At 36.5% G+C, this 57,671-nt stretch carries 45 protein-coding genes, 1 tRNA gene and 1 pseudogene (2 of these 47 running past the window's edge); 27 read left to right on the top strand and 20 right to left on the bottom strand.

The features are described from left to right. From sucC to J0L69_09685, 6 genes are all read left to right on the top strand, one after another. Positions 1–385, top strand: the 3' portion of a protein-coding gene (gene sucC, locus J0L69_09710) for an ADP-forming succinate--CoA ligase subunit beta (GenBank protein MBN8693462.1). The gene continues 812 nt to the left of window position 1, outside the view; only the last 385 of its 1,197 coding nucleotides appear in the window; its start codon lies off the left edge, out of view; it ends in the stop codon at positions 383–385. Between the two features lie 20 nt (positions 386–405). Continuing rightward, a complete protein-coding gene (locus J0L69_09705; protein ID MBN8693461.1) occupies positions 406–1,305 on the top strand; it encodes a hypothetical protein in 900 nt (299 codons plus the stop codon). A 12-nt stretch (positions 1,306–1,317) separates the two neighbouring features. Beyond that, positions 1,318–1,803 (top strand): hypothetical protein, encoded by a 486-nt coding sequence (locus J0L69_09700; GenBank protein ID MBN8693460.1) that lies wholly within the window; start codon positions 1,318–1,320, stop codon positions 1,801–1,803. Between the two features lie 104 nt (positions 1,804–1,907). Beyond that, complete coding sequence (panB, locus tag J0L69_09695) at positions 1,908–2,723, top strand: 3-methyl-2-oxobutanoate hydroxymethyltransferase (GenBank protein ID MBN8693459.1); 816 nt, start codon at positions 1,908–1,910, stop codon at positions 2,721–2,723. Between the two features lie 88 nt (positions 2,724–2,811). Continuing rightward, entirely contained in the window at positions 2,812–6,180 is a 3,369-nt protein-coding gene (locus tag J0L69_09690; GenBank protein ID MBN8693458.1) for a T9SS type A sorting domain-containing protein, read from the top strand. A 106-nt stretch (positions 6,181–6,286) separates the two neighbouring features. Beyond that, on the top strand, positions 6,287–7,396 hold the full coding sequence (locus J0L69_09685) for a T9SS type A sorting domain-containing protein (GenBank protein ID MBN8693457.1): 1,110 nt from the start codon (positions 6,287–6,289) through the stop codon (positions 7,394–7,396). A gap of 72 nt (positions 7,397–7,468) precedes the next feature. Here J0L69_09685 and J0L69_09680 read toward each other — a convergent pair whose 3' ends face one another. Further along, positions 7,469–11,086: a S8 family serine peptidase gene (locus tag J0L69_09680; GenBank protein MBN8693456.1), complete on the bottom strand. Its 3,618-nt coding sequence runs from the start codon at positions 11,084–11,086 to the stop codon at positions 7,469–7,471. A gap of 717 nt (positions 11,087–11,803) precedes the next feature. Between J0L69_09680 and J0L69_09675 the strand changes: the two genes are divergently transcribed. Then, positions 11,804–11,877, top strand: a tRNA-Asp gene (locus J0L69_09675). A gap of 142 nt (positions 11,878–12,019) precedes the next feature. On the opposite strand, the gene J0L69_09670 is transcribed toward J0L69_09675, so the two are convergent. Continuing rightward, entirely contained in the window at positions 12,020–13,273 is a 1,254-nt protein-coding gene (locus J0L69_09670) for a T9SS type A sorting domain-containing protein (protein ID MBN8693455.1), read from the bottom strand. Between the two features lie 115 nt (positions 13,274–13,388). Here J0L69_09670 and J0L69_09665 point away from each other — a divergent pair, with 115 nt between their 5' ends. Further along, positions 13,389–15,335, top strand: coding sequence for a tetratricopeptide repeat protein (locus J0L69_09665; GenBank protein ID MBN8693454.1), 1,947 nt, complete (start codon positions 13,389–13,391; stop codon positions 15,333–15,335). 20 nt (positions 15,336–15,355) lie between these two features. Next, complete coding sequence (locus J0L69_09660) at positions 15,356–16,030, top strand: response regulator transcription factor (GenBank protein MBN8693453.1); 675 nt, start codon at positions 15,356–15,358, stop codon at positions 16,028–16,030. Positions 16,031–16,115: 85 nt separating this feature from the next. On the opposite strand, the gene bcp is transcribed toward J0L69_09660, so the two are convergent. Both bcp and nth read right to left on the bottom strand, forming a co-directional pair. After that, complete coding sequence (bcp, locus tag J0L69_09655) at positions 16,116–16,553, bottom strand: thioredoxin-dependent thiol peroxidase (protein ID MBN8693452.1); 438 nt, start codon at positions 16,551–16,553, stop codon at positions 16,116–16,118. 394 nt (positions 16,554–16,947) lie between these two features. Then, positions 16,948–17,628: an endonuclease III gene (nth, locus tag J0L69_09650; GenBank protein MBN8693451.1), complete on the bottom strand. Its 681-nt coding sequence runs from the start codon at positions 17,626–17,628 to the stop codon at positions 16,948–16,950. Positions 17,629–17,690: 62 nt separating this feature from the next. On the opposite strand from nth, the gene J0L69_09645 reads away from it, so the two are divergent. The 7 genes from J0L69_09645 to J0L69_09615 all read left to right on the top strand — a co-directional run bounded on the left by J0L69_09645 (position 17,691) and on the right by J0L69_09615 (position 23,002). Then, positions 17,691–18,227 carry an FKBP-type peptidyl-prolyl cis-trans isomerase gene (locus tag J0L69_09645; protein ID MBN8693450.1) on the top strand — a complete coding sequence of 179 codons (537 nt, stop codon included), beginning with the start codon at positions 17,691–17,693 and terminating at the stop codon, positions 18,225–18,227. Between the two features lie 3 nt (positions 18,228–18,230). Then, positions 18,231–19,076, top strand: a complete 846-nt coding sequence (locus J0L69_09640) for an FKBP-type peptidyl-prolyl cis-trans isomerase (protein MBN8693449.1) — start codon at positions 18,231–18,233, stop codon at positions 19,074–19,076. Between the two features lie 312 nt (positions 19,077–19,388). Then, positions 19,389–20,033 (top strand): FKBP-type peptidyl-prolyl cis-trans isomerase, encoded by a 645-nt coding sequence (locus J0L69_09635; GenBank protein ID MBN8693448.1) that lies wholly within the window; start codon positions 19,389–19,391, stop codon positions 20,031–20,033. 126 nt (positions 20,034–20,159) lie between these two features. Continuing rightward, entirely contained in the window at positions 20,160–21,131 is a 972-nt protein-coding gene (locus J0L69_09630; GenBank protein MBN8693447.1) for a peptidylprolyl isomerase, read from the top strand. Between the two features lie 6 nt (positions 21,132–21,137). Continuing rightward, positions 21,138–21,620 (top strand): transcriptional repressor, encoded by a 483-nt coding sequence (locus J0L69_09625; GenBank protein ID MBN8693446.1) that lies wholly within the window; start codon positions 21,138–21,140, stop codon positions 21,618–21,620. Positions 21,621–21,710: 90 nt separating this feature from the next. Beyond that, complete coding sequence (locus J0L69_09620; GenBank protein MBN8693445.1) at positions 21,711–22,058, top strand: STAS domain-containing protein; 348 nt, start codon at positions 21,711–21,713, stop codon at positions 22,056–22,058. A gap of 134 nt (positions 22,059–22,192) precedes the next feature. Next, a complete protein-coding gene (locus J0L69_09615; GenBank protein ID MBN8693444.1) occupies positions 22,193–23,002 on the top strand; it encodes an EI24 domain-containing protein in 810 nt (269 codons plus the stop codon). A 35-nt stretch (positions 23,003–23,037) separates the two neighbouring features. On the opposite strand, the gene J0L69_09610 is transcribed toward J0L69_09615, so the two are convergent. The 6 genes and pseudogenes from J0L69_09610 to tsaD form a co-directional block, all read right to left on the bottom strand. Continuing rightward, positions 23,038–25,278 carry a tetratricopeptide repeat protein gene (locus J0L69_09610; GenBank protein MBN8693443.1) on the bottom strand — a complete coding sequence of 747 codons (2,241 nt, stop codon included), beginning with the start codon at positions 25,276–25,278 and terminating at the stop codon, positions 23,038–23,040. Positions 25,279–25,375: 97 nt separating this feature from the next. Continuing rightward, a pseudogene (locus J0L69_09605) lies at positions 25,376–25,603 on the bottom strand (dihydrolipoyl dehydrogenase). 58 nt (positions 25,604–25,661) lie between these two features. After that, on the bottom strand, positions 25,662–29,819 hold the full coding sequence (locus J0L69_09600) for an SBBP repeat-containing protein (GenBank protein ID MBN8693442.1): 4,158 nt from the start codon (positions 29,817–29,819) through the stop codon (positions 25,662–25,664). Between the two features lie 98 nt (positions 29,820–29,917). Next, complete coding sequence (locus J0L69_09595) at positions 29,918–31,489, bottom strand: hypothetical protein (protein ID MBN8693441.1); 1,572 nt, start codon at positions 31,487–31,489, stop codon at positions 29,918–29,920. Positions 31,490–31,622: 133 nt separating this feature from the next. Next, complete coding sequence (gene lpdA, locus J0L69_09590) at positions 31,623–33,011, bottom strand: dihydrolipoyl dehydrogenase (GenBank protein MBN8693440.1); 1,389 nt, start codon at positions 33,009–33,011, stop codon at positions 31,623–31,625. A 984-nt stretch (positions 33,012–33,995) separates the two neighbouring features. Then, positions 33,996–35,072, bottom strand: a complete 1,077-nt coding sequence (tsaD, locus tag J0L69_09585; protein MBN8693439.1) for a tRNA (adenosine(37)-N6)-threonylcarbamoyltransferase complex transferase subunit TsaD — start codon at positions 35,070–35,072, stop codon at positions 33,996–33,998. Between the two features lie 29 nt (positions 35,073–35,101). Between tsaD and J0L69_09580 the strand changes: the two genes are divergently transcribed. Continuing rightward, positions 35,102–39,616: a translocation/assembly module TamB gene (locus tag J0L69_09580; protein MBN8693438.1), complete on the top strand. Its 4,515-nt coding sequence runs from the start codon at positions 35,102–35,104 to the stop codon at positions 39,614–39,616. Here J0L69_09580 and J0L69_09575 read toward each other — a convergent pair whose 3' ends face one another. Next, positions 39,617–40,867, bottom strand: a complete 1,251-nt coding sequence (locus J0L69_09575; GenBank protein ID MBN8693437.1) for an imidazolonepropionase — start codon at positions 40,865–40,867, stop codon at positions 39,617–39,619. A 63-nt stretch (positions 40,868–40,930) separates the two neighbouring features. On the opposite strand from J0L69_09575, the gene J0L69_09570 reads away from it, so the two are divergent. The 8 genes from J0L69_09570 (at position 40,931) to J0L69_09535 (ending at position 48,329) form a co-directional block, all read left to right on the top strand. Beyond that, positions 40,931–41,689, top strand: coding sequence for a hypothetical protein (locus tag J0L69_09570; GenBank protein MBN8693436.1), 759 nt, complete (start codon positions 40,931–40,933; stop codon positions 41,687–41,689). A gap of 24 nt (positions 41,690–41,713) precedes the next feature. After that, positions 41,714–42,793, top strand: a complete 1,080-nt coding sequence (aroC, locus tag J0L69_09565) for a chorismate synthase (GenBank protein ID MBN8693435.1) — start codon at positions 41,714–41,716, stop codon at positions 42,791–42,793. Position 42,794: 1 nt separating this feature from the next. Beyond that, positions 42,795–43,781: a hypothetical protein gene (locus J0L69_09560; GenBank protein MBN8693434.1), complete on the top strand. Its 987-nt coding sequence runs from the start codon at positions 42,795–42,797 to the stop codon at positions 43,779–43,781. A 3-nt stretch (positions 43,782–43,784) separates the two neighbouring features. Continuing rightward, positions 43,785–45,230, top strand: coding sequence for a fused MFS/spermidine synthase (locus J0L69_09555; GenBank protein MBN8693433.1), 1,446 nt, complete (start codon positions 43,785–43,787; stop codon positions 45,228–45,230). A 63-nt stretch (positions 45,231–45,293) separates the two neighbouring features. Next, positions 45,294–45,899 (top strand): 2,3-diphosphoglycerate-dependent phosphoglycerate mutase, encoded by a 606-nt coding sequence (locus tag J0L69_09550; protein ID MBN8693432.1) that lies wholly within the window; start codon positions 45,294–45,296, stop codon positions 45,897–45,899. 1 nt (position 45,900) lies between these two features. Beyond that, positions 45,901–46,365 carry a hydrolase gene (locus J0L69_09545; protein ID MBN8693431.1) on the top strand — a complete coding sequence of 155 codons (465 nt, stop codon included), beginning with the start codon at positions 45,901–45,903 and terminating at the stop codon, positions 46,363–46,365. After that, positions 46,362–47,147: a type I methionyl aminopeptidase gene (gene map, locus J0L69_09540; protein MBN8693430.1), complete on the top strand. Its 786-nt coding sequence runs from the start codon at positions 46,362–46,364 to the stop codon at positions 47,145–47,147. The genes J0L69_09545 and map overlap by 4 nt, the downstream gene beginning before the upstream one ends. Positions 47,148–47,408: 261 nt before the next feature. Continuing rightward, a complete protein-coding gene (locus tag J0L69_09535) occupies positions 47,409–48,329 on the top strand; it encodes an endonuclease/exonuclease/phosphatase family protein (protein MBN8693429.1) in 921 nt (306 codons plus the stop codon). On the opposite strand, the gene J0L69_09530 is transcribed toward J0L69_09535, so the two are convergent. The 9 genes from J0L69_09530 to J0L69_09490 all read right to left on the bottom strand — a co-directional run bounded on the left by J0L69_09530 (position 48,326) and on the right by J0L69_09490 (position 56,635). Further along, complete coding sequence (locus tag J0L69_09530; protein MBN8693428.1) at positions 48,326–49,090, bottom strand: patatin-like phospholipase family protein; 765 nt, start codon at positions 49,088–49,090, stop codon at positions 48,326–48,328. The two genes, J0L69_09535 and J0L69_09530, sit on opposite strands and share 4 nt — an antisense overlap. Next, positions 49,087–49,587 carry a GNAT family N-acetyltransferase gene (locus tag J0L69_09525; GenBank protein ID MBN8693427.1) on the bottom strand — a complete coding sequence of 167 codons (501 nt, stop codon included), beginning with the start codon at positions 49,585–49,587 and terminating at the stop codon, positions 49,087–49,089. The genes J0L69_09530 and J0L69_09525 overlap by 4 nt, the downstream gene beginning before the upstream one ends. 42 nt (positions 49,588–49,629) lie before the next feature. Further along, positions 49,630–50,052 carry a hypothetical protein gene (locus J0L69_09520; GenBank protein ID MBN8693426.1) on the bottom strand — a complete coding sequence of 141 codons (423 nt, stop codon included), beginning with the start codon at positions 50,050–50,052 and terminating at the stop codon, positions 49,630–49,632. Positions 50,053–50,066: 14 nt separating this feature from the next. Beyond that, positions 50,067–50,828 carry a hypothetical protein gene (locus J0L69_09515; GenBank protein ID MBN8693425.1) on the bottom strand — a complete coding sequence of 254 codons (762 nt, stop codon included), beginning with the start codon at positions 50,826–50,828 and terminating at the stop codon, positions 50,067–50,069. Positions 50,829–50,935: 107 nt separating this feature from the next. Continuing rightward, positions 50,936–51,571, bottom strand: coding sequence for a response regulator transcription factor (locus tag J0L69_09510; GenBank protein ID MBN8693424.1), 636 nt, complete (start codon positions 51,569–51,571; stop codon positions 50,936–50,938). Then, the gene (locus J0L69_09505) at positions 51,572–53,617 is read right to left on the bottom strand and encodes a tetratricopeptide repeat protein (GenBank protein ID MBN8693423.1); all 2,046 of its coding nucleotides are present in this window, start codon (positions 53,615–53,617) and stop codon (positions 51,572–51,574) included. Positions 53,618–53,721: 104 nt separating this feature from the next. Continuing rightward, a complete protein-coding gene (locus tag J0L69_09500; GenBank protein ID MBN8693422.1) occupies positions 53,722–55,140 on the bottom strand; it encodes a glycosyltransferase in 1,419 nt (472 codons plus the stop codon). Between the two features lie 3 nt (positions 55,141–55,143). After that, entirely contained in the window at positions 55,144–55,896 is a 753-nt protein-coding gene (locus J0L69_09495; protein MBN8693421.1) for a class I SAM-dependent methyltransferase, read from the bottom strand. Continuing rightward, positions 55,889–56,635, bottom strand: coding sequence for an FkbM family methyltransferase (locus J0L69_09490; GenBank protein MBN8693420.1), 747 nt, complete (start codon positions 56,633–56,635; stop codon positions 55,889–55,891). Before J0L69_09490 ends, J0L69_09495 begins: the two co-directional genes overlap by 8 nt. Positions 56,636–56,743: 108 nt before the next feature. Between J0L69_09490 and J0L69_09485 the strand changes: the two genes are divergently transcribed. Together J0L69_09485 and J0L69_09480 are read left to right on the top strand one after the other, a co-directional pair. After that, entirely contained in the window at positions 56,744–57,175 is a 432-nt protein-coding gene (locus J0L69_09485; protein MBN8693419.1) for a thioredoxin family protein, read from the top strand. Positions 57,176–57,212: 37 nt separating this feature from the next. Continuing rightward, positions 57,213–57,671 carry the 5' portion of a thioredoxin family protein gene (locus J0L69_09480; GenBank protein ID MBN8693418.1) on the top strand. 159 nt of this gene lie beyond the right edge of the window, so the window shows 459 of its 618 coding nt (coding positions 1–459); its start codon is at positions 57,213–57,215; its stop codon lies off the right edge, out of view.

The following is a 57,671-nucleotide window of genomic DNA, read 5'->3' as shown; positions in this document are numbered from 1 at the left end:
GGTAAATGGCGCAGGTTTGGCAATGGCTACCATGGATATCATTAAATTATCAGGCGGTGAGCCAGCTAACTTCCTTGATGTAGGTGGAACAGCAAATGCTGAGCGCGTGGAGAAAGCCTTCCGTATCATTTTACGTGACCCGAATGTAAAAGCCATTTTAGTGAACATTTTTGGTGGAATTGTGCGTTGTGACCGTGTTGCACAAGGTATTGTTGATGCTTATAAGAACATGGGAAGCATTAATGTGCCAATTATTGTTCGTTTACAAGGTACTAATGCCGAAGAAGCTAAAAAAATCATTGATCAATCAGGCTTAAAAGTATACTCTGCAATTCAATTGTATGAGGCAGCTGATTTAGTGAATAAATTATTAAAAGGTAATTAATTTTTAGTAAATTTGAAATGATGAAAAAATTCAGATATTACGTTTTACCGCTTGTAACAGGCGTAGTTTTATCATCTTGCGGAGGCAGTGATAATAACGATGAAAATGTTGAACACGGAGTTGATTCAACTAAAACCGAGAATGTAGAAGCCAATACTCCGGTTTCAGAAACGTTCTTCCAGGTGCCTTCACCGGGTGAAATGCTAACCTTCATTAAAATGGTTGGCGGGAAAAACAATAAAAACACTTCTTTCCTTAATTCAGTTGATAATACAAAGAACTACACTGATAATAAGTTGAAAGCTTTAAACTTCGGTATCTATAGTTGCGATTTAAGCTATTGCAGTATTTTTGAAATTGGTGCTGATGCATTGAAGTATTTCAAAACTGTAAAGCAAATGGGCGACCAAATTGGAGTTTCTTCAGCAATTAAACCTGAAATTATGAAGCGTTTGGAATCAAACGTGGGTAATTCAGATTCATTGGCGGTAATTACGGATGATGTTTATTTTTCGTCGTTTGAAACTTTAGATAACAGTGGACAAGGAACTACTTTGGCAATGGTTGTTGCAGGTGGTTGGATTGAAAGTTTATTTATCTGTACAAACTTAGCGAAATATGAAGCTAACAGTCCGGTTATTGAGCGTTTAGCAGATCAAAAATACACTTTAGAGAACTTAGTTGAGTTCTTAAAGAAACACGAAGCAGATCCTAACGTAGCTTCTGTTAAAGCCGATTTCGAAGGTTTATTAGCTGAGTTTAATAAAATCGAACAACAAGATATCAAAGCCGAAGCAAAAGACGAGAAAGGTAAAAAAATGTTAGGAGGCGGACAGCAACTTGTAATGAACGAAGCTCAATACAAAACAATCGTTGAAAAAATTAAAACCATCCGTAACTCTTATACCTTAACAAAATAATTAGTGAGTCACATGAAAAATATTTTAGCATTAATATTAGTAACGTTTTTAAGCACTTCAGCATTTTCTCAAGCTGGTGTTTGCGGACAGTTCCATAAAAAATGGTGCGTAATGCCGGCGCTTAAGGGCGAAAAATGGATTTACAACGCGCAAAGTAAAAGCGGTTTATTCAGTCAGGGTATGTCGCATAAATTACGTTGTGTAATTTATAAGGGTATGGATTACCGTATCTCTGTTTGTTGCGAAACAGTTTTAGGCGATAAAGTAAACTACAAAATTTTTGACGCTCGTACCATGGAGTTATTATTTGATAATTCATCTGCAGAAGATGCACAATTATTCGAATTCCAGAGTATTTCTACTCGTCAGTTAATTATTGAAGTTACAGTTCCAACCGGAGCTACTGAACAAGATAAACATAAAGCGCAAGATGCTGCATGTGTTGGTTTATTAATCGAGCACAAAGTAACCGATCGTCAAGGTTTCTCTCAGTATTAATCTTCGTTAAAAATCATTTAAAGCCCCTTCTCATATCATAGAAGGGGTTTTGTTTTTATATACAGCCCGAAATAATTAATAGCTTTGTAAAATAAATTTCAATAATGTCTGTACACAAAGAAGTCAAAAAAGTAACCACCCATGTGTTGCAAGAAATGAAACGCAAAGGTGAAAAAATCGCCATGTTAACGGCCTATGATTATACCATGGCTAAAATTATTGATCACGCGGGTATCGACGTTATTTTAGTAGGTGATAGCGCGAGTAATGTCATGGCGGGACATGAAACAACTTTGCCAATCACACTCGATCAAATGATTTATCACGCCAGCTCCGTTATCCGTGCTATAGATAGAGCTTTGGTAGTTGTAGATTTACCGTTTGGTTCTTATCAGGGAAATTCCAAAGAAGCTTTGAATACCGCCATTAAAATAATGAAGGAAAGCGGGGCTCACGCCGTAAAATTAGAAGGCGGAAGAGAAATTAAAGATTCTATCGAGAGAATTTTAACGGCAGGCATTCCTGTAATGGGACATTTAGGTTTAACGCCTCAAAGTATTTATAAATTCGGTACCTATACCGTACGTGCGAAGGAAGAGGAAGAAGCTCAACGATTAATAGAAGACGCAAAATTGTTACAGGATTACGGTTGCTTTGCCATTGTATTGGAGAAAATCCCTGCAGCATTAGCCGAAAAGGTTTCCAAAGAATTAAGCATTCCTGTTATTGGAATAGGAGCGGGTGGAGGTTGCGACGGACAAGTATTAGTAACGCACGATATGTTAGGTATGACCAAAGAATTTAGTCCGCGCTTTTTACGCCGTTACTTAAATCTTTATGATAGTATGACCAATGCGTTCACACAATATATCAAAGATGTGAAAAGCAGAGATTTCCCGAACAAGGAAGAGCAATATTAAATCAGTTTAGAATTAAAATTCCAGTTTACTGAATAAAAAAGCCAATGAACATTGGCTTTTTTTTATAATTTCGTTTTCCGTTTTGGAAATGACTTTACAGGTAAAGAAATATTTTATTTTCTGCGCTTTAATTCTTGTTTCTTCTTTAGGATTATCGCAAACAACAACTTTCACAGCTTACGGCGCGCCATATTGGTTTGGTACAACTAATGCTTTAGCTGAAGACACGATCAATAATGTTTTACATTTTCAATATTCATGCAATTGCGGTGTTGGGCCGGGAAATCAATGGAGCACATTCAACCAACGTAATGTTTTAAATAATGCTACGCTTACACCTGTATATTATGGACCATTAGGTGTAAGGTATATTAGTAAGGACTTGTTAGCGCACAATAACAGAATCTATGTCAACGACCGCGATTTCTTAACCGCTCGAACAGCCCCAAGCTATACGCCTCAAAATTGGGTTCATAATACTACTGTGCCCGAAAAAATAATGGCCTCCACGCAAAGAAATGATACTTTGTTTGTTATCAAGGATGATGGTGCTAATTGCAACTCACTTGTGTTAATCAATGCAAATACCGGAGCAACATTAACGTATTCAACCGTTAATTGCGTGTCAAGCGGCAAAGGAACTATATTCGGAGAGGTCATTAAAATGAAGGCCGCAGGTAGTAAACTGTATTTGGTAGGAGCTTTTTATTATGATAATGCTTCTTTTGTGACAGTGGATACGAATGCGGTTGCGATTGATATTCCTACCGGAAATGTCATTCAATTGAATCTAGGTGTGAATGACACCATTCATGATATTGAAATTTATAATAATAAGATTCATGTGGCCGGAAGTTTTACTCAGGCACGCGGACAAATCAGAAATCGTTACGCTGCTTACAACACAAGTTTGAATTTATTATCGGGCACCCCTTCATTTAACGCCAGAGTAAAAGATATTGAATTACACGACCATTATTTATTTGCGAATGGAGATTTTAATGTCATTAACGGAAACAGTATTGGTCCGGTAGGAGTTCCTTATGTAAAATCACTTAATCTAAATACCAATTCCATAATGAATTGGACCTTTTCGTATAGTGGAATTTTATCCACGTACGATACCATCATCATGAAGAAATTCAGGAACCGTATTTATTTAGTCAATAAAAATCAATCAGGAGCTGGTATAGAAATGTTTTGTTTACCTCCAATTAAATCTACAACGGTCATTAGCACTGCTACAACTACGATTTGTGAAAACTCTGTGGTAACATTCAGCGTACCGGCATTTAAATACGCTTCTTCCTACAATTGGTGGTATACCGGTACCGGCGCAACCGGCGGTGGTACAGGAAACTCTGTGTCGTTTAATTTCGGATTTGGCGCTACCAGTGGGAAAATTAAAATGGTGTCTTTGTCGGCTTGCGGAGGGGTGAGTGACACTTTATCTGTTAATGTTACAATTCTGCCTCGTCCGAGTGCGATAGCCTCTTTGGTAGATGATACCTTAAACTGTTTTAAACCCAAAGTTCCTTTGCTAGGAAATTCTTTTTCGCCTAATGTGGGGTATTCCTGGAACGGTCCATCCGGATATTTCAGCAATCAACAAAATGATTCTACCGGTTTATATTTACCCGGAAATTATACGGTAACGGTAACTTCATTTACTTCCGGTTGTTCACGTACCGCAACGGTGAATGTGAGATTAGATACAATTAAGCCAAATGTAACTTTACCACCGGGCCCTTATATTATTCCTTGCAACCCTGCTAATTTAATTCTTAACGGAACAAGTACAACAACTCCGACTTTGTTGCAGTGGTTCAATCAGGCTGCATCATCGGTTTTATATCCTAATCCGGATACAATAACAGCTCCGGGAAATTATGTTTTATTGGTACAAGATTTATACAATGGTTGTAAAAATACTGATACTTTAACAGCTACTTTAAATACTTCAATTCCGAGCGTCACCGTCACGTCGTATCCTACTTATACAAACATCGCTGTTCCGGCGGATACACTCACTTGTTTCCAGCCAACACTTAGTATTAATGCAGTGTTTAGTCCAACGAATTGTACTATACAATGGAAAGAAGTTGCCACCAATAGTCTTTTTCCGAATCCTATTACTGTAAACACTCAAGGAAATTACATTCCTATTGTAACGCGTTTAGATAATAATTGCGCGGATTCTTCTAAAATTATTTTTATTTCGCAAGATAAATTACCGCCTAATTTATCTCTCACTTCAGCTTCATCTAACATTAATTGCAGTTATTCTACGGCAACCTTAAGTGCGGTTTCTTCAACATCCAATACAACTTTGCAATGGACGGGGCCATCCAGTTTTAATGCGCCAAATCCTGCGGTCACTTCAGTGCAAGGATGGTATTATGTAACCGCTACAAACTCTTTAACAGGTTGCGTTAGAAAAGACTCGGTTAATGTGGGTTATAGTAATACTCTTGTTGTAAATGCGGGTAATGATATTTTGTCTTGTGAAAATTCACCGTTTAATTTAAGTGCCGCAGTGGAAGGAACCGTTAGTCCGATTACGTATGCCTGGAGTAATGGCGGAAATACACAAACCATATCTGTCACAACCAATACAACCACGAGTTATATTGTGAATGTTAGTGGGGGAGGTTGCAATGGTACGGATACTGTAAAAGTGATAATTCCTTCCGATATACAAGACTCAGTGGTTACTTCTAAGGGCTGTACAGGTAACAGTGGTAGTTTGGTAATATATGCTTGGGGCGGCATTCCACCCTATGTATATTCGGTAAACGGCGGTGCGTTTGTAAGTACGAATACGTTTACAAATCTGGCATTTGGATCGCACTCCATTGTTATCAAAGATTCTTTAGGTTGTACAAGAAATACTTCTGCCAGCATTAATCAAAACAGCAATTCAGTTTCACCGGTGTTTATTGTAAGTACTCAGAATTTTAAAGGTGATACAGTTGTGTTTGTAGACATCACAGTGCCGAAAGCAGATTCTGTAAGTTGGATATTGCCATCCATTGCTTCAATTATTGGAGGCGATATGTTTAGTCCGGTTGTTGTGTTTGGTGATACAGGAACCTTTGCCGTTACTTTACAAGCGTATTATGGAACCTGTATGATTAGCGCAACAAAAAACATCAGAATACTTCCTTACGACACGGCCTACGCAAACTTCACCAATGCCAATGGTATTAAATCCATAAGTGTAAATCCAAATCCGAACAACGGACAATTTACAGCGCAGGTTGAATTTTATAAAAAGCAAAATGCGAGTATTCAGGTTTGGGATGCAACCGCTCAAAAACATTTTCAACAGAACTTTTATGATGTGACAATAATTTCTTTGCCGGTAAATCTTTCTACCCTCCAAAACGGAACCTATATCTTAAAGGTGATTGGAGAGTATAACGCGGGGCATTTCAACTTTATCATCAGTAAATAAGTTAAACTCCTGCTTTAAATCGATTCAGATACTAGTTTAAGTATAAATACCGTCTATTAATTGACATTGGTGCTTTTATAGCGTAATTTTATCTGTCTGATTAAAAATGAAAAAATGTTTACTAGCTGTATTGGCAATTCCTTTGATGACTTTTTCATTAAAGTCACAATGTACTTTAGCTAATTATATGGCGGCTATTAGGATTCCTATTGCGTCATTTCCGTATACAGCAACAAGCGCGCCTTCATTAACTGTTTCCGCCATTAATTCCGGCGCACCAACATTAGGTAATTCAACTTACGCATGTGATGGAAATTCTTATGGAGGCGCATCACCGGCATGGTGGCTTAATGGTGCTGCACAAAGTTTAACGTTTAATTTTTCATCACCTGTTACAAGTTTAACTTTTTTAATTAACGGTACAAATTCTACTGAGGTATTTTATATAGTATCAAATAGTACTTGTGTGATTTCTTTGAGTAATTATTGTGCAATCGGCTATACATCTGTTGGAGGAACTTTAACGGCCGGAGCAACAGCCGGCTTGGGCTCTCTAATCACAGTAAATAATCCGGGTGGTGCAACGCAATATGTTATGACTCATAATGGTTTAGGTGCAGGGTCACGTGTTACGCTTTTAGATTGTTTTGTGGTAGGAAGTGGTCCGTGCGTTCTTCCGGTTGAATTAACTAATTTCAATGCTCAGTGCCGTTCAAATAATTTGGTTGAATTAAACTGGACAACACTTACAGAGCATAACAATGATTTCTTTACGATTGAAAAAAGTAGAGACGGGGAGAATTGGGAAACTATTGCGAATGTTAAGGGAGCAGGTAATTCATATGAAAAAAAGAATTACACTTACAGATATAATGATATTATTAATTCTATAGTTTATTACAGACTTAAGCAAACCGATTTTAATGAAGATTTTAAATACAGTCAGATTGTTTCGATGAATGATTGCAGTGTAAAAGGGAAAGGTACATTAATTGTTTTTCCAAATCCATCTTCTTCTGAGGTTACTTTTAATACCGATGTTGATGGCGTCGAGGCTGAGATTTATAATGTTTTGGGGATTAAGGAAGCTGTATTTAAGTTAGAGCGCGGTGATAATAAAATCAACTTGAGCACACTTTCTTCCGGGACCTATTATATTAAAACCTCAGGCGAAAATTCGGGTGCACAGGTTCAAAAGTTCATTATTAATAAATAATATTTGATTATGATTAAAACAAAAAGCCTCATCTATATGAGGCTTTTTGCTTTTTGAAAGTTAATGTTACTCTTAATTCTTAATTAACTTTAAGTACCCTGTTTCTTCTCCGCGCTTAATTTGTAAGAAGTACATACCTGATGCAGCTTCCTTCAAATCAATCACTGTATTAAAGCTGCCGGTTTTTAATCCTGCATTATTTTGTAATATAATTTTACCGCTAATGTCTGTAACAGTATAACTTAATTCCGTATTGTTTAATCCGTTTACATTTAAGTTGAAATCACCACTTCCGGGATTTGGATACACCATGATTCCATCCAGGCTTGTTAACTTATCAATATTGGTAGAGCTTTGAATATTGATGGCGTCAAGAGCCATATCAGATAAGAAATTAGCTCCGGTTACACCTCTCCAGCGAACATTAATTTTTTGAGAGGCCCAAGCACTTAAACTGATGTTTGCAACGAACCAGCTATTACCTTTGTTACCGGTCATCGACCACACATTATTCGTCCATGCCCCATTGGCTAAAATGTCTACATATAAGGTTCCCATGTCGGTACCATACATGTGATAGGCAAAGCTTAGCATAGGATTGGTAATGGTAGACAAATCAACACATGGGCTTAATAAGTTTGCAGTTAAGTTAACGCAAGGCGTTGATGACTCGAGGTAAACATAATTTCCGGTAGACGTGCCGGGACTATAATCGACTATTGGGCCCGTATTCGCAGAAGGAGTTCCTCCTTCATCCGTTCTCCAATCATGTTGATCAATTGTATTACTTTCATTAATGAAACCGTTTCCTAATCCGCAAACAGTTGAACAAACATTAGAAGTTCCGCATAAAGCAAATGTTTCAAAATCTTCAGTTAATGGTAAAGTTGCAGTGGTTCCTGAAACGACAGAAACGTTAGCAAATGCAGAGTCATTGGTAACATTCATGTCTGTCACATATTTCGCCCATGCTTTCACATTATAATTTCCAATGGTACTGACGTTAGCAGGAGTGCTAAACGTATAAGCAACGGTTCCAGATGGAGCAATTGTTCCTGTATAGGTTTCGCTTACGATTGGTCCGCTATTTACTCTGTAATAAACCGGTACAGTTGTAATCGCGTTAACGCCCGCGTTAAATAAATTAATGGTTACAGGAGTTGCAGTTAAATTCTGACAATTAGGAATAGTTCCTGAAGGACTTACTAAGTTATTACAAGCCGCATCGTTGGTCATAGGACAGCTGAATGTTCCCGGTGTTTTTTGAATGGCAATCATTCTTCTTCCTACAGCTCCTAACGGTCCGCGTGCACGTACACTAAACCAATATGTTTGTGTGCTGAATGCATTTGGAACTACAAATGAAGTTGTTGATGAAGTTCCGATTGAATCCATATACATCGTTCCCAATTTGAAAATATCATACGAAGTAGCACCGGAGGCTGCATTCCACGTTAATCTTACTGAATCAGGACAAGCCCAATTTACTTGTAAGTTACTTGGTAAAGGAATGATAGAGAAGTTGGCATCGCTTGCGTCATTATACGCACCGCGACTAATACGTACTCTGCATTGTCCAGATAAAGCTGCCGGTACGGTCCAGTTATAATGACGTTGGTTTCCTGCAATGGTTGTACTTATGGTTGTCCATGTAGAGCCACCGTTAGTCGAATATTCTAAAGTTTGATTCCCTGTTGTTTCAAAAGCATCCCAACGAATCGTTTCTGTTTCTCCCGGTACAAATCCTTCGCCACCCATTGGATATGTTAATGTGTAACCATCCATATAGAAAATCCACGTTACATAATAAGCTTGCGGACCCATTGGTACTGCAGCGCCGGTTACATTTAAAGCGTAGTTTCCTGCTGCCGGATTACTAATCACCACTTGTTCGTGATTATTACGGATATCTACACCTTGAGTAGCCGGTAAATTTAAAGTAGTTGCATTTGGCGTGTAATTTAACACCAAAGGATTAACGGTTGTAGCACTCGGTGTTGAAATAAATGTATTTAAGTTGTTTACCAAAGCAACGGATGCACTCACCGCGGCTTGATAATCGTGCCAATAGGTTAGTACTTTCATCTGACGTACACCTGCAGGAACAGTAATATTATGTATGTTAGTAGCGCCGGTACTTACGGTTCCGCTTGTATAAGCAACTGTTTCAATTGCTTTCACCGCGTTTAATGCATTTACACGTCCGTAACCATGACTGAAATCCGGTCCCGGATTTCCTAAATCATCAGCCGTATTCATCACAATAGCTTTCATTAAAGCGCTTGGAGGGTTATTACCGCTATTGAGTGCTTTATAAGCTTCATATAATTGAGCAAATACGCCTGCAACACCCGGACAAGACATAGATGTTCCGGTTTTTGTTACATAATTATTTGGATCACTGGTTGAATAAACATTTGTTCCAACGGCACTCACTTCAGGTTTTAATCGACCATCATGTGCTGGACCGCGGCTTGAAGAACTGTTACGTACATCTAAATAATCTAAGTTAGCAACCGCGATTGAATTTTTAGAATGTTTGTGTCCGCCTGTAACATTACCCCAACCGGCACCTGCACCGTAGCTGCAATTGGAAGTACCATTGTTTCCTGCAGAAAATACATGAATCAATTGAGGCATGCTTAAATTTTGAATGTCTAATTGTTGGGCGCGAGTTGTATAACCTGCATTACAACCATCAGAATAGGAAGTTGAAATAATACGAATACCGTATTTTCCATAGTGAGAATTGATACTATCGAATCCCTGGTAAGAAGGAGAGGCATTGTAAACATAGATGTCGGAGCCCCAAGCCATACCGCGCGTTAAAGGATCTTTATTTCCGGCAGCCATGATAATACCGGCGCAATGATCACCATGATCGCCACTATTACTAGTCATGAATTGCATAGGTAATCGTCCTTGATAATCGATGTGCGGACCAATGATACCATCATCTTGCAACATCACTTGTACACCATTACCATTGTATTTTCTTCCACCCGAGTAAGAAGTAGAAATGGCATTACTGCGATGTGAAGTACGACCAACATTATTATCCGGTTGAGGAGTATCGTCAACTAATTCGGCCGAACAAATAAAAGGTTGATTGATAAAATTCAACAAATCATTTTTGTTAACCCAGGTAACAACCCAATTTGTAAGTTGGTCTTCGAAAGTAATTTCGTAGCCTTTGCTTAATAATTGTTGTTTGAAAGCTTCAAACGAAATGTTTTGATAAGCGGTGATACCAATTCCGATTTTATTTCCTTTCACGGCATAACCCGGAAAATTATTTTCCTTAATAGCTTCACTTAATTCTTTTAATAATTTGTATTCGGCTTTAATAGAATAAATACCACGGATATTATAGCCGGAAAGTGTTTGTAAAGACGTATTTTCTTTAATGGCTGCCATAAAGGTATTTGTCGGCAAATAAAGCATCAGCTTTACACCTTTACTTTCCAGTTCTGATTTTTGTTGTTCAGTTGGCAAACTATTGAATTGTATATAACGGAAATAGTTTCCGTTAAAAAGTTCACTCTTGTTAGGAACAGAAGATTTCACTTGTTCGAAATTGGCTGTAGGTTCAACAAGCCCCGATGATAGCATTAATTGATAACGCCCGTCCTGCGCGTTGCAGAATAATTGAGCGGCTAATGCAGCCACAAGAAGTGTAATTTTTTTCATGTGTGTGTTTTTAGTTATTATAAGTATACAAGATAGATAAGCAGGTTGTTAAATACAAATAAAGTTCTTGTAAGTATTGAGAACCTACTAAAAATTTAGATTTGCATTAAGTGTTCTTTCTATTGCTCTTACAATAGGATGCAGATTGATTAACTGCATATTTTTTCATTTTTCACCACTGAGATACAGAGAAATCAGAGAAGGTTGTTTTTATACGCTGCGTCCTCAGTTTCTCTGTGGTGCACAGCATATCTTGAATGGTTCTATTAAACCATATTTTAGTTTCTGAACATTAATATTAACTAAGAACCCAACTCGTTTGCTGTTTTTTATTTGGTTAAGGAGTTAAAACTCGTGTTCTTTTTCCTCCAGTCCCATTTCATAAAGCACTTTATAGTGTTCAGAGTACGCGCGCTTTAAGAGGTCAACCAATTCGGGATGGGCAAGCATGGAATAAAGGTAGAAGATAATTTTACAGAGTATTTGCGCTTTGGAGCCCTAAAAAAGCTAAAATTGCTTGAAAATATTTTTGCAGAATTCAATTAATTACTACATTTGCAGTCCCAAATACGAAGCAAAACTCCTAAAGTAGTTTGCTTCATATTTGAAAAGATTGTTGGACTGGTAGTCGTGAGGTTAAACTCGCGATGGCGAGCAGAGCCTCGCCATTCAGCTTAAAAGTTAGAATGATCGGTTTAAACAAATAAAAAGATTCTAGGACCGGTAGTTCAGCTGGTTAGAATGCCGCCCTGTCACGGCGGAGGTCGCGGGTTCGAGTCCCGTCCGGTCCGCAAAAAGCCTCAGATTTTCTGGGGCTTTTTTGTTTGCGTTTACTTATTCATTTACAGGCTATTAAAATATTCTGAGTTTCAAACTAAAAAGCCTCGTCATTCTTTTTTTCGAACAACGAGGCTTTGTTTTCTTAAAAATAGATTATTCTTTAACGAATTTTCTATAACCGAAAGAGCCTGATTCTGTTTCAGTTTTTACAATATAGATACCTGCATTTAAAAAGCTTATGTTTATTTTCTCTGTATTAAGGTCGGCTTCTTTTACTAATTTTCCGTCAGTTGAATAAATCTTTACTTTACCACTTTCTTTGGTGTTATGTTCAATCATTAAGAAATCCTGAGCGGGATTCGGATAGATCGAGAAAATCAACTCCTTCGCCACTTCATTTATTCCTACTCCGCTTATTGTTTTCTTGAATACTTTGCTTGTTGTGCCTCCACTGTTGTGCGAAGCAAATAAAACACCACCTGCGTATTTTAACTTGCTAAATGGACAAGAAGTGCAGCTTGTGTGCGTAAAGTCGGTTGTAAAAGTTGCACCTCCATCCGTCGATACCATTATTTTACCACCATCTACACCAACATAAATAGTATTAGCATCAATTGCATAAACGGCTCCAAACGTTGAAGTGGTATTAGAACCTGCGGCCACCAATGCCGGTGTTAAATTGCTCCAGGTACTTCCGCCATCAGTAGTTTTTAATAATCGGGCAGCATTGGGTGAACCCGAATAAATAGTAACAAATCCGGTATTAGCGTCAATGAAATTTAATCCGGTGTAATTGCCGGTATAACCTGTAATAACCGGACTCCAATTCACACAACCATTGGTAGTTTTAAAGAAATTGGTATTGTTTCCGCAAATGTAAGTGGTGTTAGCGTCTACCACATTTACATGTTTCATGGCTGATAAATTACCACATAATACAGTATTACTAATCATTGTCCAGTTTTCACCGCCATCACTTGAGTAAGATGCTTTGCAATAATTGTCTACCAGCACACCAAAATTTCCTTTAAAATCTAAGGCCATAACATCACTAACAGGAGTCGCTTTTTGTGTAAAGGTATTTCCATTGTCAGTGCTTTTATAAATTCTTCCATTGCCGGTACCGGTTACAATATCTGTAGCGTTTAAATAAAACACAGCCTTATTTTGTGGGTATGGAAAAAAGTCTTTCCAGTGACTCCAAGTAGCGCCTCCGTCGGTTGTGAGATGATATACATAACCCAATGAAACAATACCAAGATTGTTATTGTAGAACGAAAAATCGTTTAATGAGGTTTGTGAAATTGTAGTGGTTCCGGTTGGTGTTCCGGGGGTGAAAATTGGTGCCCAGGTTTGCCCTTTCATAAAGCTGCCTGCAAGTAAGATGGGGAGTAAAAATTTTTTCATGTTTTTTAATTTAGGTTTGTCAAATTTGAAACTTTATCACAGATTTTAAAATAGTACGTATGTACTAGGAGGATAACAGGCTTTTTTGAAAATTTAGAATTATATTTATTGCATTATGAGGTGTTTACTTTTAATCTTCTTAATTGTTTTTAATATCGGCTTATATTCCCAAACCGAACCCAAATCATTTCTTGAAAAGTACCATCAAACGAAAGCAAAGGTGATTATAGACTCAGCTGTTGTAGATACTTTTTTTAAATTGATTTATACCCTTCAGTTCGATCATGAAAAACTGGCCGATTCATTGGCAACTGATTTAGTTACTTATGCGAATACAAAAGATAATAATTACTTAAAAGCAAAATCTTTTCTCGTTAAGGCGATGATTGATGATTATCAGAATGAATATTTACCCGCCATTCAAAATATCAAACAAGCCATCAGTTATTTAGAAAAAGGTAAGCCCGGTGGAAATTTATGTTACGCGTATCAATTACTGGCAACGCTTTACAATCGTACCGGTAATATCAGCTTGGCGCAGCAGGCAGGAATGCAAGGATTAAAAATGGCACTTCAATTAAAAAATAATGTATTAATCTCCAATGCGTACAATTTTTTGGGAGTAGGTTTTAATAAGGATAAGAAGTATCAAAAAGCCATTGGAATCTTTTATAAGTTGATTCAGTTATCCCTGCAAAATAACGATTCTAATATGCTTTCAAGAGCTTATACAAATATTAGTATCTCCTATCGGAATTTAAAGTCTACCGACAGCGCATTAATATATGCCAAAAAATCACTTGTTGTTGCAGCCAACAGAAATCAAATTTATGATATTGCTTATGCTTATAATGATATTGGTGTTGCTTATTTGGAAAGTAATCATCTTGACAGCGCACTGTCCTACTTTCTTAAATCTATTAAAATCAGAGAAGAAATCAGCGACAACTGGGAGTTGGGCTATACTTATACCTACGCGTCGATAGTTTACGAAAAGCTGAAAGAACCCGCTATGAGTTTGCACTATGCGCATAAAGCCTTATCTATTACAAGTAAGAATAATAATGTGAAACAAAGATTTATGGTTTTTGAGCACTTATCAAATTTTTACAAGCAACAAAGAAAGTTCGATTCAGCTCATTTTTATCTCGAAAAATATGCTTTTTTAAAGGATTCGTTTAACACAGCGAGCTTTCAACTTAATACTGATGCGCTTATTGCTTCTTATCAATTTACTGAAAAGCAAAAGGCAATTGAGTTATTAAATCAGGTTAATCAAAATCAAACTTCTAAAATTAAAAATCAACAATTGTTTATTTGGATGTCGGTAATAAGTTCATTTTTACTTGTCGTTATTGCTGTTTTGATGATTAGATCACGTAAAGAAAAAGCTAATCAGGCCATACTGCAAGCTAAGTTTGAAGAGGAATCACTTAGACGTTTAGAAGCGGAAAAATATCAAAAGGAGAAGGAGAGGATCTCACGCGATTTACATGACAATGTTGGCGGACAGTTATCCTACATATTGTATTCTATTGATGGATTAAACAATGAAAATGCTGATAAACGTGAGACGACTGTTAAGAATATTAATCAAGTTGCAAAAAGTGTCATAGATAATTTGAGAGATACCATTTGGGCAATTAATGACGGAAATATTTCATTGTATGATTTCTGCGATAAGCTAAAAGTACACGCGCGTACCATGTTTAAAAGCAGCGATACTGAAGTTGTTTTTAAAGAGTCTTTAGAGATAGCTCCGGATTTAAATCTAACCTTAGGGCTAAATTTATATCGTATATGCCAGGAAATTTTGAATAACGCGTTTAAATATTCTAAAGCTTCTAGCGTCCAAATTACTGTTAGTTCAAATGAGAGAATTGAAATTGTTATAGAAGATAATGGAGTGGGGTTTAATCTTACAGATGATAAAAAAGACAGTTATGGTTTAAAAAATATTAGGAACAGGGCAGAAGAATCTAACGTAATAATGGAATTTTATTCCGAAACAGGTAAGGGCACTAAATATAAATTACTAGTAGATTCGTACTATTTGAATTAAGTATTAAGTCATCCAACTTTATGAGTAAAAAAATGACATATATTGCGATAGTGGACGACAAACGAGTTTTACGGACTGCGCTTGAGGAAAAACTCAATAGTTTTGATAACTACTCAGTGTTATTTACAGCCGAAAACGGAAGGGATTTTTTGGAAAAAATGGTGGAGGCTAGAAAATCACGAGAACCGGATGTGGTACTAATGGATATTGATATGCCTATTATGAATGGCGTAGAAGCTGTTGAAGAGGGGAAAATAAGATTTCCCGAATTGAAATATCTAATGCTTACCATTTTTGATGAAAATGATAAAATATTCAGTGCGATTAAAGCCGGAGCCGATGGATATCTTTTAAAAGACGAATCCATTGAAAAAATTAAAGAAGCTATCAATAATGTTTTAAATGAGGAAGGAGCGCCTATGAGTCCGAGCATAGCACGGAGAGCCCTTAATTTATTAATGAGTGCAAACATTGAGTCGTTTAATAAATCAGAGGTAAAATTGGATTATCACCTTACAGATAAAGAAAAGAGCATATTAATGTACCTTATTGACGGTTTGGAATACAAAGAAATTGCCTCCCACCTCGATTTAAGTCCGAATACTGTTCGCAATCATGTAGCCTCAATTTATAAAAAGCTACACGTTACGTCGAGAGCGCAGGCTATTAAACTGTACAATAGGAATAAACTATAATTCTTAAATTTCTTAAAATAAAAAACCCTCTTGGTCACTGAGCTTGTCGAAGTGAAAGAGGGTTTTTTATTTCGAAAGGAAGTTTTTACTGCATTTCCATTACCTGCTTGGCATGGTTGGCTGTATCTACTTTTGTAATGACATTCTTGATTATTCCATCACCATCAATAATAAAGGTGGTACGTACTATGCCATCATAAATATTTCCTGCCAGCATTTTTTGTCCCCAAACATCATAAGCTTTAATAATGTTATGGTCAACGTCGGCTAACAATGGAAAAGGTAAATTGTATTTATCCGCAAAACGCTGATGTGATTCAACATTATCCGCGCTTACGCCAACTACCGCATAGTTATTATTACTCATGTATTGGTATTCATCACGCAAACTGCACGATTCCGCTGTACATCCCGGTGTATCATCCTTAGGATAGAAATACAGAATGATGGTTTTACCCATTAAATCACTGCTTCTAACCGAGTTTCCATGCTGGTCTTTTCCTTCAAAATAAGGAGCCTGCATGCCTTCACGTAAGGAAGTAGTGTGTGGTACAAAAGGTGCTTTTTCTTCAACTGCCGGCGTATGATTAGTGGATGCATGCTGCACAGGAACATTCACTTTTGCTGCTTTCACTTCTTTCACCGAAGCAGGTTTGTTTACTTTAGCAACTTTCTTTTTCGCTACAGGTTTTGCAGCCTTTTTCACTGCTTTCTTCGCTACTTTTTTTACTACTTTCTTAGCCGGTTTTTTCGCAGCTTTTTTCACCGATTTTTTTGCCGGTTTTGATTTTTTGCTTTTCGCTTTGACAACTTTTTTGGCTTTCGGTTTTGATTTCGCCTTTACCTTTTTCGCTTTTTTGGCAGGCTTTGCTTTTTTGGCCTTCGCTTTTTTAGCTTTTGCTTTTACAGCGGGCTTTTTACTTTTTGCTTTTACTTTTTTCTTTGCCATAATGTTTAATTTTTACGTTTTGTGAATAATATTTACACCATTCTTTCAATTGGCAATCAGAACATTTGGGCGACCTTGCCAAGCAGGTATAACGCCCGTGTAAAATAAGCCAGTGATGGGCTCTGGGAACCAGATCTTCAGGGATAAATTTAATAAGTTGCTTCTCACTTTGCAAGGGATTTTTTGCATTGGTGGTTAATCCTAAGCGATTCGACACCCTGAAAACATGCGTATCCACCGCCATGGCCGGCTTATCGTATATAACCGAAGCTATAACATTGGCGGTTTTTCGGCCAACGCCGGGTAGTTTTACCAATTCCTCCACCTCAGAAGGTATCACCCCTTTAAAATCTTCAATCAGCATCTTAGCCATGTTTACCAGATGTTTGGCCTTGTTATTCGGGTAAGAAATGCTCTTTATATAGGTAAAAATGGTATCCGAATTGGAGGCAGCCATTGCTTCTGCCGTAGGAAAATGTTCAAATAATGTCGGCGTAATCATATTCACACGCTTATCTGTACACTGTGCCGAAAGTATCACTGCTACCAGTAACTCAAACGGATTATTATAATGCAATTCGGTTTCCGCAACCGGCACATGGGTTTTAAAGTAATTTAAGATTTTGTCGAAACGTTCTTGCTTAGTCATGCAAAAAATAGTGTTAACTTAAGGCCTGTATTTTGGCATTAAATTAAGCTATTTTGAGAACTATGTTTCCATTTAAGTACATTATTTTTTGGTTAAGCTTGTCGGGGCTTTTCTTCGGGTGTAATCCCAATAAAGAGGAGAAACCTAAACACCATGGGATAACTAAAAAAGCCTTGCAAGACCAATTTGTGAAGGCTAACCAACAAGTGGTGCAAAAGGAAAATGATGAAATGGATTATTATGCTAAATCGCACCAAATGAATTTTATAAATACTGATTTTGGTCTGCGTTATTACGTGTATGAAGCCTCCGCTAAGGGAGATTCGATTCGTGATGGTGATGAAATCACTATGGAGTATACGGTTTCTTTATTGGATGGAACAGAATGTTATTCTTCAGCATCTGAGGGACCGAAAACATTTAAAGTTGGGCACGAAAATCTCGAAAGCGGTATTCATAAAGGCGTTCAATTTCTTAAAAAAGGCGATAAAGCCCTTATCCTAATACCGTCTCATTTAGCGCATGGTTTATTGGGAGATATGAATAAAATTCCGCCACAACGTGCTATAGTGTACGATGTAAAAATCTTAAATAAGTAGTTTGTGAAGTACAAAGTATCCTACATTCTTGTTTTTGTTTCTTTACTGATAGTGTATTCGTCGTGTAAGCGAAAACACCAACTTTATTTTGATGATTACTCGCGTAACGAGGCCGGTTTGTATTATAAAATGCTAAAAATCGGCGATGGTGATTATAAAGTGGGGCCTTGGGATGATGTTACTTTTACCTGTAGTTTCAAAAAATTAAACGATTCGGTTTTCTTCTCTTCTTCGCGTGAGAAAATTTATTTTAATCCGGAAGATTCCCTGCAAAAAACTTTGTTTGTGAGTCATTTTTTGGGTTTGGTAGAGGGAGACAGCATTTCATATTATGTAAAAACACAAAATTTATTTACCGATTATTTTCAGGTACCGGTGCCTGATTATTGCAAAAATGATTCATTGATCAGAGTTGATGTTCGTATTTCCCACCTCGAAAAGGAAGTGAAAATTTCGGAAACAGAATTAAAAACCATCAAAGACTACATAGCTCAAAAGGATTTGGATGAGGTGGTGGAATTGCCCAATAAGATTTTCGTACTCGAGAGAAAAACATCGGAAAGTGCGGATAAAGTAACAAAAGGCAGAACAGTAGTTTTAAGTTATAAAGGGCGTTTTTTAAATGATAGTTTGTTCGATGCGCCATTCTATCCTTTACAGTTTGTATATGGTACTCCCGACCAGGTTTTAAAAGGCATAAATTTTGTTATAAAGGGCATGAGTAAAGGCGAATATGCCAAAATAATCTTACCTTCGTACCTCGCATATGGCGAACGCGGAAACAGCAATGCAACAGTACCTCCGTTTACACCTTTGCTTTACGAAATAACAATAACAGATATAAAATAAATAAACAAAATGAACAAACTTCCCTTACTTGGTGCCGCATCAGCCGTTTTAGCTTTTACAGCCTGTAATAATTCAGAATTTGAAGGCTTTACGAAAGCCGAGAATGGCATGCACTACAAGTTTTACAACAAATCAGAAAACCCTATTACACCAAAAGAAGGTGATGGCGTTGGATTTACGTTTACTATTAAGAAATTCACAAACGATTCTATCATTGTAGATTCAAAAAGTGTAAGCCGTGATGGCAGCGGAATTTTCCGTTATATTTTACCAAAATCTTCATTCGTAGGAAGTATTGAAGATGCATTGCAAATGATGGGGCAGGGTGATAGCGCGTCGTTTATCATTAAAGCTGATTCTTTCTATTTAAAAACACAACGTTTCAACGAATTACCTCCATTCATTAAACCGGGTGAGAATTTAGTGGTAACAATGAAAGTATTGGAAGTTAAATCTCGTGCCGAATTAGAAAAGAACCAAAAACAGCAACAGGCTGAAATGGAAAAAATGATGGCTGAACGCCAGGCAGCAGAAAAACCGGAATTAGATAAGTATTTAGCGGATAATAAAATTACAACGAAGCCAACCGCTTCCGGATTAATTTTTATTGATGTGAAAAAAGGCTCAGGTCCAAAACCTAAAGCAACAGATAATGTAGTTGTGCATTATACCGGAACTTTATTGGATGGCACTAAATTTGATAGTTCATTGGATAGAGGAGAACCTGCTACCTTCCCGTTAAATCAAGTGATTCCGGGTTGGACAGAAGGTATTCAATTAATGAGCAAAGGCGGAAAGGCTAAATTAATTATCCCAAGTAATTTAGGTTACGGTCCACAAGGTACCGGTCCGATTCCTCCATTCGCTTCATTAGTATTTGAAGTAGAATTGTTAGATATCATCGACGCAAAAGATATTCCTACCGCACCGGTGCAGGAAATCAGTGCGGGACAATAATCAGAGAACAAGAAATAAATTCATAAAACATACACTATGAAAAAAAGTATCGCATTAATGGCAGGTTTGTTATTCGCAACCGGCGCCATGTTCTCACAGAAAACTCAAAAAGTAAAAATCAGTAAAATGGACAAAGAATTTTTAGCAAAGCAAGCAGACGGCATTTACGCCAAATTTGAAACTAACAAGGGAGATATTTATTGTTTCCTTGAACATAAGAAAACGCCTATGACTGTTGCCAATTTTGTTGGCTTAGCAGAAGGGAAAATTAAGAATGATAAAAAAGCAGAAGGAACACCGTACTACGATGGTAACAAATTTCACCGTGTAATCCCAAGCTTCATGATTCAGGGTGGTTGTCCAATGGGAACCGGTATGGGTGATCCGGGTTATAAATTCCCTGATGAAATTGATACAACTTTAAAACATAAAGGTCCAGGTATTTTATCAATGGCGAACGCAGGTCCAAATACAAACGGTAGTCAGTTTTTCATTACACACGTTCCAACCCCTTGGTTAGACGGTAAGCATACCGTATTCGGACATGTAGTACAAGGACAAGATGTAGTGGATAAAATTGTAGGGAACGATACCATTAAGCATTTAGTGATTTTGCGTAAAGGAAAAGAGGCTGAATCATTTGATGCTGCAAAAACTTTCGAAACAACAAAAACAGATTTAGTAAAGAAAGCGGAAGAGAAAATCAAAGCTGAAACCTTAGCGATGGAATCTATCTTAAAAGAAAAATTCGGAAGCGCGCAAACGACTGGTTCAGGTTTAAAAATCATGATTGAAAAACCGGGTGACGGACCGGCTCCAAAAACCGGAGATATGGTAAGCGTACACTATACCGGAACTTTATTAAACGGAACTAAATTCGATAGCTCAGTAGATCGTGGTCAGCCAATTTCATTGCCAATCGGCGTTGGACAGGTAATTAAAGGTTGGGATGAAGGTATCATGATGTTGAAGCAAGGTGGAAAAGCTAAATTAATTATTCCTCCACATTTAGGATACGGAAGTCAGGGTGCAGGTGGAGTTATTCCTCCAAACGCATGGTTAGTATTCGATGTTGAATTGATTAAAGTAGGAAACTAATTTTTCATGAATAACGAGGAAACAAAGGAAGCGGTAACGAAAATCCTTACAGATTACCTCGAGCAAAACGGACACCGTAAAACAGCGGAACGTTTTGCGATATTGAATGAAATATATTCTCATGAGGGACACTTCGACATTGAAGGATTGTACCTCATGATGAAAAATAAAAAGTATAGGGTAAGTCGTGCTACTTTGTACAACAACATCGAGTTAATGTTGGATGCAGGATTGGTAATTAAACACCAGTTCGGAAAAAATTTAGCACAATTTGAAAAAGCCTATAAGTATAAGCAACACGATCATTTAATTTGCAGCGATTGCGAAAAAGTGTTTGAGTTCTGCGATCCGCGAGTGATGCAGATACAAAAGATGACGGAGAATATTCTGAACTTTGATATTTTCCATCATTCCTTGAATTTTTTCGCAAAATGCCGTAACTTGAAGGAAAAAGGAAAGTGCGAACATTACACGACCCGTAAGACTTAATCGAACGGGCTATTAATAATCATAGTAATAAAATCGAAAAGCTTAATTAGTCCTAAAGCAGATTAAGTTCTTCGGGTTAAAAAATAAGACATGCTATTTGAATTTTCCATATCCGAAAAAAATAAATGTACTATAGTATCCTTAACCGGAGAATTGATTGAAAAAAATCAGGCGGCTGATTTGATTAAGAAGGTGGAAGAATTAGTGGCTGCCGGCAATAATAAGATTGCGCTTAATCTGGAAGGGTTAAAATACATGAACAGCAGCGGACTTAATACCTTAATTCAGTTGCTCACTAAAACGCGTAACAGTGGCGGAGAAACGGTGATTTACAACATGAATAAAAAAATCAACGAGTTACTTTTAATCACCAAACTCAATACACTTTTTAAAATTGTTGATTCCGAAGATCAGGCATTGAAATTGTTAAGCGTTTAATCTTCAGGGCTAAAACCCTATAAGAATAAATTTTAGCATAACCCCGGACTTCAGTCCGGGGTTACTTATAAAAAGAAGAATGGGCTTTAGCCCTGAAGAGAGGGGAGATTAGAATTAATTAAACAGTACGACAAATGAACTTCTTTAACGGATTCATAAAAGGGTTTTCCAACGCATTCAAATCATTTGATGTATTATTTAATAAGGGCCTTTGGCCCTTTTTGCTTTATCCTTTAGTCATTTGGGTATTAACCTGGCTATTGAGCTTAGCCGGAATAACAGTGCTTGCCGATTGGTTTGCTAACTGGACCGCTGAAGCATTGGAGTTTGATAAAATACCGGATAGCGGACATTGGCTTTCATTTGCCAAACCTTTTTTAACCGGATATTTCAGTGTATTTGTGTTTTGGGTAGTGAAAATTTTGTTTTGGTTTATCTCCGGAACATTTTCAAAGTATGTTTTATTAATTGTTCTTTCACCATTATTTGCATTGCTCTCTGAAATTGCCGACGAAAAACTCACCGGACAAAAATTTCCATTTTCATTTCCTCAATTAATGAAAGACATTGTTCGCGGTACCATGATAGGCTTGCGTAATATGATGATAGAGTTTGGTATTATTATTGGCTGCTTTATTGTGACCTTATTTTTTCCGCCATTAGTGATTGCAACCACACCGTTTTTGTTATTGGTGAGCTGGTATTTCACAGGCTTCTCCATGATGGATTACAATACCGAGCGTTACCGTTACAACGTGAGCGACAGTGTGCGTTTTATTCGCGCTAATAAAGGATTGGTGATAGGGATTGGTTGCGTTTATTGGTTGTTCATGAGTATTCCAACATTTGCCGGAGATATCATTGGATTAATGTTTGGTCCGGCTATCGCTTCATTGGGTGCAACGATAAGCTTTCTGGAATTAAGGAATCAAAAAAGTGCTTAACTGTTTTTAGTTAATTCTGCAAGTATAGATTAAATTTAGATACGTATTCCAATCACGCAAACATCATCCACTTGTTCTTGTTCACCTTTCCATTCATTAAAAGCTAATTCAAGTTTTTCTTTTTGTTGTGAAAGTGGTAAGGATGCTATATTTTCTAGAGTTTCACTAAACTTTTTGTACTTAAATTTTTTTCCTTGTGGACCGCCAAATTGATCACTATAACCATCTGTTAGCATATATAAAATATCTCCATGTGTATAATTCACGTTATTTAATGTAAATGGGTCTTGTTTTTCACCTTGACCTACTGGCATTTTGTCGTATCCTAATTCATTGAGAGTATTATTTGTATATATCAATACTCTATTATTAGCGGACGCATAACTAATACGGTTAGCTGCCTTGTCAAAACAAATTAAAGTGCCGTCAAATCCATCCTTTTGCTCTTCTTTTGAAATGCTCTCAATTAATTTTTTTCGCACGTAATTTAAAATATGGTCAGGACTATAAATCCCTTTTTCATTGATAGCTTCACTTAAAAAGCCAATATTTAATAAACTCATAAATGCTCCCGGTACGCCATGGCCTGTACTATCACAAACGGCGAGATAGAATTTATCATTTGCCAAAGTAGCCCAATAAAAATCCCCACTTACGATGTCTTTTGGTTTGAACAGAACAAAAAAGTCGCGCAAATTTGATTTGAGTAAGTCCTCATGTGCTAAAAGTGTATATTGAATTCGTTTCGCGTAGTTTATGGAGTCAACAATGGCTTTTTGTTTTTCTTCAATGATGTGTTTTTGAAGTGATATTTCTTTGTTAGCTACTTGCTTATTTCTATATGCGTTAAATGAAACAAAGGCAATGACCAACATTAATAAAAAACCAAATACTCCTCCGTATGTAAATAAGCGTTGTTGTGCAATTTCGTTTTCGTGTTTATTTTGTTCTATTAATCTTAAGTTAGCTTGTGCTACACTGTCTGCTGCTGCCTTTTTTTCGTATTCAGACTGAAATTGTTGACGTAAAACGGCTCTTTTGTTTTCAACTCTTTCTAAACTATCTCTCATCTTCACATATTGTTCGAACATAATTAATGATGGCCCGGTTTTGCCCATTTGTTTATAGATTTTATATAAGAAGAAACTTGGATTTTTGATAAGATAGGGGTAGCCAAGTTTATTAGCAATTGTTAATGCTTCTAATGCAAATTTTTCTGAATTACCAAGCTCATTTCTATTGAAATAAATATCAGCAAGTAATCCATAAGCATTAGCAAGTTCATTCAGGTTTTCCCCTTTTTTAAGAAGATTACAACTTTGATTTAAGGCAATAATAGCACTGTCAGTATTTCTTAATTTATAATAATTACCTGCAATATGTATCAAAGAATTTCCAATTCCTACATTATCTCCCAGCGATTCGTAAATTAATTTTGCCCGATTAAAATAGGAGAAAGCATCTGAATATTTTTCATTCCGGTGAAATACTTCACCAATGTTTGTAATAGTTAATGCCATGGATTGTTTTTCACCCACTAACTCAAATAATTTATTTGCCTTTTCATAGTTTTCAAGTGCCTTATTTAAATCTCCCTGATTATGATACAATCTTCCTATGTTATTAAGAGCTAAGGCCATTTGACGTTTCTCATTTTGTTGGTCAAATATTTTGTAAGCTTTGGAATAACAATTAATAGCTGAAACAAGGTCGCCTTGATCTTTATAAATTGAACCAAGATTGTTTAACGAAGTGCCAACGCCAAGTTTATCATGGTTTTTCTCCTTTAGATTTAATGATTTTATATGCCATTCAATGGCTTTATCTATGTCGCCTTGCTTTTTATAAATATTGGCCATGTTGTTTGTAGTAGAAGATAGGCCGGTTAAGTCATTTAATCTTAGTTGAATTTTGTAAATGTCTTCATAAATTTCCATAGCCTTTTTAGTATCATTCTTATAAGTTGATAATTGAAACGCGATGTTACTTAAAGCATATGTTTTATAAATCAGAAATGCGTTATCCTCGCCGCCTTTTTCCGACATTTCCAAGGCTAATTGATTATATCTCGGCCAAATTCGCTCATCACCCAATGTGTTTGCTAAAAACATAACATATCTGAGTCGAATCGAATCATGATTTGCTTTATGATATAGAGGTAGAATAGAGTCAAAAAGATATTTATCCTGAAAGGAAAGTTGTGTTTGCTCGATGCTGTCTAAAATAAACCAGGACTTGCCTATTTTATTTTGAGTGTAAGCTAAGAGGTTATACACTACAAAAAATATTAGATAAATTTTTTTCAATCGTATAGTAAATATAAAAAAAAACAGGCACCAAAAGTGCCTGTTTTAATATAAAGTAAAAGTAAAGTTACAAATGTATCACTTCACCATAAGCTGCAGCTTCCATAATCGCTTCGCTCATGGTAGGGTGAGGGTGAACAGTTTTAATTAATTCGTGACCTGTTGTTTCTAATTTACGAACTGCTACACATTCTGCTACCATTTCAGTAACGTTAGCACCAATCATGTGCGCGCCTAATAACTCACCGTATTTAGCGTCGAAAATTAGTTTAATAAATCCATCGGATGCGCCTGAAGTTTTAAGATTACTGTTTGGATTTTGCCGGTTGCTAATACTACATTCAATAAAAAAATTAGTTTAGGACTATTCTGTAGGTTTTACTATTAATTTTAATCAGATATAGACCTGCAGATAATTTATCAAGATTAAATTCTGTTGTGCCTTGAAAAATATTTCTTTTTAAAATCTCTTTTCCCTCTGAATTATAAATTTCTACAAATTCTTCCTGACTTGTAGTTGAAATGAAAATTAAATTACTGGTAGGGTTTGGATAAATTGAAATATTATTCTTTAAATTTATTTCATTAACATCTGTACATGGATAAACGGTTAAGGGATACACACCACTAGATGCACATCCGTTAACGAATGTACCATAAACCATGTAATTTGTAGTTACAGATGGAGAAACGACTATTGTTTGTAAATTAGAACCTGTGTTCCAAGAATATGTTGACGCCCCATTAGCTGTAATTGTGGCTGTTTGTTGACAAGACGGTCCCCAAATCCATCCAGGAGCACTACATGTAAATGTGATTATAGGACTTGGTTTTATGGTTATTGTATGTGAAGCAGTTGAATTGCAAACTCCTGAAATCCCGATGACAGAGTAAGTTGTTGTAGTAAATGGAGTAACAACAATTGTATTGGTTAATGGACCTGTGCTCCAAATGTAACTTGTACCACCGGTAGCGGTTAGCGTTGTTGTTGTTGCGTAACATATGCTATCAACTCCAATAATAGAGATAGTAGGAGATGGAATAACAGTCATTCCCAGTGTAGTTGAATTGATACATCCATTTAAATCAGTACCGGATAATGAATAAGTTGTAGTTACCGTTGGACTAACATTTAGAGTGTTTGAAACTATTGATGAATTCCATGTATATGTATTAGCTCCGGTTCCTATTAATGTCATGTTTTTACCAAAACACAAAGTGTCATTCCCTACAATGCCGATTGAGGGTAGAGCATTTACAAACACAAATACTGATCCACAAGATGCTAAGGAACCAACACATCCTCCTTCACCTCTTACATAATAAGTTACATTTGCAGGTGCAGTATGAGTCATGACAATGGCTGTGCCTGTACCCACAGGAGTTCCGCCACAACCACCAATATACCAAGTCCAGTTGCTTGCGTTATTAAGATTGGCTCCACTTAAGCTTACTGTATTGGTAACACCAATGCATGTAACAGTATTTGTGGTAACAATAGGTACAGATGGGAATGAACAAAAACTACCATACTTAACTAAAAAACCACTAAAGAGAGTTCCTTTACCTTCGCTACTCGATAATAATGTTGTACTTGTTGGGTCAAATTCGATCAGATTTCCTTTATATCCACCTGTGGCGTAAAGTGAGCCATTATCATCAGTATAAAGTTCGTGTTTGGATCCGGAATTTGCTCCAACTATACTAAAGGCGCCTTTAAAAAATGAATTTGAACTTGGTGTAAAATTAGTATTATAGCATGCTATATACTGGCTATAATAACCCGGAGAAGAGATTGTATAGGTTTGGTAAGTAGGTGGATTAAAATCAACAGTGTTATAAAAGAAACCTGAAACATATAAGTTTTCTTTATATAAAGCCAAGTCTGCACCAACATCGTAATTATTGCCTCCAAGATTAAATACCCATTTGAAAAATGAAGACGAGGAGGGTAGTTGAGTTCCGTCATATTTTGCAACAAACGCATCACTAAATCCTAATGAGCTTGTTCCATTCATGCTTGAAGAGGGATTAAAATCTATTCCGGTACCATGAAAAGTTCCAGTAATATATACACCACCAATAGAGTCAACGCATATTGCTGTAGCTTCATCGTCACCTATGCCGCCAGCGTTAAAAGCCCATTGTGTAAAAGAAGCTGAAGAAGGAGTGAGATTTCCATTGTACTTAGCCACGAAAATATCCAAGTTAGCATTTGCGGTTAATGTGTATGATGAACTTGTTGATGGATCAAAGTCAATATTATTCCCGGAGAAACGACCACAAACAAAAACATTTCCAGCCTTATCGGAGGTAATATCAAAACCTAAATCATAGTTGCCATTACCTCCAATTAGAAATCCCCATTTATGAAAAGAGGATGATGCAGGCGTAAGGCTTCCATCATATTTGGCTAAAAAAACATCTTGATTGCCGGGGTTTGAAATTGCGATATTAGTATTGATTGAAGGGTCGAAATCAACTGTGTCTGAAACATATCCTGTTACATAAACTTGCTGAAGTGAATCAACATCAAGGCCGAAAACCATATCCGCCCCGGTTGCGCCACCAATCGGAAATGCCCATTTAAAAAAACTGGTTGAGCCGGGCGAAAGATTACCATCGTATTTTGTAATCAGAATGTCTAATGCACCCGGAGGATTTAATGTAAAAGTGTTAGGAGATGGATCGTAATCATTGTTGTTTAATGTACCTTGAGAGGCTAAGTATACATTTCCATAAGGATCTACATCTAGTTCTTTACATTCTGAATAGATATTAAAAGCCCATAAGAGGTTACCACTACTATTATATTTCGCAACGAATCCTCTGCCATTTATTGAATTCAATTCCCAAATGCCCGGCCCTAAGTCAAAATCAATTATTCCTGTAAAATTTCCTGCGGCAAATACATTTCCATTTACATCAGTGGCAACTGTATTAACATAATTACCCGCATATGAATTTCCTAAAGGAAATGCATTGATGTAATTTCCATTGTTAGAGTATATGCCACAAAACGCATCACCGCTTATTGGCCAGGTGGAGCTAAGGGTATTAGAAGCAGACGAAGGGTCGAAATCCACATTTTGTCCGGAGAAAGCACCTGTAACTACAATATTAGATGTAACGGGATTAAAGTGAATTGCGTTTCCAACATCACCATAAATACCGCCAATATTAAAACTCCATTTTAGAAAGCCTGTTGCAGTTGGATTAAGATTATTATCATAGGATGCAACAAAAACATCATTTGCAATTGCGGATAAGGAATAGGTATTAATTGACGGATCAAAATCTGCTTTTTTCCCAAAATAACCCGTAAGATAAATATTGTTATTCTTGATGGTTACAGATTTACCCATGCTGCTAGTAGAGTCACCAATTGCAAAAGCCCATTGATAAAAACTTGTTGAAGTTGGAGTTAAATTTCCATCATACTTCGCCAAGTAACAATTAGTTGAACCACCAAGAGAACTTATAGTAGATGTAACGGAAGAAGGATTCATATCAATATTACTCCCTGAAAAATTACCTGTCACATATAAATAACCCAAACTGTCTATATCTAAGCTATAGGCTACATCTTGTATGGGGCCACCAAAATGAAAAGCCCATTTATAAAAAGAGGTTGAACTAGGTAATAAATTTCCATCGTACTTTGCAACAAACGCGTTACCATTTCCTCCATTGAAATTAGCTGTCCCAGACGATGGATTGAAATCCGCAGTACTAGCAAATTCCCCAGTTAAATAAACGTTACCACTAGCATCTGTTTCGATACCATATCCGCTATCACCTGCAGTTATTCCACCAATGGCAAAAGCCCATTTGAAAAATGAGGTAGAAGAAGGTGTTAGATTAGCATCATATTTTGCAACAAAAACATCAGCATTAGCACCAACTGTGTAACTATTGACCGATGGGTCAAAATCCGATGAAATATTAAAGTGACCAGTCACATAGATATTTCCTAAACCATCAACAGTTAATGCATTCGCTTGATCTGTCCAAACGTTTCCAATTGGAAATGCCCATTGAAAAAAACTTGTAGAATTAGGAGTTTGATTACCATCATATTTAGCAATAAAAGCGTCAGTTGCAAGTCCGGTACCCAAAGCGTTTAAAGAGAAAGTATTTACTGACGGATCGAATTCTATGTTGTTTCCTGAGAATAATCCACAGATATAAATATTTCCTGCACCATCTAGTTTTATTGATTTGATAGAAGCGATATCGGAGCCCCCAATATTAAAGGCCCATAAAAAATTACCGTTACTTGTGTATTTTGCCACAAACCCATCTGTAGAGCCATTTGCTAATAGAGTATAAGTGCTTGTAGAGGAAGGATCAAAATCAACGCGTCCTTTAAATTCTCCTACAATATATATATTCCCGGCGGCATCAGTTGCAATTCCGTAACCTTCATCTAAGCCTCCGTCAGAACCAATGTTCTGCATCCAGGCTGGTATTGGTAAAGTCTGGCCGAATGAAAATCTAACCAAGCACATCAAAATTAAGACGACGTTTCTCATTTAATAACTTTTTTCTCAGTAATATTTTTTTGAATAATTGAATTAATATCGAACTCTATTCAATAAAGTAATCATTACTTCATTAATAGCATCCTTCCATACGAGAATTTGTTTTTACGTACAAATCTTACAACAATAGATTTGCCATCATTAATGGAAATGCTTCTGTTAATTGGGGTTATAAAAACACCATCAACGGATGGATATAATTTTCTTTCCACTGCTCCGGTTTTTACATCAATGGTTGTTTGTGCGAATACAGCATCTTTATAGTTTTTGATGTCTTCAATCTCTTTAAGCTTATCATCGTATATGCCAATCTTTTCAAAATTTGATGGGTGTTCAGCATAGATAAAATATAGTTTATCACCATTAAAGGTATAATGGAAATTTTTCACCTTATTTAGGGTGCTTTTAGGTATGATGGCACACCACTGAAATTTTCCTTCGGAGGAATACTTACAAGTCATTAATTCACGCTCAAGTTGATAAGGGCCGGAACTATTAGTTCCTGAAAAACCTTGTGTGAACATGAAATAGTAATCGTTATTGTTTTTAATTAGTTCTTTTACAATATAAGATTTGTCAGCAGTGCCTTTTTCGATAGCCCAAGTTCCTAATTTGTATCCCATGCGCTTATAAAAATCGTCGTTAAAATAATTAAAAGAAAGGTTCTTTACTTTTCCGGATCCATCAGTTTCAAAGAAGTAATTAGCAAGCTTGGGTTCTGGTCCGCCTTTCGTTTCAATATCGTTACATAACCCGGCAGTTATAAATTTGTTTTGGTCTGCCAAGAACAAAGCGCTTCTGATATTTAGTTTGTCTGTAATTGTAAATACCTTAGACTTTGAATCTTTCGAACCAATTAGCTCATAAGCTACAATTTGGTATTTTATATCAGTGTCAAATTTTGAAATGTGTTGCGCGCAGATTACATCGCCATTATCATTAATTGAAAAGGTCCCACTAAATAGATAGAGGTCTTCGATTTTTTGTGTGGGATTAACAGTTTTAATTTTTTCAAGTGAGTTAGAGTTGTAAATGGTGATATAGGAATCTTGCGGATACATCAAATACTTAATGGATAATCCAACAGCGAATTTTGTTAAATCTGGTGAAAACACGACATCATAATTAATTGAGCCTGTATACATTCCTTTTTTATCCGATACTTCAGCAATAGTTGTTGGCTGAGTTATTACTTTTCCGGTTATGTCCGCCACTACAAGTTTAATAATGGTGCTTTTTCGGTCATAGTCTATATAAAATGTATAAAGCTTATTGTTTGCAGCAAATGTTTTTAGTGGTACAGGATGTTCTTTATCTTGAGTTTCAACCTCGTTAACTAAAACTCCCGTATTTTTTCTAGTAAAAGTAATTGGATCATATATGTCTAAAATTAATTTATACTTGCTGCTTTTAGTATATTCCTGTTCAACAACAAATAGGGCATCTTTTAAAAGAATACAAGAATTTAAGTCTTTAATTACAGGATGTTCCATTTCGTATTCAACATCAGAAATCACAAACGGACTTTGTGCGTGTAAATATGATGCAGATAAGAAGTTGGCAAGAATTATGATTGGAAAGTTTATTTTCTTAATCATTTGATTCAATTTGAAGAAGAAGAGATTTTTTGTACGCATATTACAGAATTTGGTTTAAATTACATTTTTACTGTTACACCAAAATACAAAATATTCAATAATTTACAAGTTTAAATAAATAAAAAAGCCCCTTCAAAAGAAGAGGCTTTTTTTGTCTATTGAAAATGATATTTTACAAATGTATTACTTCACCATAAGCTGCAGCTGCAGCTTCCATGATTGCTTCGCTCATGGTAGGGTGAGGGTGAACAGTTTTAATTAATTCGTGACCTGTTGTTTCTAATTTACGAACAGCCACACATTCTGCTACCATTTCTGTAACGTTAGCACCAATCATGTGCGCGCCTAATAACTCACCGTATTTAGCGTCAAAGATTAATTTAATAAATCCATCGGATGCGCCGGCAGCTTTTGCTTTACCTGATGCAGAGAATGGAAACTTACCAACTTTAACTGTATAACCGGCTTCTTTTGCTTTCTTCTCAGTAAATCCAACAGAAGCAATTTCAGGTTGGCAATATGTACAACCCGGAATGTTATTGTAATCAATAGGGTCAACGTGCATGCCTTTGATTTTCTCAACGCAGGTAATTCCTTCTGCACTAGCAACGTGTGCTAAGGCTTGTCCGCCTACGCAATCACCAATGGCATAATAACCCGGTACATTCGTAGCGTAATATTTATCGGTTAAGATTTTTCCTTTGTCTGTTTTAATACCTGTTTCTTCTAAACCAATTCCTTCAATGTTTGCAGCAATTCCTACCGCAGATAAAACGATTTCAGAATCAAGAACAACATTTCCGGTTTTTGTTTTAACATGCACTTTGCAATCTGTTCCTTTGGTATCCACACTTTCAACAGAAGCTTCTGTCATGATTTCGATACCAACTTTTTTGAAAGATTTCTCTAATTGCTTTGATACTTCTTCATCTTCAACCGGAACAATGTTCGGCATGAATTCAACGATGGTTACTTTGGTTCCCATTGTTGCATAGAAGTAAGCAAACTCAACACCAATAGCACCTGAACCTACAACCACTAAACTCTTAGGTTGTTTTGGTAAGCTCATCGCTTCGCGGTAACCAATAATTTTCTTACCGTCTTGTGGTAAATTAGGTAACTGACGGGAACGTGCTCCTGTTGCAATGATAATGTGTTTACCATCGTATACAGTTACTTTTCCATCGGCACCTTTAACTTCCACTTTTTTGCCCGGCTTTACTTTAGCCGTGCCCATGATGACATCAATTTTATTTTTCTTCATCAAAAACTGAATGCCTTTACTCATTCCGTCGGCCACATCGCGGCTACGTTTAATAACGGCACCAAAATCAGCTTTGATATTATCTGCACTAATTCCGTAATCTTTTGCGTGATTTAAATATTCAAATACCTGAGCACTTTTTAATAATGCTTTCGTTGGAATACATCCCCAGTTTAAACAAATACCACCTAAATTTTCTTTTTCAATAATGGCGGTTTTAAAACCTAATTGTGAAGCGCGAATGGCAGTAACATAACCGCCCGGACCGCTTCCTATAACAATAACATCGTAGTTCATAATTTGATTTTGTAAAGTGCTAATTTAAGATTTAAATTCTTGAAATGTTATAAATTCAGAAATTAATTTGGTATTGCAATTTGTTTGAAATCAGAGGATTATTAGCAGAGAACCATCATGTCTTCGTCATTGCGAGGAGGGACGACGAAGCAATCCTTATTTGTAGAGATTGCTTCGGTCGAGGCGAAAAGCTCGACCTTGCAATGACGGAAAAAGAAAAAAAGATTCCTCCCTACGGTCGGAATGACGAATGGATTTAAACTGTCATGTCGAGCGCAGTCGAGACATCTTTATTTCAACACAGAGATGCAGAGTCTGAGAGGCCAAGGATATTATTTATGGCCTACAAAACTTAAACATTTCTTATTATATGTTATGCGTTTAATGTTTAATGAAGAGGTAATGTTCTCCATCGCGAGCTGTGCCTCGCGACATATAACACAAAATAATAAATGAAAAAAGAGCCCCGAATTAGATTCCGCGAAAAAGCATCTACACATCGCTTCGATGCACAGGTCTGCGCTATCCGCGGGAAAAGAAAAAAAAGATTCCTCCCTACGGTCGGAATGACAAATTACAACGAGTGTCATGTCGAGCGAAGTCGAGACATCTTTTTAGCCATGAATTACACGAATAAACACGAATTAAATTCCGCGAAAATCTGCGCTATCCGCGGGAAAAGAAAAAGAACAGATTCCTCCCTGCGGTCGGAATGACAAATTGCAACGAGTGTCATGTCGAGCGAAGTCGAGACATCTTTTTAGCCACGAATTACACGAATAAACACGAATTAGATTCCGCGAAAATCTGCGCTATCCGCGGGAAAAGAAAAAGAACAGATCCCTCCCTGCGGTCGGAATGACAAATTAAAACGAATGTCATGTCGAGCCGGAGCGAGACGTTGTAATGATAGTTGTTTAGTTCTCGACTACTCCCGATAACTATCGGGACGAACTGACAGGAAACGCTCGAACTGACAGGAAATTATAACCCAAACCTTGCCTGCGGTACTTCATCTAATCCGCAAAAATCTTGTTTCAAATATTTATAGTAAGCAGTAATTCCAATCATGGCGGCATTATCGGTACAATACTCGAATGGTGGAATGAATACAGTCCACTTGTTTTTTTCTCCAAGCGCCATTAATTGTTTTCTTAATTCACTATTGGCAGAAACACCGCCTGAAATCGCAATGTCGTTTATATGATGACGTTTCGCCGCTATTTCGATATTATGTAAGAGCACTTTTATTAAATGATTTTGATACGAGGCGCAAATGTCATTGATGTTTTCCTTTATAAAATCAGGATTCGTTTTTACATTATTCTGAATAAAGTATAAAAACGAAGTTTTAATACCACTGAAACTGTAATTCAAATCATTGACATGTGGTGTAGAAAACGTGAATTTATTTGGATTTCCACTTTGTGCCAGCTTATCTACCATTGGTCCGCCGGGATATGGTAGTCCGATTATTTTTGCCGCTTTATCAAAAGCTTCGCCAACCGCATCATCAATGGTTTCGCCTAACAATTCAAAATCCAAATGCGAATGAATTTTCACGATTTGTGTATGACCCCCGCTCACCGTTAGACACAGGAAGGGGAAGTTGGGAGTTCGTAGTTCGTAGTTTGTAGTTTTGGTAACATTCTCCGGACTCCCAACTCCCAACTCCGACCTATTTTCTCTAATAAAATGCGCTAAAATATGTGCCTGCATGTGATTCACTTCAATCAGCGGAATTTGTAAAGCCATTGCCATTGATTTGGCAAAGCTCGCCCCAACCAATAAACTGCCCATTAAACCGGGACCTTTCGTAAAGGCAATCGCAGATATTTGTGATATTTTAACACCGGCTTTTTGAATGGCTGCATCCACCACAGGAACAATGTTTTTTTGATGGTCGCGGCTTGCTAATTCGGGAATTACACCGCCATATTGCTCATGAATTTTCTGATTGGCTGTAACATTTGCTAATACCGCATCGTTTTTTAAGACAGCGCACGAAGTATCATCGCAGCTCGATTCTATTGCTAATATGTATACTTCGTCATTTTTCATCCTGCCAAATATTTGTAACTTTATAGCTTATGGCCGTAGTGGGCAAAATTACAAGAATATTACTGAAAACACTCAAATATCTGTTTGTTCTGGTTATTCTTTTGCTCGTATTTCTGATTATTGCCGTAAATACAGATAGCGTTCAAACCTGGCTCGGACAAAGAGCCACTGCATATTTGTCTTCTGAATTAGGTACACGTGTTGAAGTAGGAGCGGTTCATCTTCATTTTATTAAAACTGCGGAATTAAAGGATGTGTTTGTTGAAGACAACAATCACGATACGTTGGTTTATGCATCTACTTTAAAAGTTGATTTAAGTAATTTCGATTATGAAAAGAAAACTTTAAATATTGATCGTGTTCTGGTTAAGAACACAACGGTAAAGATTGTTCGTTACAAATCAACCGACAAATTTAATTTCGAGCATTTAGCGGATTATTTTGCTTCCACGGATACTACCAAATCCGGTACTTCACCTTGGAAAATAAAATATGGAACACTAATCGTAGATAATGTGGATTTCACCTATCGTAACGAACGTCATAATACAGAGGTAAAAGACTATATGAATTACAATAATATTCATGTTAAGCATGTGTCGGGCGAATTCAGCGAAATTAAAATTATAGATGAAACTTTTTTCGCAAACATAAAAGGTTTGTATGCTGAAGAGCATTCCGGTGTAGTGTTGAAGAATCTAACGACTCAAGCTAAAGTAGGTCCGCAAAGTTTAATTTGTAAGGCGCTGACCCTCGAAACGCCGAATAGTAAAGTGCAAGGAAGTTTAGCTTTTCAATATAAAAACTGGCGGGCTTACCAAGAGTTTATTGATAGTGTAAAGATTAGCGGAATGTTGGTAGATGGAACATTGGTTCATTTTAATGATATCGCTTATTTTGCTAAAGAGCTGAAAGGATTGAACAAATCATTGAAGGTGAACGGAAATTTTGAAGGCTATGTGAAGGATTTCAAAACGCAAAGTTTGTATCTGGCTTTTGGTGATCATACCATTTTCGCGGGTGATTTAGCTATAAAAGGATTGCCGGATATTAATAATACGTTTTTTGATTTTAAGGCACAACATCTTTCTACATCCAAAAGTGATCTTGAAAAAATTCCATTATTCCCATTTACGAAAGGAGAAAATCTAAGTTTGCCATCTGAGGTTGCCAGACTAGGAACGGTGGATTACAGCGGAGAGTTAAAAGGCTATTATTATGACTTTATTTCCAAAGGAACCTTTCGAACAGCACTTGGTAAAGCATACACCGACTTAGCTTTGCAAATTGATACCGCCAAGCAAAAAGTAAAATATCAAGGCTTATTGGTATCGGAAAGTTTTCATTTGGGAAAATTATTAAATATCCCTAATCTGGGCGCCTTAACGGTAAATTCAAAAATTAAAGGTTCCGGAATAACTTTAAAGGATTTGAATGCGGAGCTGAATGGTAAGATTGCTGCTTTCAGTTATAACAATTACGTTTATCAAAACATAAACATCGACGGTACTATTCAAAAGAGAATATTTAAAGGAAATTTAATAAGTAAGGATGCCAATGCTGATTTTGATTTTAATGGTAGCGTAGATTTTACAGGCAAAGTTCCCGACATCGATTTTATCTCAACAATTAATAAATTAAATCTTAAGCGCCTTGGTTTTATTAATTCGAAAGAGGATGGATATATATCATCACAAATCATTATGGATTTACAAGGCGACAATATTGATAATCTTTCCGGATTAATCAATTTTGATAACACGATATATAAAACAGAGGAAAAGGAACACAAAGTAAGCACCTTCGATTTACATCTGGAGCAGCAAGCTGTTGAGAAAAACATTCGTCTGAATTCAAATGTTTTTAATTTCAGTGTTAACGGACCATTTAAATTATCAAACCTGGAGGGTGCATTCCACACTCTTCTCTATTCGTATTATCCTGCCTTTGTGAGTAAACCAAAGGGTAAAAACGTATACACGGATTATTTTAAATATAAAATTACCGTTAAAAAATTTAATACCATTCGCGATTTATTCATAAATGATTTATCGGTGAGTCCTAATTCTGTTTTTGATGGTGATTTCGATGCTTCAAAAAATATATTTAACCTTAACATGAAATCGGATTCTATCAGATATAAAGGAGTTCGTTTTTCCAATAATCGAATAGAGTCTTATTCAAAAAATAATAAAGTCAATCTGGTATTAAAATCCGACAAAATAAATTTAACGGATAGTATTTCCATTAATAATTACTTTATGTATTTAGTGTCGAACGATAAAAACACGAAATACAATCTCGAATGGAATAATAAAACGGTTCCGAATAATGCAGGTAAGCTTTTTGGTCGTATGATATTTGAAAACAACACTGCTAATATCAGCTACGAACAATTCTTTTTAACTGTAAGAGACAGTACATGGAACATGATTACAAGTGGTAACACGGTTGTTGATTCATCCGGAGCTCTTACGATTAATCCTCTGGTTTTTGCCAATGGCATTCAAAAGTTAAGTATCAATGGTACCTTATCGAACGCACCAAAGGATAAATTGGTTTTCCAATTGGCTAATTTCGATTTAACTCAGTTAAGTCCGTTTATTGGCGACGCCTTAAAAGTAAAAGGTATTGTGGATGGCGGCTTCTCCTTACAAAAGCACTCCGGTAATCTTGTATTCAGCAGTAAACTTAATTTTAATAAACTCGATATTAATGATAATAATTTGGGGCAAGGAGAATTAAATGCCGAGTACTTTAATGCCTATAAATACATTTATCTGGATGGATTTACAACGCTTGGTTTTACCAATTTTAATGGTGATGTTATCAAAAACATAAGCTTTAACGGTTACTATTATACCGATAGAAAAGAAGAAAGTTTGGATATTGGTTTTAACGCAAATCCGGCGAACTTGAAAATATTGAATCGTTACCTTGAAGGTATTTTATCATTTAAACCTTGTTTAATCGCCGGAAGCGCGAAAATTACCGGTACACCGGCAAAGCCTGCTATCAACGGAAATTTCAAAATCATTCTTTGTGAAATGAAAGTAGATTATCTGAATGTGACCTATAATGTTATCGGGAATGTGGAGGTGATGCCGGATCAGATTCGCTTTGAGGATTTAAAGATAGGCGATGATGTAACCAAGAAAACCGTTTTTAACGGAACCTTAAACGGAAATATTTTCCACGACAATTTTAAGAACATGCGAATCGACTACGATTTGAATTTCAAAAACATGTTGGTGCTAAATAAACCGCGAAACGAAACGGAACCGTTCTATGGCAAGGCTTATGCGAGTGGTAACGTTGGTATTTATGGTTTTATTAATAATGTGGAAATTCAAATCACGAACGCGAAAACCGAAAAGGGAACCATATTTACTATACCACTTGATAATCCATCTGAAGTTTCAGAAACAGGATTTATTAAATTCGTAAAGAAAGATACCATTAAAAAAGCGGATGTGTTAATGAAATCCGGCTTTACTTTAGACATGCAATTAACGGCAACACCTGACGCGGAAGCACAAATTATTTTTGATGAGAAAAGCGGTGATATCATTAAGGCGAGAGGAAAAGGTGATTTACGATTAAAAATTAATAATCTTGGAAAGTTTGATATGTTTGGAGAATATGTCATTACCACCGGAGATTACATGTTTACATTGGAAAATTTTATCACCAAGAAATTCGATATTCAAAAGGGAAGTACAATAAATTGGAGTGGTAGTCCGTACGACGCGGAAATTAATATAACCGCCAATTACAAACAAAGAGCATCCATTGCTCCATTGTTTCCATATGACTCAACAGGCGTATACAAACGTCGCTATCCGGTTGATTGTAAGTTGTACATGAAAGAAACGCTTCTTACACCAAATATTTCGTTCGGCGTTGATTTACCTACCATTGATGAAAATACATTATCGAAAGTAAAAAGCTTATTGATTGATGAACAAGAATTAAATCGTCAGGTATTTTCTTTACTCTTATTAAAAAGTTTTGTTACACCGCTTCAATACTCACAAGGTGGAGGTATTTCCGCGGGTTCTGCCATTGCAGCTAACGGAACGGAGATGTTGTCGAATCGTTTAAGTGGTTGGCTCAATAACTTAACTAAGGATGTGGATATTGGTGTAAATTACCGTCCGGGTAGTGAAACTAGCAGCGATGAATTAGATATAGCTCTCTCCAAGCAATTATTAAATAATCGTTTGTCTGTTGATGGTAACTTGGGTTACAACAGTAACTCACAAACGTCTACTAACTCAACCGGATTAATCGGTGATGTGAATATAGAATACAAATTAACCGAAGACGGGCGTTATCGTGTGAAGGGCTTTAACCGAAGTAATGATAACACGCAAATCACTACTTCAGGTGGACCATTCACACAAGGAGTAGGTGCATTTTACAGGGAAGAATTTGAATCGTTTGACGATTTATTTAAGCGTTATCTCAAGAAAATTAAATCGGTAGGAGGTAAATCCAAATCACAAACACCTACAGAAGAAAGTCAATCAAACGGTGGTTGATTAATGCTTAATCTTTTCTCCGTTAATCAATACGGTTTCAATTAAATTACTTCCAAATGCATACGGAATGTAATTGTAAGAGCTGATTGGATGTGTAATAAAAATATTGGCACGTTTACCGGGAGTAATACTGCCAACTTCATGACTTAAACCCATCGCGTAAGCAGAGTTAATGGTACAAGCGTTAATTGTTTCAGCAGGATTTAATTTATATTGAATACAGCCGAGGCTCATCATGAAATTCATATTACCGCTTGGCGAACTTCCGGGATTATAATCACTCGCGAATGCGACAGCTAATCCTGCATCAATCATTTTACGGGCCGGAGGTAAAGGTAATGAGAGAAAGAAGGCAGCGCCGGGTAAAACAGTTGGCATGGTTTTACTGTTTTTTAAAACTTCTATGTCTTTATCGTTACAAAACTCCAAGTGATCAACACTAATAGCCTGACACGCTACTGCTGTTTGTATTCCGTTGCTGTGGCTCAATTGCTCGGCATGTACTTTTGGAATAAGTCCGTGCTTTAATCCCGCCTCTAAAATTAGTTTTGTTTCTTCAGCACTGAAATATCCGTTTTCGCAAAATACATCAATATAATCTGCTAACTTTTCTTTTGCGATTGCCGGTAACATTTCATTAATTATTAATTGAATGTAGCCTTCTTTATTCCCTTTGTATTCGGCAGGAATGGCATGCGCGCCTAAAAACGTAGCTTTTACGGGAATGATATTTAAATCTTTCAGACGTTTAATAACCCGAAGCATTTTCAATTCTGCTTCTGTGTTTAAGCCATAACCGCTTTTAATTTCAATGGCACCGGTTCCTTGTTTGATTACTTCAAAAAAACGGATCAAAGATTGTTCGAATAAATCATCTTCACTTACCTCACGTAATTTTTGCGCTGAATTTAAAATACCACCGCCACGTTTAGCAATTTCTTCGTACGTTAAACCATTAATGCGGTCAACAAATTCGCCTTCACGATTACCTGCGTATACAATGTGCGTGTGACTATCGGCATAACATGGCATGACTATTTTTCCTGTCGCATCAATCACTTCTAAATCTTTCCAGTCGATAATTCCCGGAAAATCTTCCATTGTGCCATAGTCTGCAATGAGTCCGTTGTCGATAGCCAACCAAGCATCTTCGATACAAGGAAGGTCAGACATTGCTTTTCCGCTTACTTTTTCAATCACGTTATCTCTAACCTGAACAAGTGTTTTTATGTTTTTGATAAGAAGTTTCATCCTTGCGTAAAGTTAAATAAATGCCGCATACAATAAAAAATATTCTAACGACGTTATTAAGGTATGAAACAGATAGTTTTAATAATTGCTTTCTTTGGTTTAGGTATAAATCTTAAAGCGCAAAAGAAGGATTCGGTTAAATTTTATAGAAATGAAATTGGTGTTAATACATTGCCTCTGGTAAATGTGTTAAGCGGTTCAATTCCTCTACAAAATGCCCGTTTATCATTAAACTACAGGAGAATGTTCGGTACTAAAAACTACATGCGCGTTTCATTAGCATTATTCCCGTATGCTGATTATAATGTTCAAAGTAAAAACGGATTTGTAACATTACATTCGGTGAATGATACAAATTTGATTTATTACAACCTCCAATACCGACAAACACCTAAAACGCAATTGAATTTGGGCTATGAAAGAGTGATAAGAAACCGTAAACTTTGTCAATCTGTTGGAGCTTATGTTTTTCTAAATTATCAGCATAAAAGGTTAGAAGATGTGTACCTGTGGACCGGAAAATCAACACCTCTTGAAGAGCAGAATTCGATATTTAATGTTGTTAAGCAGAGGGTTGATACAATGGGAAATGTTAAAGTTACGGATGGAATTGGGATTGGTCTTCAGGCGTTCTACAATGTACGTTTACCAATAAGTAAGCACTGGCTTGTATCTGCAACATTCGGACCTACCATGAGTGTCTCGTTTAACCGAGATAGAATTACAGAAAATAAGACGGGTAAGTTAAATGAGTTTAGATCCACCAACTTTGATTTCGATGGTACTTTATTCTCCGACCTTTCTATTTGTTATAGGTTTTAGCGCTTATTTATTACCTTTGCTTATATGGCAGGTAATACTTTTGGCAAGCTTTTTACACTCACAACTTTTGGCGAAAGCCATGGTGAAGCGATTGGCGGAATTTTGGATGGTTGTCCACCTCAAATAACGCTCGATTTTGAGTTCATTCAAAACGAATTGGATCGCCGTAAACCCGGCCAATCGCACATTACAACTCAGCGTAAAGAAAGTGATACGGTAAAATTTCTGTCGGGTGTATTTGAAGGTAAAACTACCGGTACGCCCATTGGTTTTATTATTGAAAACGAAAACCAAAAGAGTAAAGATTACGAACATCTGAAAGATAACTTTCGTCCCTCACATGCCGATTATACCTATGAAAAGAAGTATGGCATTCGCGATTACAGAGGAGGAGGAAGGTCGTCGGCACGCGAAACGGCTTGTCGTATTGTAGCCGGTGCCATTGCAAAATTATTTTTAAAACAGTTTGGCATAAGCATTCAGGCTTATGTAAGCACCGTACATTCCATCACACTCAGCAAAAAGTATTCGGAACTTGATTTATCTAAAACGGAAGAAAATATTATTCGTTGTCCCGATGCCGATATAGCTGATAAAATGATTGCTTTGATTGAGGAGGTGCGTAAAAAAGGAGATACTGTTGGCGGAATTATTTCATGCGTCATCAAAGGAACACCTGTCGGATTAGGAGAACCTGTGTTTGATAAATTGCATGCGGATATCGGTAAAGCGATGTTAAGCATAAATGCTGTTAAAGGCTTTGAGTTTGGCACGGGCTTTGATTCTGTTAACTACATGGGGTCACAATTAAACGATATTTTTTCCAATGAAAAAGGTGCTATACACACTACAACAAATAACAGTGGTGGTGTGCAGGGTGGCATCAGCAATGGCGAAGATATTTACTTTAAAGTGGCTTTTAAACCGGTTGCAACCATTATGCAAGTGCAAAAAAGTGTTAATGTAAAAGGAGAAGAAGTAAATCTTGAAGCGAAAGGCCGTCATGATCCTTGTGTATTACCACGCGCCGTGCCAATTGTAGAAAGCATGGCCGCATTAGTGTTGGCCGATCATTTTTTACGTATGAATGCTTATAAAAAGTAACATGAAAAAATTAAAGTATCTTATCGTCATTTTTGCGGCTCTTGTGCTCAGCAGTTGTAAAACAGTTGATTTACGATTTAAGTTATACAATCCACCATTGGTGCAATTACCGGAGCATGTTAAACAAATCGCTTTGGTAAATCGCACCATAATCGATAGTTCTAAAAAACAACAAAACATTTTTGAGTCTGTAATTACAGGCGAATCTGTATTTGGAGATAAGGTTGGACCTGAAGACGCGCTCTTCAGTTTTTCGCGTTATATTAATTCTTACGGTCCGGTTACTACCGTTATTCCTGAAAAACATCGATTAAGAGGGAATGTTGGTCCGTTTAAGAGCGACCCTTTAAAATGGGAAGTTGTTACAAAGGTGTGTCGCGAAAACAAATCCAATGCTTTAATGTCGTTAGAGAAATTCGATACTAATTCGGATGCTGCGGTAAGTGCTATCAATACCGGCATGCAAGTATTAAACGGGAATGTGAATGGCGTAAAAGATATTCGCTATCATGTGATGTATGGTTGGATATTGTATGATACCTTAACGAAACAGATTATTCATTATAGTGATGAAGTCGTACACGAAATCGCAACAGGCGTTCCTATTTTATCACCTTTACCGACTCAGGCAGTAAAAAATACAGCTGCGGTTATTGGTGAACGCGAAGCTTCCAAGTTTTGCTCTTCTTTTTACTGGGTACACCGTGATTATTATAAAAAAGGAAAAAGCGCACAGTTTTCGGTTGGCGTAAGAAGAGCCTACGTGAACGATTGGGATGGAGCGATTGAAATATGGAAAGAAACAGCTAAATCGGATAATAGAAAAACCGCGGGCCGTTCGTGTTATAACATCGCTATTGCTTATGAAGTAAAGGGTGATTTAAACGAAGCGTTAAAGTGGGCACGTAAATCGTATTCGGATTACGGAACTAAATTAGCGCATCAATACGTTTATACTTTAGAGCGCCGTCAGAACAACGGAAATTAATTCTTGCAGACTAAATCAAATAGAAGCATTTATATTGTCAGCTTTTTCGAAGGCGCAGCGGTGATGGCTACCGAATTGTGCGGTTCTAAATTAATTGCTCCTTATTTTGGCAGTAGCTTATATGTGTGGGCGGCAGTTATCGCGATTACACTGGGAAGTTTAGCAGCCGGTTACTTTTACGGGGGAAAATTAAGCGAGAAAAATGACAGGGTAAAAAAACTATCATTGGTTTTATTCATTTCCGCTTTGTATATGGGCGCAATGCCTTTCATAGCCAATTTATTCGGACCCATTGCTCTTCGGTTTGGATTATTGTTTTCAGTTACTATTTCTGCACTTTTATTATTAAGTGTGCCGATGTTGTTAATGGGCGCAGCCTCTCCGCTTATTATTTCCATTCAAACACAAAATTCAAATGAATCGGGTAGGGTAAGCGGACTCGTTTATTCGATTTCTACTTTGGGAGGAATTATTTCCACTTTCTTATGTGGTTTTTTGTTTATTCCTTCATTTGGAATTAGCACCACTTTATTTGTATTTGCCTCGTTGCTGGCATTATCATTAATTCTTCTTCATAAATCTAACGGTTTTAAAGCAGCGGTTTTATTGTTAATGTTTTTAGTGAGCGGATTTACTTCGAAAACTCCTCTTAAAAATTGTATTTATCAAAGTGATGGAATGCTCGGGAAAATAAACGTCATTGAAGATACGATTGAAAATTTAGTTGTAAGAAAATTGTTAGTGAATAACACAGTTCAATCGGAGATGAATATCCAAACCGGCAAATCTGTTTCTCAATACATAGCTTTACTGGATTCTAACCTGTCTTTAACGCAAAATAAAAACGCATTAGTTCTAGGTATGGGGGGCGGACTCACCTCCAATTTACTCGCTGAAAAGGGATATAAGGTAACAGGCGTTGAATTGGATGAAAGGATTGTTGAAGTGGCGAAAAATTATTTTCATCTCCATAAATCCACACTAGCTATTGCTGATGATGCACGTCGATTTATGAATAATTGCAATGAGAAATATGATCTCGTTTTAATTGACGTGTTTAAAGCCGAAGAGCAACCTGTACATGTTATTACCTCAGAGAGTTTACAGCGTTTAAAGCAGAATTTGCAAGAGAACGCAAGTTTGATTATTAACTGGCATGGTTATCTAAAAGGCGAGCGTGGCTTAGGAACTTCTATTTTATTGAACACCTTAAAAAGTGCAGGATTTAATTGTAAAATGGTTGCGGCATCAGGTAAAGAAGACGAAAGAAATATTTTGATTTTTGCATCTCTTAAGTCGCCTGACGTTAAAAAATATGAAATTCAGGAAGCCGTAGAATCGTGTGATTTAATCAATACCGATGCTAAACCGTTGTTAGAGAAATACAACGCTCTTGCCAATCAAACCTGGCGTAAAAACTACATACTTTACTACTATTCAGCTAATTAAAAAATAGCTTTTTTGTTCGTATATTTATACTTTAATTTTTAAAACGAACTCAGAGTATATTTTATGTCACAATTAGTAATTTTTCGTCACGGACAAAGTGTTTGGAATTTAGAAAACAAATTTACCGGATGGGTAGATGTGGATTTAACGGAAAAGGGCATTCAGGAAGCAAAGAATGCAGGTTTAAAATTGAAGGGATACAAATTTGATTATGCTTATTCGTCTTCATTGCAACGGGCACAAAAAACATTGAGTCTGGCGCTTGAAACAGCAGGGCATTCACCAATAACACCAATTTATGATGCTGCTTTAAATGAGCGAATGTATGGCGATTTACAAGGTTTAAATAAGGCTGATACAGCAGCGAAATACGGTGACGAACAAGTAAAAATATGGCGCCGCAGTTTCGATATCGCGCCTCCTAATGGTGAAAGTTTAAAGGATACTGCAGCACGTGTTATTCCTTATTTCGAAAAGGAAATTGTTCCGAAGTTGAAAGCCGGAAAAAACATTGTGATTGCAGCACATGGAAATAGTTTGCGTGCCCTAATCATGTATTTGGAAAAAATGACACCTGAGCAAATTTTACAATTCGAGATTGGAACGGCTGAGCCTCGTTTATATGAATTGGATACTAACATGAATGTAACTGCAGCTAAAAATTTATAATATGTCGAACCATTTTATAAGTCCGGATAGTAAAGTCATTGCTGTTGATTTCGACGGTACGATAGTAGAACATGCCTATCCCGGAATTGGTAAAGAAATGTTATTTGCTTTTGCAACGTTAAAAGCATTGCAGGCAAAGGGACATAAATTGATTTTATGGACGTATCGTCATGGTGATTTATTGCATGAAGCTGTTGAATATTGCAGGAAGAACGGTGTTGAGTTTTATGCGGTGAATCGTAATTTTCCGGAGGAAGAAGTTTCGGAAAAGGTGGCACGTAAATTAAACGCCGATATTTTTATTGACGATAGAAACATTGGCGGATTCAGAGGTTGGAGTGAAGTATGGCAAATGTTACATCCTGATGGCGGGGATTTTTTTCATGTAGTGGTGAATCCGGATGCACATAACAATTATAAAAAAGAAGAAGTTTCATTTTTTAAAAGGTTCTTAGGAAGAAAATGATTTATATTAAAACAAGAGAAGAGATTGAATTGATGCGCGAATCAGCCCTCATGGTATCGCGTACCTTGGGTTTAGTAGCAGAGCACATTAAACCGGGTGTAGAACCTGTTTTTCTGGATAAAATTGCCGAGGAATATATTCGTGATAACGGTGGCGTTCCCGCGTTTAAAGGTTACAGAGGAAATCCTCCATTTCCGGCTACTTTGTGTATTTCCATTAATGAGGCAGTTGTACATGGTATCCCAACCAATAAACCACTCAAAGACGGAGATATTGTATCGGTGGATTGCGGTGTAAAGAAAAATGGATTTTATGGCGATCATGCATATACTTTTGGGATTGGTGAGATAAAACCTGAACACAGAAAATTATTGGATGTGACTTTAGAAGCTTTGTACAAAGGTATTGAGCAAACCCGTGCCGGAAACCGTATTGGGGATATCAGTTACGCCATACAACATCATGCAGAGAGTCATGGTTACGGTGTAGTGCGTGAGTTAGTAGGACATGGTTTAGGAAAAAGCTTGCACGAAGAACCGGAAGTGCCAAATTATGGTAAGCGTGGAGACGGTCCGAAATTAAAAGACGGAATGGTGATTGCGATTGAACCGATGATTAATTTGGGTAAGAAAAACATTACGCAATTAAACGATGGCTGGACCATCATAACAGCCGACGGACTGCCGAGTGCTCATTTTGAGCATGACGTAGCTATCATTGACGGTAAACCTGAGATACTTTCCACTTTTGCTTATGTGGAGGAAGCTTTGGCAAAAAAATAAATTAAAATTTTAAACGCCATTATTTCGTTACGAAACATATCACTGGCCGAATTAAGGCAAATGGCGCAGGTGCGTAAACAACGAAAATTATCTCGCTTTAATAAGATTGTTTTATGGCTTAATTACTTTGCAGTGCTTGCCCTGTTAACGGGGGCAATTGCAAAATACATTTCTCCTCAACTATTTTGGTTAATTGCTTTTATGGGATTGGCTTATCCCTATGTAGTTATCATAAATATATTGTTTAGTATATTTTGGCTCATGCAATTTCGCCGCCTTGCCTTAATTTCCGCTTTTGGCATCTTGGTTACCTTTTTTACATTCAACAAATATTTTCAAATTACAATTACCAATAAAGGATCCAATAGTGATATAAAGGTAACCTCTTACAATAGTATGCTCTTCGATTTGTACAATTGGAGTAAAAATAAAAAATCGCGGCAGCATATTATTAATTCATTACAGGAAATTAATCCGGATGTTTTGTGTTTGCAGGAATTTTATAATTCAAACCGTGAAGACGGATTACATAATATAGATACTGTTGTAAACGCACTCAATACAAAGTATCATCATGTTGAGTATACATCCATTGCGTACGGACATAATCATTTCGGTTTAGCTACTTTTTCAAAGTATCCGATTATCAATAAAGGAACTATCGTTTTTAATACGAAGTCTAATAATATATGTATTTATAGTGATCTTTTAATTAATAAAGACACCGTTCGTGTTTATAATATGCATCTGCAATCGATAAGTTTTAGTAAACAAGATTATAAATTTATTGATGATGCTTTAGATTCAGATGATGCACAGGATGAACTGGAGAATTCAAAAAGTATTTTAAGGCGATTAAAACGCGCTTTTGTGAAACGCGCTGAGCAAGCCGAAAAGGTAGCATACAGCATTAAAAATTGTCCTTATAAAGTTATCGTTTGCGGGGATTTCAATGATACGCCGGCTTCATATGCTTATCGGATAATCAGTAAGGAATTAAAAGATGCTTTTGTAGAGAAGGGGAGTGGATTTGGAAGAACATATGAGGGTAAATTCCCAAAATTCAGAATTGATTACATTTTACACGATAAAGAAATTAAATGTAATGCTTTTGAAGTGTGTGATGAAACATTCACTGACCACTATCCAATAACCGGATATTTTCAACTCGAAAAGAATTAAACAAACTTGATGCCTTCGATTTCTGCGCGGATTGAAGAGGCATAGTTGTAGGCATAATCAAAAATATCGTCCGCTTTATTGAAATCAAACATACCAAAGCGACTCATATCAGGTGGCTCAATAAAAACATCACAAGCATGAGTTTTAGAATAAACGGATTGCCCTAATGCACAATGAAAACTGCGATCCAGCATATCCTTCATATGTAAATCCTCAATTTTGTTACTCATTGAATTTACATGAACACCTATAATATGGTTGTCGTTTTCCAATAAAGGCTCAATTGGCAATTGATTTAAAATACCACCGTCGAGTAAGTATGTTTCGTTTAAATGGATTGGTTCAAATATGAGAGGAATACAAGCCGATGCTGCTACACTTTTGGCCAGCTCACCTGAATTCAAATACACTGTTTTATTGTTTACTATATCCGTTGCAACAGCAGTGAAAGGAATTTTTAATTTCTCAAAAGAATTATCGGGTATGTAACGCGTAATGGTTTCTTCAAATCCTTGTGTGTTAAAGAAACCCGATTTTCCGAATAGAATATTAGGAAAATTAAATAGTTTGGCCGCTTTTCCGATTTTTAGTATTTCATCGGGTTTATAACCGGCCGCGTACATAGAGCCAAATAAAGCGCCTGCACTCGTGCCCGAAATAGCGCTGATTTTTATATTGAGTTCATCAATTACCTTCAATACACCAAGGTGAGCAAAACCACGAGCGCCACCACCTGAAAGAGCAAGTCCTATCTGTTTCATGATTTTCTGACAGCGTAAATTAGTTCATCCAAAAATTCACCATTCTTGAAAATACTTTTTTCAATTCTGGCTTCTAATTTAAAACCGCATTTTTCCAACACGCGTTGTGAGGCTTGGTTATTACCAAACGGACGGGCATAAATGCGAGTGATATCAAAGTTTTTAAAACCATAGTCAACAACTTGTAAAACTACTTTTGGAATAATACCATTTCCCCAGTATTCTTCGCTGAGCCAATAACCTAATTCAGCGTTTTTACACATGATGTCTTGCTGTAAATGTATGCCGGCACCACCCGCAGCTTCGCCATTAATTTCAATGCACATAAAATTGGAAGCGTGAGTTGTCGTTGCTATTTCCAGCCATTTTTCGCCATGCGCCTTAGTGTAAGGATACGGAAAGCCATTGGTCATGAATTTGGCAACATTTGGGTTGTTGGCGTGTTTTACCAAACTTTCCAAATCCGACTTATTCCATGGGCGTAATTTGAATTCCATGGAATAAATTTACAACAAATAATAGTGTTTTTGTGAAAGAGTTTAATTTGTTTTAATTCTATAGAAAGTGATTGATCGGCCGTTAATAACGCCTGTACTTTTTAGAATCATTTTCATGTCAATGTAGTAAGTGGTGTCTTTTAGTGTACCTTTTTCTTTGGTTGTAATGCTACTCACGCCATCTGTTTTTCCGGTTAGCCACATGGTGACTTTAAATTTCTTTTTACCCACCCACATTTTTTTCTCAAACAAACTATATTTTACCTCACCTGAGGCATCAGCTTCATCATTACCGTAGGTGGAGTAGCTGCCCTGCCCATCTTGTAAAATTACAAGCCATGTGTTTACGCTATCCTGATTGCTAACCCAGGTTCCGACAAGTTCAGGATCGTAATTCAATGCTTTCTTTTTAATGCATGACGCGAGTGCCGCAATAATTAATAATGTAAATAAAAGTTTTTTCATTTTCTTATACGTTGTTAGTTCGTTAAATTGTACATGTCAATCAGTTTTTCATACATCTTATCACTTTTGTTTTTAAGTATTTTATTTGTAATAGGTAAAGTTAAAGTACCTACAAGGCTCATTAGCGCGTTTGTATAGGTTTGAGTATTGTCTCTTCTTCGTCTTATATCATTGTACATATCTATGCCGGTTACTAACGTACTAAACCCGCCTCCTATAGAAGTAGGAATGGAAGTGAGTTTTACGATTTTTTGTGCGGTTTTTGTCATTTTTGCAGCTTTCAACGGAACCAAAATAGCGGGATTTTTAGATTTACCTAATAGTTTGTCTACTTCCTTTCTGCTGGCTTTTTGTCCATTTATTGTAAATTTTTTCGAATCGATCATTTCAATTTTTGTTTTACTGTCGGTTTGTTGGTTGCCAGAAAGAGTGCCTGGTATCGCGGAATTAGAATTTGTTATTACCGAATTTGTACCTGAGTTGATACCATTTGTAAAGCTACCCGCAGACATTGTATTTGTAGTTATTGCAGCATTAAATTGTTCTGTTTTACCGTTACTGTATTTAACCATCAGGATTTCGGATTTACTTACAACAAATGTGGGACCATCAGGAAAATCAGTTTTTTTAAATGATATACCTATCGTTCCTACTTCAGTAATCTTGGCTTTAATCGAGTCGCCATTGGTTTTGATAATTAAATCCTGAGATTTTAGGCTTGTATTAAGAATAGCAATGAATATTAAAATTAACCGTGTTGTAGTAATGTTTTTCATCATTTAAAATTTATAACACAAAGGTGTTATTCTTTTAAACGGATTGCATCGCCTGTAAGGGGGATATTTGAAAATACCCCAAAAGGGGTAGTGCCGGAAAAACGGGTTTAATCGAGAAGGTTATGTTCAATTGCAAATCGTGTCAATTCAACTTTGTTTTTAAGTCCAAGTTTACTGAGTATGTTTTTTCGGTGAGTGGTAATAGTAAGAGGGCTTAAGAAAACAATTTCGGCTATTTCTTTATCAGTTAATCCCTTTGCTATATATTTTAAGATTTCTTTTTCTCTTTTGGTGAGCAGATCATTAGGGTTTGAAGATTTTTCCGAGTAATTATTCATTAACCGTGAAGTTACCTCTGTGCTAAAGTATTTTTCTCCGGCAGCAACTTTTTTAATAGCTTCTATCAATTCGTGTTTATCAGTTGTTTTCAGAATATAACCGGAAGCGCCGGCATCAAGCATTTTCTTGATAAACAAAGTTTCATTGAGCATAGTTAATGCTATTATTTTAATATCTCTATGAAGTTTCTGTATTTCTTTAGTGGCTTCAATACCATCTTTACCGGGCATTTGTATGTCTGTTAAGATAATATCGGGTTTGTACTTTATAGCTTGTTCAATTAGTTGAGAACCATTTTCAGCATCAGCAACAACTTCCAATTCGTTTACCTCTTTTAATAAAGCTTTCATGCCATCAATAAAAACACGGTGATCATCGGCGATTATTATAGTAATTTTTTTCATTTATGCTGGAAATTCTGTGGTTATTGTAGTTCCCTTTCCGGGAGTAGAATCGATATTAATATTACCTTTTAACCATAACGATCGGGTAACAATGTTTTTTAATCCTCTACCGGTTTTATTTGTTTGGGGATTAAATCCTTTTCCGTCGTCTTCAATCATAATGGTAATGTGATCTTCTTGTCCGATAACCTGAATGCTTATTTCAGATGCTCCTGCGTGTTTGAGAATGTTGTTTACCGCTTCCTGTACAATTCTGTAAATATTAAACTGCGATTGTTTTTCTAAGTTAAACTTTTCCATATTGTGGATTTGAAGGTTTACCAGAACAGTACCTGAATTGTTTACCTTATTAGCAAGTTCCTCCAGCGCGGGAATTAATCCGCCTTCTTCTAAGGTATGCGGCATAAGATTAAAAGTTATATTTCTTATCTCGTCGGAAGCCTGGTTAAGAAGTGTTAATGAGTTCTGAACTTGCTTTTCCTGAGGTAATGTTTGCAGGTTTAATTTCGCTGTAGATAATAAATGACCTAAGCTGTCATGCAGATCCTCCGCTATCCGTTTTCTTTCCATTTCCTGTGTTTCCATCACTGCCACTGCCTGCTCTTTTTGCTGTTTGTTAAGTTGCTGCTGAAACTTATTCTTTTCCTTAAGTCGTTTGCGATTAAACAGCAAAAGCGATGAAATTAAACTGAGTGAAACAATTCCGCTAGCCGACCAGTAAATTAATCTTTCGCGCTTTATCTCTTCCTGTTTTATGGTATCTTTTATTTCCTGTTCACGTTTTGCGGCTTCTTCCTTTTTTTCAAATTCATAAGTCATTTCTTTACGTGTGAGCTCGTTGTTTTTTTCTTCATTAAAAATACTGTCTTTTAGCAACACAGCTTTTTTGTAATGTTCAAACGCAAGTTGGTGACGGTTAGTTTTGGAGTATAGTTCGGTAAGTAATTCTTCGACTTGTCTTTCAATGTTTATGTCGCCTATTTCTTTATCAAGCTTTAATGCTTCTAATAAATAAAATTCAGCTTCATTATATTTTTTTATATCAGTATATAACGAGCCTATATTGCCAAGCCGTATAGCCATTCCGCTTTTGTTGCCAAGTTCTTTGTCAATCTCTAAGGCTTTAAGATAATAGTCTAATGCCTTTTTATTCAAGTCTTCTTTTTCAGACGGGTTGGAGGCAATTTCAGCTTGATTATCGTATACAATACCAATGTTAGCCAACCAAATCGAAATTAAATTCTTTGCTCCAAGTTCTTCAGCAATGGCTAATGATTTAAAATAATAATCAAGAGATTTTTTATAAAGCTCAGATTTGTCTGTTACATTGGTGCTAAGTTCAGCCTGATCGGTATAAATGATTCCTATACTTCCCAGGTGAGTTGAGATTCCATGTTTATTTCCAATCTCCTCATCTATTTTCAATGTTTTATTGTAAAACTGAAGTGCTTTTTCAAAATCTCCCTGGTCGGCATACATTGTAGCAATGTTTCCCAAATGTCGGGCTATACCACTTTTGTTACCGAGTTGTTCGTTTATTTTTAACGCCCTTAAATAATATTCGAGCGCTTTCGGATAATCGCCTTGTCTATGATAAACTATTCCAATGTTACCGAGGTGTCGTTCAACACCGGTTTTGTTATTAATTGTTTCATCTATATTAAGTGCTTTTGCGTAGTATTCCAAGGCTACCGTGTAATCGGATTGATTCTGATATATTACACCAATTCTGCCCAAGCATTTTGCTATTCCTGATTTATTATTTAGTTCTTCTTCAATTTTTAAGGCTTCATTATAGTTTTGCAACGCTAAAGAGTACTCGCCTTTAGACCAATATCCTATACCCATGTTACCGTACGACTCGGCTTCTCTTTTTTTCAGAGCATGGTATCCCGTGTTTTTCGTTGATTTGTATAAATTACGGGTAAGGGTGATAGCTTCTTTTGCCAGATGAATAGTAGAATCGGGATTTAGAGTATAAATTAAAAACGCGAGTGAGTTTAAATGACTCACCTTGGTTGTATCAGGTTTATCAATTTTAAGCAATAAAACGAGTGAGTCAATCTGCCTATTTTGAGAGCTTAAGCAAAAAGTGAACACACATAATAAATATGTTAGTTTTTTTCTCAATGAAATATAATGGTAAGATACTAAATAAATTTACATTTCCTACTGGCAAAGGCACACATGCGCAATAAAATCACGCCATGTTTGAAGCGGGAAATGTTGGTAGTACCATACGTACGCTCGCGATATCGAATCGGAACTTCTACAATTTTTAAATTGAGCTTGTGCGCGCCAAATAGCAAATCAAAATCTCCAAAAGGATCAAACTCTCCAAAGTATTTACGGTTTTTAGTGAGTTTATTGTAATCGGTTCGGAACATTACTTTAGTGCCACATAAAGTATCTTTAAAACGTTGTTCCAATAACCAGGTAAAGGCCCAGCTAAAGAAATGATTACCCAGATAATTTAAAAAGCGCATGGCTTCTTTATCCATCGGATAAACTAATCGTGTTCCGTTAATAAAATCTCCTTTACCACTCGCGATGGCATTGTAAAATTTAGGAATGTCTTCGGGCGGTACAGTTAAGTCGGCATCCAGAATCATTAAAATATCTCCGGTCGCTATTTTATAGCCTTCACGCACCGCATCTGCTTTTCCTTTACCTTTTTGCTGACCGATTTTTATATCGTGAGTGGCCGCGTATTTCTTTTGAATCTCCTGAATTTTCTCCCAGGTATCGTCGGTACTGTTACCTTCAATGAAAATAATCTCTACATGCTTTCCGAATTTAGGTAAACGTGTAATCGCATTTTCAATGTTGCCGCTTTCATTGCGTGCCGGAATAACTACGGTTGTAGAATATTTTTGACTGTAAACGTTTTCATCATTCTCCGGTAATGGTTTAGCAAAACTGTAAATGTTTAAGCTAAAGAAACGGAAGAATGGAAATTTCGCTAAGTATTTATTTAATATAAAAGACAGAATAGGGAAGAAGACCGGGAAAATGAGTCGCTTTGAATTACGATACACATCAAATCCCGATACGAATAATAAATTATTAATATCGCGCGAATTTAACCAGTTCTGTAAAGGCGTTTTCTTTTTCAAACCAATCAACTCCGCAAATTTTATCACCGGTTCCCACAATGAATTGTAAAATTGTACAATCACTTTGGTGTTAGGGTGACAAACTTTTTTTACCTGTTCAAATACATTCTGAATATCGTCAACAAACCCAATGAGATTACTGATGATGACTAAGTCAAATTTTTCATTCAAGGTAATGTTATTGGCATCCATTACCATAAATTCAATAGTCTTATCGCTTTGTTTTTCTTTCGCCCAGGCAATCATTTCTTCACTGAAATCTATTCCCACTTTACGTTTGCCATCAATGCCTGCCAACAAATCACCGCTGCCGCAACCTATTTCCAATACACTGCTGTCTTCATGCGAGAAGTATTTGCTGTAATTGGTAATTTCTTTCCAGTAGTATGCGCTAATGCCGCGTTTTTTACGCGCCTTAGCCAATGTATCAAAATATGTTTTCTTGTCGCTCAACGTTTATTGCTTTTCTAATACAACCGTACAAAACAGTCCGATTTGACGGTTCAAAGGTGATAATAATTTTTCTAATCCTTTAAAAAATCCATACATAAAATAAGGCATCATGGCACTGCGGGATACTCCGCCACTCAAAACGTACATAAAGGGCGAATGGTACTTAATACTCACGATTTTTAATTTAGGAAAATCCTTCCTGAATTTCTCCAAATCTCGCTCGAAATAAATGTAAGGTAAGGCCTGATTTGAGTTACTTAATGGGTTACCGGGTTCAATTTCGCGCGGACCATCCTCCACAAAGGGTTCATGATGGAAGCGCTTATAAATAAATCTTCCCAATGCCGAATTAGCGGGTTCTACCATCACCACTTTTCCGCCTTTTACCAAAGTGCGTTCTGCTTCCTGTAAAAACAAATAGGGTTTAGGAATGTGATGAAAAACATTCAGCATCATAATGCAGCCCAATTCATTTTCACCGTAAGGCAATTGCTCGGCACTGAATACTTTATCTACTACCGGTAAATCCAATATGTCGGAGGTAATAACTTCAGGGAATTCTTCTTTCAGAAAACCGCCACCGGATCCAATTTCTAAATACTTTCCATTGTTTACCGATTTGGCAACGCTCATAAATTCTTTATACCAGTCTTGATATAAACGTTTCAAAAAGGGTTTATTCAGAATAATTTCACGATGCGCCAGGGTGGTGCGGGGGTCATCCAGACTAAAACCTATGTCGTATTTTTTAAACATTACGGTATACAAAAATATTAAAGTAATGTTCTTCGCCCAGAGGTTCCAGTTGTTGAACTTTCTCTAAGCTTAAAGGTTCTAATTTATCTTCTTTCAATAACTCAATATTGAAATTCATGTTTTTCAAAAAATTGTAATAATCGCTCACTGAACTTCCGGCTTTACGTAAACCATAAGGCCAAAATTCAGAAATCATTTTAATATGATGGTTAGCCTTCAATAATGTATGCATACCTTTCATCGCTTCCATTTCAAATCCTTGAATATCGATTTTGATGAAATCTACTTTTACATTCACATCAAAATAATCTTCCATGCTAATGGCATCAATTTCTATTTCCCGGTCGTATTCTTCCGGTTTATAAGTGCGGTGATCCACATTCAGGTTTTTTGATGTGTAGATTTTTATTTTTTCCGTTTTTGGTCCAACCGCTTTGTTATTGATAACAATATTAGTGAGTCCGGTCGTTTCAACCTTTAAGTGCTGGAAGTTGGTAGCATCCGGCTCAAAGCAATGAACCTTTCCGTTAGGTCCGGTAAGTTGAGAAAGGATTTTAGCGTAGAAACCAATGTTGGCACCAATATCCACAATGGTATCGCCGGGTTTAATGTGTTTTTTAAGCATGGCAATCTCAAACGCATCCTGTTTGTTTTTAAAAACAGAGTACATAGACTTATACAAAGGATATGCATTTTTGTATAAGAAATTTCCCAGTTTTATGCTAAATGAACCCGCCATAAAATAAAGCCTGAATTTACGGGATTTTTTTGATTTTTTAAGATAATAAACGGAGGTTATAAGAGGCTCTAATGATAATTGAATAAAAGATTGTTTACCTTTATTACTATGAAAAAGAATGTTTTTACTCTGATAATTGCGCTGTTTATTTCAATTTTTAGCAAAGCACAAGAACAGGTCGTTTCCCCCGAAATGCAATTCTTCACCGGTACTTTTCAGGAGGCCTTGGTGAAAGCGAAAGAGGAAAATAAATTGGTTTTTGTGGACGCATATGCAACTTGGTGTGGTCCGTGTAAAATGATGAAGAGTCAGACCTTCACCGATAAAAAAGTGATTGAGTTTTATAATAAGAATTTCATTAATGTAGCGATGGATATGGAAAAGGGTGAAGGATTAAAATATTCTGCTCCATGGGGCATCACACATTATCCAACCTTGCTGTATTTTAAACCGAGCGGTGAATTGATTCAAAACGCCGTGGGTTTTCATAACAGCTGGCAGTTTGTGGAGTTGGGAGAGAAAGTGGTGAAGGTGAAGTAAATCGAATTTGACCTTTAAAAGAAAGTAACATTATTTTATGAATTTAAATCACATTTTTAATACGGGGAAATCATACACTGAATATCGTCAACTAGTTGATGAACTCCTTTCACAAGGAAAAACAACCGGGAACAATCAGGATAAAATGTTGGTTGATTTTACTAAACTCAATATACAACGCATGAACCGAATTGACAAAACGGTTCAAATTCCTGAAGAATTAAAGCAACAATTAATAGACTTAGATATTTCTTATGATTTGTTGTTAATAGGAGATGCCTGGTGTGGTGATTGTGCTCAGATTATTCCGGTCATTCAGAAAATAGTAGAATCATCAGAAGGAAAACTTAATTATAAAATAATTTCACGTGATACTTTTCCCGATTTAATGGAAGCTTACTCAACCAATGGGGCTAAGTCGGTACCAAAGTTGTTAATCATGAAAAAAAATCACTTTGATGTAATTGCTACTTGGGGACCACGCCCAAAACCTGCT

It is taken from the genome of Bacteroidota bacterium, assembly GCA_017303905.1.
Taxonomy (GTDB): Bacteria; Bacteroidota; Bacteroidia; order B-17B0; family Aurantibacillaceae; genus JAHEYG01.
Note: the sequence above shows the minus strand (reverse complement) of the source record. Positions and strands in the feature narration are given on the sequence as shown.

Bases quoted from the DNA above. Each gene is read 5' to 3' on its own strand.
- panB (MBN8693459.1), top strand. From the start codon at position 1,908: ATGTCTGTACACAAAGAAGTCAAAAAAGTAACCACCCATGTGTTGCAA.
- J0L69_09560 (MBN8693434.1), top strand. From the start codon at position 42,795: ATGAAAAAATTAAAGTATCTTATCGTCATTTTTGCGGCTCTTGTGCTC.
- J0L69_09570 (MBN8693436.1), top strand. From the start codon at position 40,931: ATGAAACAGATAGTTTTAATAATTGCTTTCTTTGGTTTAGGTATAAAT.
- J0L69_09510 (MBN8693424.1), bottom strand. From the start codon at position 51,571: ATGAAAAAAATTACTATAATAATCGCCGATGATCACCGTGTTTTTATT.
- J0L69_09685 (MBN8693457.1), top strand. From the start codon at position 6,287: ATGAAAAAATGTTTACTAGCTGTATTGGCAATTCCTTTGATGACTTTT.
- J0L69_09485 (MBN8693419.1), top strand. From the start codon at position 56,744: ATGAAAAAGAATGTTTTTACTCTGATAATTGCGCTGTTTATTTCAATT.
- J0L69_09700 (MBN8693460.1), top strand. From the start codon at position 1,318: ATGAAAAATATTTTAGCATTAATATTAGTAACGTTTTTAAGCACTTCA.
- J0L69_09535 (MBN8693429.1), top strand. From the start codon at position 47,409: ATGCAATTTCGCCGCCTTGCCTTAATTTCCGCTTTTGGCATCTTGGTT.
- aroC (MBN8693435.1), top strand. From the start codon at position 41,714: ATGGCAGGTAATACTTTTGGCAAGCTTTTTACACTCACAACTTTTGGC.
- J0L69_09545 (MBN8693431.1), top strand. From the start codon at position 45,901: ATGTCGAACCATTTTATAAGTCCGGATAGTAAAGTCATTGCTGTTGAT.
- J0L69_09580 (MBN8693438.1), top strand. From the start codon at position 35,102: ATGGCCGTAGTGGGCAAAATTACAAGAATATTACTGAAAACACTCAAA.
- tsaD (MBN8693439.1), bottom strand. From the start codon at position 35,072: ATGAAAAATGACGAAGTATACATATTAGCAATAGAATCGAGCTGCGAT.
- J0L69_09515 (MBN8693425.1), bottom strand. From the start codon at position 50,828: ATGAAAAACATTACTACAACACGGTTAATTTTAATATTCATTGCTATT.
- J0L69_09550 (MBN8693432.1), top strand. From the start codon at position 45,294: ATGTCACAATTAGTAATTTTTCGTCACGGACAAAGTGTTTGGAATTTA.
- nth (MBN8693451.1), bottom strand. From the start codon at position 17,628: ATGACTAAGCAAGAACGTTTCGACAAAATCTTAAATTACTTTAAAACC.
- J0L69_09680 (MBN8693456.1), bottom strand. From the start codon at position 11,086: ATGAAAAAAATTACACTTCTTGTGGCTGCATTAGCCGCTCAATTATTC.
- J0L69_09520 (MBN8693426.1), bottom strand. From the start codon at position 50,052: ATGAAAAAACTTTTATTTACATTATTAATTATTGCGGCACTCGCGTCA.
- J0L69_09670 (MBN8693455.1), bottom strand. From the start codon at position 13,273: ATGAAAAAATTTTTACTCCCCATCTTACTTGCAGGCAGCTTTATGAAA.
- J0L69_09615 (MBN8693444.1), top strand. From the start codon at position 22,193: ATGAACTTCTTTAACGGATTCATAAAAGGGTTTTCCAACGCATTCAAA.
- J0L69_09575 (MBN8693437.1), bottom strand. From the start codon at position 40,867: ATGAAACTTCTTATCAAAAACATAAAAACACTTGTTCAGGTTAGAGAT.
- J0L69_09625 (MBN8693446.1), top strand. From the start codon at position 21,138: ATGAATAACGAGGAAACAAAGGAAGCGGTAACGAAAATCCTTACAGAT.
- J0L69_09630 (MBN8693447.1), top strand. From the start codon at position 20,160: ATGGACAAAGAATTTTTAGCAAAGCAAGCAGACGGCATTTACGCCAAA.
- J0L69_09530 (MBN8693428.1), bottom strand. From the start codon at position 49,090: ATGAAACAGATAGGACTTGCTCTTTCAGGTGGTGGCGCTCGTGGTTTT.
- J0L69_09665 (MBN8693454.1), top strand. From the start codon at position 13,389: ATGAGGTGTTTACTTTTAATCTTCTTAATTGTTTTTAATATCGGCTTA.
- J0L69_09600 (MBN8693442.1), bottom strand. From the start codon at position 29,819: ATGTGCTTGGTTAGATTTTCATTCGGCCAGACTTTACCAATACCAGCC.
- map (MBN8693430.1), top strand. From the start codon at position 46,362: ATGATTTATATTAAAACAAGAGAAGAGATTGAATTGATGCGCGAATCA.
- J0L69_09490 (MBN8693420.1), bottom strand. From the start codon at position 56,635: ATGGCGGGTTCATTTAGCATAAAACTGGGAAATTTCTTATACAAAAAT.
- bcp (MBN8693452.1), bottom strand. From the start codon at position 16,553: ATGCAGGCTCCTTATTTTGAAGGAAAAGACCAGCATGGAAACTCGGTT.
- J0L69_09620 (MBN8693445.1), top strand. From the start codon at position 21,711: ATGCTATTTGAATTTTCCATATCCGAAAAAAATAAATGTACTATAGTA.
- J0L69_09690 (MBN8693458.1), top strand. From the start codon at position 2,812: ATGACTTTACAGGTAAAGAAATATTTTATTTTCTGCGCTTTAATTCTT.
- J0L69_09495 (MBN8693421.1), bottom strand. From the start codon at position 55,896: ATGTTTAAAAAATACGACATAGGTTTTAGTCTGGATGACCCCCGCACC.
- J0L69_09635 (MBN8693448.1), top strand. From the start codon at position 19,389: ATGATGGGGCAGGGTGATAGCGCGTCGTTTATCATTAAAGCTGATTCT.
- J0L69_09705 (MBN8693461.1), top strand. From the start codon at position 406: ATGAAAAAATTCAGATATTACGTTTTACCGCTTGTAACAGGCGTAGTT.
- lpdA (MBN8693440.1), bottom strand. From the start codon at position 33,011: ATGAACTACGATGTTATTGTTATAGGAAGCGGTCCGGGCGGTTATGTT.
- J0L69_09595 (MBN8693441.1), bottom strand. From the start codon at position 31,489: ATGCGTACAAAAAATCTCTTCTTCTTCAAATTGAATCAAATGATTAAG.
- J0L69_09660 (MBN8693453.1), top strand. From the start codon at position 15,356: ATGAGTAAAAAAATGACATATATTGCGATAGTGGACGACAAACGAGTT.
- J0L69_09525 (MBN8693427.1), bottom strand. From the start codon at position 49,587: ATGGAATTCAAATTACGCCCATGGAATAAGTCGGATTTGGAAAGTTTG.
- J0L69_09645 (MBN8693450.1), top strand. From the start codon at position 17,691: ATGTTTCCATTTAAGTACATTATTTTTTGGTTAAGCTTGTCGGGGCTT.